The 57,671-nt window shown below is 57.2% G+C and carries 50 protein-coding genes, 1 tRNA gene and 1 pseudogene (2 of these 52 running past the window's edge); 15 read left to right on the top strand and 37 right to left on the bottom strand.

All coding sequences use genetic code 11. The features are described from left to right. Positions 1 to 504: the final stretch of an aldo/keto reductase gene (locus K9U38_RS10930; RefSeq protein WP_224494348.1), read on the top strand. Its footprint begins 513 nt before the window's first position; only the last 504 of its 1,017 coding nucleotides appear in the window; the start codon falls outside the window, past its left edge; its stop codon occupies positions 502 to 504. Positions 505 to 598: 94 nt separating this feature from the next. Here K9U38_RS10930 and K9U38_RS10925 read toward each other — a convergent pair whose 3' ends face one another. From K9U38_RS10925 to K9U38_RS10905, 5 genes are all read right to left on the bottom strand, one after another. Further along, positions 599 to 2,275: an ABC transporter ATP-binding protein gene (locus tag K9U38_RS10925; RefSeq protein ID WP_224494347.1), complete on the bottom strand. Its 1,677-nt coding sequence runs from the start codon at positions 2,273 to 2,275 to the stop codon at positions 599 to 601. Then, positions 2,272 to 3,204 (bottom strand): ABC transporter permease, encoded by a 933-nt coding sequence (locus K9U38_RS10920; protein ID WP_224494346.1) that lies wholly within the window; start codon positions 3,202 to 3,204, stop codon positions 2,272 to 2,274. Before K9U38_RS10920 ends, K9U38_RS10925 begins: the two co-directional genes overlap by 4 nt. Beyond that, on the bottom strand, positions 3,201 to 4,181 hold the full coding sequence (locus K9U38_RS10915; RefSeq protein WP_224494345.1) for an ABC transporter permease: 981 nt from the start codon (positions 4,179 to 4,181) through the stop codon (positions 3,201 to 3,203). Before K9U38_RS10915 ends, K9U38_RS10920 begins: the two co-directional genes overlap by 4 nt. A gap of 70 nt (positions 4,182 to 4,251) precedes the next feature. Beyond that, entirely contained in the window at positions 4,252 to 5,886 is a 1,635-nt protein-coding gene (locus K9U38_RS10910) for a rhodanese-like domain-containing protein (protein ID WP_224494344.1), read from the bottom strand. Between the two features lie 54 nt (positions 5,887 to 5,940). After that, positions 5,941 to 7,533, bottom strand: a complete 1,593-nt coding sequence (locus K9U38_RS10905; RefSeq protein ID WP_224494343.1) for an ABC transporter substrate-binding protein — start codon at positions 7,531 to 7,533, stop codon at positions 5,941 to 5,943. 94 nt (positions 7,534 to 7,627) lie between these two features. Between K9U38_RS10905 and K9U38_RS10900 the strand changes: the two genes are divergently transcribed. The 3 genes from K9U38_RS10900 (at position 7,628) to K9U38_RS10890 (ending at position 11,091) form a co-directional block, all read left to right on the top strand. Continuing rightward, positions 7,628 to 8,935, top strand: a complete 1,308-nt coding sequence (locus K9U38_RS10900; protein ID WP_224494342.1) for an LLM class flavin-dependent oxidoreductase — start codon at positions 7,628 to 7,630, stop codon at positions 8,933 to 8,935. A 258-nt stretch (positions 8,936 to 9,193) separates the two neighbouring features. Then, positions 9,194 to 10,207, top strand: a complete 1,014-nt coding sequence (locus K9U38_RS10895) for an acyl-CoA dehydrogenase family protein (RefSeq protein WP_224494341.1) — start codon at positions 9,194 to 9,196, stop codon at positions 10,205 to 10,207. Positions 10,208 to 10,668: 461 nt separating this feature from the next. Further along, positions 10,669 to 11,091, top strand: a complete 423-nt coding sequence (locus tag K9U38_RS10890; protein ID WP_224494340.1) for a terminase small subunit-like protein — start codon at positions 10,669 to 10,671, stop codon at positions 11,089 to 11,091. A gap of 114 nt (positions 11,092 to 11,205) precedes the next feature. On the opposite strand, the gene K9U38_RS10885 is transcribed toward K9U38_RS10890, so the two are convergent. From K9U38_RS10885 to K9U38_RS10850, 8 genes are all read right to left on the bottom strand, one after another. Continuing rightward, a tRNA-Pro gene (locus K9U38_RS10885) sits at positions 11,206 to 11,282 on the bottom strand. A 175-nt stretch (positions 11,283 to 11,457) separates the two neighbouring features. Continuing rightward, on the bottom strand, positions 11,458 to 12,258 hold the full coding sequence (locus K9U38_RS10880; protein WP_224494339.1) for a potassium channel family protein: 801 nt from the start codon (positions 12,256 to 12,258) through the stop codon (positions 11,458 to 11,460). 210 nt (positions 12,259 to 12,468) lie between these two features. After that, on the bottom strand, positions 12,469 to 13,026 hold the full coding sequence (locus K9U38_RS10875; protein WP_224494338.1) for a MerR family transcriptional regulator: 558 nt from the start codon (positions 13,024 to 13,026) through the stop codon (positions 12,469 to 12,471). A 135-nt stretch (positions 13,027 to 13,161) separates the two neighbouring features. Beyond that, positions 13,162 to 13,482, bottom strand: a complete 321-nt coding sequence (locus K9U38_RS10870) for an integration host factor subunit alpha (RefSeq protein WP_008128366.1) — start codon at positions 13,480 to 13,482, stop codon at positions 13,162 to 13,164. A 120-nt stretch (positions 13,483 to 13,602) separates the two neighbouring features. Next, the gene (locus K9U38_RS10865) at positions 13,603 to 14,574 is read right to left on the bottom strand and encodes a beta-ketoacyl-ACP synthase III (protein WP_224494337.1); all 972 of its coding nucleotides are present in this window, start codon (positions 14,572 to 14,574) and stop codon (positions 13,603 to 13,605) included. Between the two features lie 8 nt (positions 14,575 to 14,582). Beyond that, positions 14,583 to 15,668, bottom strand: coding sequence for a phosphate acyltransferase PlsX (gene plsX, locus K9U38_RS10860; protein ID WP_224494336.1), 1,086 nt, complete (start codon positions 15,666 to 15,668; stop codon positions 14,583 to 14,585). A gap of 174 nt (positions 15,669 to 15,842) precedes the next feature. Next, positions 15,843 to 16,406 carry a YceD family protein gene (locus K9U38_RS10855; RefSeq protein ID WP_224494335.1) on the bottom strand — a complete coding sequence of 188 codons (564 nt, stop codon included), beginning with the start codon at positions 16,404 to 16,406 and terminating at the stop codon, positions 15,843 to 15,845. After that, on the bottom strand, positions 16,406 to 16,960 hold the full coding sequence (locus tag K9U38_RS10850) for a ubiquinol-cytochrome C chaperone family protein (RefSeq protein WP_224494334.1): 555 nt from the start codon (positions 16,958 to 16,960) through the stop codon (positions 16,406 to 16,408). The genes K9U38_RS10855 and K9U38_RS10850 overlap by 1 nt, the downstream gene beginning before the upstream one ends. Before the next feature lie 125 nt (positions 16,961 to 17,085). Here K9U38_RS10850 and K9U38_RS10845 point away from each other — a divergent pair, with 125 nt between their 5' ends. Further along, entirely contained in the window at positions 17,086 to 17,586 is a 501-nt protein-coding gene (locus K9U38_RS10845) for an outer membrane protein assembly factor BamE (RefSeq protein ID WP_224494333.1), read from the top strand. Between the two features lie 76 nt (positions 17,587 to 17,662). Here K9U38_RS10845 and K9U38_RS10840 read toward each other — a convergent pair whose 3' ends face one another. The 11 genes from K9U38_RS10840 to K9U38_RS10790 all read right to left on the bottom strand — a co-directional run bounded on the left by K9U38_RS10840 (position 17,663) and on the right by K9U38_RS10790 (position 29,046). After that, positions 17,663 to 19,816: a sodium-translocating pyrophosphatase gene (locus K9U38_RS10840; protein WP_224494332.1), complete on the bottom strand. Its 2,154-nt coding sequence runs from the start codon at positions 19,814 to 19,816 to the stop codon at positions 17,663 to 17,665. 574 nt (positions 19,817 to 20,390) lie between these two features. Continuing rightward, on the bottom strand, positions 20,391 to 20,894 hold the full coding sequence (gene nusB, locus K9U38_RS10835; RefSeq protein WP_224494331.1) for a transcription antitermination factor NusB: 504 nt from the start codon (positions 20,892 to 20,894) through the stop codon (positions 20,391 to 20,393). 4 nt (positions 20,895 to 20,898) lie between these two features. Further along, positions 20,899 to 21,360 carry a 6,7-dimethyl-8-ribityllumazine synthase gene (locus K9U38_RS10830; protein ID WP_224494330.1) on the bottom strand — a complete coding sequence of 154 codons (462 nt, stop codon included), beginning with the start codon at positions 21,358 to 21,360 and terminating at the stop codon, positions 20,899 to 20,901. 46 nt (positions 21,361 to 21,406) lie between these two features. Continuing rightward, positions 21,407 to 22,021, bottom strand: coding sequence for a riboflavin synthase (locus K9U38_RS10825; RefSeq protein ID WP_224494329.1), 615 nt, complete (start codon positions 22,019 to 22,021; stop codon positions 21,407 to 21,409). Positions 22,022 to 22,030: 9 nt separating this feature from the next. Then, positions 22,031 to 23,137, bottom strand: coding sequence for a bifunctional diaminohydroxyphosphoribosylaminopyrimidine deaminase/5-amino-6-(5-phosphoribosylamino)uracil reductase RibD (ribD, locus tag K9U38_RS10820; RefSeq protein WP_224494328.1), 1,107 nt, complete (start codon positions 23,135 to 23,137; stop codon positions 22,031 to 22,033). 5 nt (positions 23,138 to 23,142) lie between these two features. Further along, entirely contained in the window at positions 23,143 to 23,625 is a 483-nt protein-coding gene (gene nrdR / locus K9U38_RS10815) for a transcriptional regulator NrdR (protein ID WP_224494327.1), read from the bottom strand. Positions 23,626 to 23,778: 153 nt separating this feature from the next. After that, positions 23,779 to 25,086: a serine hydroxymethyltransferase gene (gene glyA, locus K9U38_RS10810; RefSeq protein ID WP_224494326.1), complete on the bottom strand. Its 1,308-nt coding sequence runs from the start codon at positions 25,084 to 25,086 to the stop codon at positions 23,779 to 23,781. A 185-nt stretch (positions 25,087 to 25,271) separates the two neighbouring features. After that, positions 25,272 to 26,552 (bottom strand): L,D-transpeptidase family protein, encoded by a 1,281-nt coding sequence (locus tag K9U38_RS10805; RefSeq protein WP_224494325.1) that lies wholly within the window; start codon positions 26,550 to 26,552, stop codon positions 25,272 to 25,274. A 339-nt stretch (positions 26,553 to 26,891) separates the two neighbouring features. Beyond that, entirely contained in the window at positions 26,892 to 27,407 is a 516-nt protein-coding gene (gene ldtR, locus K9U38_RS10800) for a transcriptional regulator LdtR (RefSeq protein ID WP_106712126.1), read from the bottom strand. Positions 27,408 to 27,565: 158 nt separating this feature from the next. Further along, complete coding sequence (locus tag K9U38_RS10795; RefSeq protein WP_224494324.1) at positions 27,566 to 27,994, bottom strand: DUF6163 family protein; 429 nt, start codon at positions 27,992 to 27,994, stop codon at positions 27,566 to 27,568. After that, positions 27,991 to 29,046, bottom strand: a complete 1,056-nt coding sequence (locus K9U38_RS10790) for an enoyl-CoA hydratase/isomerase family protein (RefSeq protein ID WP_224494323.1) — start codon at positions 29,044 to 29,046, stop codon at positions 27,991 to 27,993. The genes K9U38_RS10795 and K9U38_RS10790 overlap by 4 nt, the downstream gene beginning before the upstream one ends. A 160-nt stretch (positions 29,047 to 29,206) precedes the next feature. Here K9U38_RS10790 and hemB point away from each other — a divergent pair, with 160 nt between their 5' ends. The 5 genes from hemB (at position 29,207) to K9U38_RS10765 (ending at position 33,074) form a co-directional block, all read left to right on the top strand. Then, positions 29,207 to 30,244 (top strand): porphobilinogen synthase, encoded by a 1,038-nt coding sequence (hemB, locus tag K9U38_RS10785; RefSeq protein WP_224494322.1) that lies wholly within the window; start codon positions 29,207 to 29,209, stop codon positions 30,242 to 30,244. A gap of 79 nt (positions 30,245 to 30,323) precedes the next feature. Further along, positions 30,324 to 30,794 (top strand): RDD family protein, encoded by a 471-nt coding sequence (locus tag K9U38_RS10780; RefSeq protein WP_224494321.1) that lies wholly within the window; start codon positions 30,324 to 30,326, stop codon positions 30,792 to 30,794. A 49-nt stretch (positions 30,795 to 30,843) separates the two neighbouring features. Further along, positions 30,844 to 31,260: a hypothetical protein gene (locus K9U38_RS10775; protein ID WP_224494320.1), complete on the top strand. Its 417-nt coding sequence runs from the start codon at positions 30,844 to 30,846 to the stop codon at positions 31,258 to 31,260. Positions 31,261 to 31,360: 100 nt separating this feature from the next. Further along, positions 31,361 to 32,107, top strand: coding sequence for an arginyltransferase (locus K9U38_RS10770; protein ID WP_224494319.1), 747 nt, complete (start codon positions 31,361 to 31,363; stop codon positions 32,105 to 32,107). A gap of 67 nt (positions 32,108 to 32,174) precedes the next feature. After that, the gene (locus K9U38_RS10765; protein ID WP_224494318.1) at positions 32,175 to 33,074 is read left to right on the top strand and encodes a DMT family transporter; all 900 of its coding nucleotides are present in this window, start codon (positions 32,175 to 32,177) and stop codon (positions 33,072 to 33,074) included. A 131-nt stretch (positions 33,075 to 33,205) separates the two neighbouring features. On the opposite strand, the gene K9U38_RS10760 is transcribed toward K9U38_RS10765, so the two are convergent. The 4 genes from K9U38_RS10760 to parC form a co-directional block, all read right to left on the bottom strand. Then, entirely contained in the window at positions 33,206 to 36,352 is a 3,147-nt protein-coding gene (locus K9U38_RS10760) for an efflux RND transporter permease subunit (protein WP_224494317.1), read from the bottom strand. Beyond that, positions 36,349 to 37,554 (bottom strand): efflux RND transporter periplasmic adaptor subunit, encoded by a 1,206-nt coding sequence (locus K9U38_RS10755; protein ID WP_224494316.1) that lies wholly within the window; start codon positions 37,552 to 37,554, stop codon positions 36,349 to 36,351. Before K9U38_RS10755 ends, K9U38_RS10760 begins: the two co-directional genes overlap by 4 nt. 24 nt (positions 37,555 to 37,578) lie before the next feature. Further along, positions 37,579 to 38,301 (bottom strand): TetR/AcrR family transcriptional regulator, encoded by a 723-nt coding sequence (locus K9U38_RS10750; protein WP_224494315.1) that lies wholly within the window; start codon positions 38,299 to 38,301, stop codon positions 37,579 to 37,581. A 109-nt stretch (positions 38,302 to 38,410) separates the two neighbouring features. Then, a complete protein-coding gene (gene parC, locus K9U38_RS10745; protein WP_224494314.1) occupies positions 38,411 to 40,693 on the bottom strand; it encodes a DNA topoisomerase IV subunit A in 2,283 nt (760 codons plus the stop codon). A gap of 224 nt (positions 40,694 to 40,917) precedes the next feature. Between parC and K9U38_RS10740 the strand changes: the two genes are divergently transcribed. Beyond that, positions 40,918 to 42,117: an aq_1923 C-terminal domain gene (locus K9U38_RS10740; protein ID WP_224494313.1), complete on the top strand. Its 1,200-nt coding sequence runs from the start codon at positions 40,918 to 40,920 to the stop codon at positions 42,115 to 42,117. Positions 42,118 to 42,191: 74 nt separating this feature from the next. On the opposite strand, the gene aspS is transcribed toward K9U38_RS10740, so the two are convergent. Continuing rightward, the gene (aspS, locus tag K9U38_RS10735) at positions 42,192 to 43,982 is read right to left on the bottom strand and encodes an aspartate--tRNA ligase (protein WP_224494312.1); all 1,791 of its coding nucleotides are present in this window, start codon (positions 43,980 to 43,982) and stop codon (positions 42,192 to 42,194) included. A gap of 159 nt (positions 43,983 to 44,141) precedes the next feature. On the opposite strand from aspS, the gene rnd reads away from it, so the two are divergent. Both rnd and K9U38_RS10725 read left to right on the top strand, forming a co-directional pair. After that, positions 44,142 to 45,323: a ribonuclease D gene (gene rnd / locus K9U38_RS10730; protein WP_224494311.1), complete on the top strand. Its 1,182-nt coding sequence runs from the start codon at positions 44,142 to 44,144 to the stop codon at positions 45,321 to 45,323. A gap of 233 nt (positions 45,324 to 45,556) precedes the next feature. Further along, positions 45,557 to 46,474 (top strand): DMT family transporter, encoded by a 918-nt coding sequence (locus K9U38_RS10725; RefSeq protein WP_224494310.1) that lies wholly within the window; start codon positions 45,557 to 45,559, stop codon positions 46,472 to 46,474. Positions 46,475 to 46,482: 8 nt separating this feature from the next. On the opposite strand, the gene K9U38_RS10720 is transcribed toward K9U38_RS10725, so the two are convergent. The 4 genes from K9U38_RS10720 to K9U38_RS10705 all read right to left on the bottom strand — a co-directional run bounded on the left by K9U38_RS10720 (position 46,483) and on the right by K9U38_RS10705 (position 53,070). Beyond that, positions 46,483 to 47,550, bottom strand: a complete 1,068-nt coding sequence (locus K9U38_RS10720) for a serine hydrolase domain-containing protein (protein WP_224494309.1) — start codon at positions 47,548 to 47,550, stop codon at positions 46,483 to 46,485. Between the two features lie 378 nt (positions 47,551 to 47,928). Beyond that, on the bottom strand, positions 47,929 to 49,437 hold the full coding sequence (gene ppx, locus K9U38_RS10715) for an exopolyphosphatase (protein WP_224494308.1): 1,509 nt from the start codon (positions 49,435 to 49,437) through the stop codon (positions 47,929 to 47,931). 163 nt (positions 49,438 to 49,600) lie between these two features. After that, positions 49,601 to 51,793, bottom strand: a complete 2,193-nt coding sequence (locus tag K9U38_RS10710; RefSeq protein ID WP_224494307.1) for an RNA degradosome polyphosphate kinase — start codon at positions 51,791 to 51,793, stop codon at positions 49,601 to 49,603. Positions 51,794 to 52,038: 245 nt separating this feature from the next. Continuing rightward, complete coding sequence (locus tag K9U38_RS10705; RefSeq protein WP_224494306.1) at positions 52,039 to 53,070, bottom strand: DUF1254 domain-containing protein; 1,032 nt, start codon at positions 53,068 to 53,070, stop codon at positions 52,039 to 52,041. 274 nt (positions 53,071 to 53,344) lie between these two features. Between K9U38_RS10705 and K9U38_RS10700 the strand changes: the two genes are divergently transcribed. Both K9U38_RS10700 and K9U38_RS10695 read left to right on the top strand, forming a co-directional pair. After that, entirely contained in the window at positions 53,345 to 53,593 is a 249-nt protein-coding gene (locus K9U38_RS10700) for a zinc-finger domain-containing protein (protein WP_224494305.1), read from the top strand. Further along, positions 53,590 to 54,870 carry an FAD-dependent monooxygenase gene (locus tag K9U38_RS10695; RefSeq protein ID WP_224494304.1) on the top strand — a complete coding sequence of 427 codons (1,281 nt, stop codon included), beginning with the start codon at positions 53,590 to 53,592 and terminating at the stop codon, positions 54,868 to 54,870. The genes K9U38_RS10700 and K9U38_RS10695 overlap by 4 nt, the downstream gene beginning before the upstream one ends. Here the strand turns inward: K9U38_RS10695 and K9U38_RS10690 are convergent. The 4 genes and pseudogenes from K9U38_RS10690 to K9U38_RS10675 form a co-directional block, all read right to left on the bottom strand. Further along, a pseudogene (locus K9U38_RS10690) lies at positions 54,828 to 55,457 on the bottom strand (TIGR02117 family protein); the annotation flags it as partial. The gene K9U38_RS10695 and the pseudogene K9U38_RS10690 overlap by 43 nt on opposite strands. Before the next feature lie 89 nt (positions 55,458 to 55,546). Then, positions 55,547 to 56,350 (bottom strand): amino acid ABC transporter ATP-binding protein, encoded by an 804-nt coding sequence (locus tag K9U38_RS10685; RefSeq protein WP_224494302.1) that lies wholly within the window; start codon positions 56,348 to 56,350, stop codon positions 55,547 to 55,549. Positions 56,351 to 56,364: 14 nt separating this feature from the next. After that, positions 56,365 to 57,519: an amino acid ABC transporter permease gene (locus K9U38_RS10680; RefSeq protein ID WP_224494301.1), complete on the bottom strand. Its 1,155-nt coding sequence runs from the start codon at positions 57,517 to 57,519 to the stop codon at positions 56,365 to 56,367. A 2-nt stretch (positions 57,520 to 57,521) separates the two neighbouring features. Continuing rightward, positions 57,522 to 57,671: the end of an amino acid ABC transporter permease gene (locus K9U38_RS10675; RefSeq protein WP_224494300.1), read on the bottom strand. The gene runs 1,047 nt beyond the window's last position; 150 of the gene's 1,197 nt are visible here — the last part of the coding sequence; its start codon lies off the right edge, out of view; its stop codon occupies positions 57,522 to 57,524.

The raw sequence follows: 57,671 nt of genomic DNA, 5'->3' as shown, positions 1-57,671 counted from the left end.
AGGCCCATCGTTAGCCAGCCGCTTTACAATCTCGCCAATCGCCAGATCGAATTCGAGCATCTAGACGCATGTGACTATTTTGGTTTGGGCGTCGTTCCTTATAGTCCCTTGGCGCGTGGAGTACTGACTGCAAAATACCGGATCAATGAGGCACCATCGGTGGAAAGTCGTGCCGGCCGCAACGACAGACGTCTGCAACAGACCGAATGGCGGCCAGAATCCATAGATATCGCGCAGAGGATTGCAGCGCATGCTGCGGAACGCGGCATTACACCAGGCCAATTCGCCCTAGCCTGGGTCCTCAACAACCGGTTGATTACTTCTCCAATTGTCGGGCCGCGCACCGAAGCGCAGTGGGAGGATTATTTGCCAGCTCTCGAATATCGCTTTACAGCGGAAGATGAGGCACTGGTGAATGAGCTTGTCGTAACAGGGCATTCTTCTACGCCAGGCTTCAACGATCCCGGACACAAATTTTTTGGCCGACGTCCCTATGTTGGCTGATCTTAAAGAAGAAAAAGAGCCGGGCCAGCCAGCCCGGTTCAAGGCAACGGACAGAGGGTGACAACTTGGCCCTGTTAAGTTAACCCTGACGTATTCAGGCCGATGCGGCAATCAACTGACGCGTATAGGCGTGCTGGGGCGAGCGCCAAATTGTTTCATGATCTCCGCTTTCTATGATTTTCGCATCCTTCATTACCATGACCCTGTCGGAAATATATCGCACCACAGCGAGATCGTGCGATATAAACAGGTACGAGAGATTGAACTCATGCCTTAGATCGACCAAAAGATTGAGCACCTGCGCCTGCACCGAAACGTCAAGTGCCGACACTGGCTCATCGCAGACCACTAGTTTCGGTTTGATAACCAGCGCTCTTGCAATAGCGATGCGCTGTCGCTGGCCACCAGAGAATTCGTGTGGATATTTTCCAGATGCTGTTGCTGGCAGGCCAACACTATCAAGTATACCGCGAACTCTTGCCTGTCGCTCCACCTTGTCACCAACCCCATGCACGACAAGGGTCGTTTCAAGCATATCGCCCACCGAGCGGCGAGGATTGAGCGAACTGTAAGGATCCTGAAAGATCATCTGGAAATTACGTCGCAACGGTGTCAGGTGCCTATCCTTCAATCCCGTAAGTTTAACTCCATCCAGCCATATCCCTCCAGAGGTTGGGCGAACAAGCTGCATGATCGCTCGACTGAGAGTTGATTTTCCGCTCCCGGATTCACCAACAAGACCAAGTGTTTCGGCCTTTGCTAATTCAAAACTGACATTGTCGACTGCTCTCGTCAGTCGCCCGCGCTTGTCGCCGTAGTCGATGGTGATGCCTTCAACGCGAAGTAGAGACGTTGCTGCTGTTGGGGGACGGTTTTTTTCACGAGCGTTCCGCTGGTTCAGTGCGAATTGATACTGCCCCGAACTATCCCGGTAGGAGCGAATCTCAGCTAGTGGGCGCTGAAGGTAATGGTTGTTTTCGTCCAGTCGGATCGAGGCCCCTTGAAGTCCCCGCGTATAGGGGTGTCGGGCCTCGGTAAAGAGATCCGACGCTGCCAGCGCTTCCATTTTTTCACCGTGGTGCATGACAATGACATTATCTGCCCAACGGGCAACTAACGGTAAATTGTGAGAGATCAGCAGCAATGACATCGAAAGCTCACGCCGAAGCTTGTCCAGCAGTTCGAGGATTTGCGCCTGAATCGTCGCGTCGAGCGCCGTTGTCGGTTCGTCCGCGATCAACAAATCAGGCATGCAAGAGACCGCCATGGCGATCATCACCCGCTGTCTCTGCCCACCGGAAAGCTGGTGCGGATAGGCGTCAATCAGACGTTGCGGCTCGGGAAGTTGCACCAAATCGAGCAACTCCAAAACACGCTTGCGAACCTGGATCTTGTCCAATTGTTGGTGATGGCGGATGGCTTCCGCAATCTGGTGGCCAATCCGATAAACCGGATTGAGTGAACTCATCGGCTCCTGAAAGATCATACCGATGCGATTGCCACGGATCGCCTCCATCTCTGCTTCAGGAATTTCGATGAGGTTACGTCCCTGGAACCGGATTCCGCCGCTTATTGCCACCGTGTCCGGCAGAAGCCGCATAGCTGCGTGAGCGGTCGTGGATTTGCCGCAGCCGGATTCACCTACAAGCGCCACCGCTTCGCCGGGCATAATATCAAACGACAGGCCGTTGACGGCATTTCCAGCACGGCCACCGCCGCCATAGGCTACTTTAAGGTCAACGATGGAAAGAATGGGTGTCTGACGGGTCATCCGTTATTCCTCAATCGTGGATTCAGCGCCTCATTCAAACCATCGCCAATCAGATTGATGGCAAGGATCGTAACAATGATCAGCCCGCCAGGAATGGCGGTCAGATACCAAGCATCCTGGAGCATGGTGCGGCCATTGCCGATCATACTTCCCCAAGTTGGAACATTAGGATCGCTCAGTCCAAGAAATGACAGTCCGGCTTCCGTGAGAATGGACGACGCAATCAACACGGACGTTGTTACAATTACCGGCGGCAGAGTATTGGGCAGTATTTCCTGCCAGATAATGCGTAGTCTACCGTAGCCTTGGCTGCGGGCAGCAGTCACGAAATCGGATACGCGCAACCAACGGAATTCCGCCCGCACCAGCCTGGCAATCGTCGGAAACGAGCCGACACCGATTGCAAACGTGATCATACTGAGCGTCGGGCCGCCGATAGTTACGATGACGACGGCCAGCAGAAAAGAAGGCGTGGTCTGAAAGAGCTCAGTAATGCGCATCAGGACATCGTCGACCCAACCGCCGAAATAGCCCGCAATCGCACCCACCACCACACCGATGAACACGCTGACCAGCGCCGACAACAAACCTATGGCGAGTGACATGCGCGCGCCATGGACCAAGCCAGCCAAGACGTCACGGCCTAGAGGGTCTGTTCCCAGCGGATAGGCGCTCAGTTGAAACGGAGGGATAACAGCCGCTGCAACTGTGGAAAGAGGGTCGTCTGGAAAGAGCAGTCGGGCGAAAAGTGCCGCGAGCACTAGCAACAGGAGCGTCACCGCACCGGCGACCGCAGAACGATGCCGCAGAAATGCCTTCCATGCAGGTTCTGCCTCAGGTTGAGGTGCTCCGGCTTGAACAGCGGAAAGGACTCCGTTTGCGGGGCACACAATGTCCTGTGGAATTGCCGCTATCTTGGGTGCATTCATGCTTCGATCCTCGGGTCCAACCAGGTTTGCACAAGATCAGTGAGAATATTGGCCGTGATTACGAGAATGGAGGAGATCAGCAGAATTCCGAGCAGAACGACATATTCCCGTGCCAGAACCGCCTCGTAGGTCAGCCTCCCGAGCCCTGGCCAGCTGAATATCGTTTCAATAACGACGGAACCACCGAGTAACGCTCCCACATGCATACCGGTGATCGTAGAGAGCGGAATAAGTGCGTTTCTCAGGACATGACGAAAGGTCACCTGCCGCGAGGTGAGTCCTTTCGCCCGCGCCGTGCGCACATGATCGGCAGTGCGGGCTTCCACCATCGCACCACGCGTAAGTCGTGCAAAGATGGCCACGAAGAACGTTGCGGAAGCAACCACGGGTAGCACCATGTGTTGAGCGACGTCCCATGCATAAGCCCAGCCCTTCGAAGCGCCACCAAGCGTACGGGACCCTTCCGGCGGTAACCAGCCGAGATGAACGGAAAACACAACGATGAGCATCAGGCCGATCCAGAAACCGGGCGTCGAATAGAGTACAAGAGACAGCAAAGACAGCAGTTTGTCGGGCCACCTATTGCGCCAGCGCTCCATGATGACTCCAAAAAGGATGCCCAGCAAAAAAGCGAGTACCAGCGCAGCAAACTTCAGCAGCACCGTCATTTGCAGCCGCGCGAGTATGAGATCCGTGACATGGGCATTATAACGTGCCGAAAAGCCAAGGTAGAACTGCGAGAGATTATGGAAATAGTTGATCAGCTGGGCAAACACAGGTTGATCGACGCCAAATCGCACACGCAACATATCCATTGTTTCTTGTGTGGCGGCTCCGGATTCTGCGGCGAAAGCTTCAGCCGCATCGCCAGGCAGGAGCTGTATCAGCGTGAAGTTCAACAGAATCACGCCCAAGACAAGAGGTACGGCCTGCAGCGCTACGCGCACAAATCTCCGAGAGAGTCTTCCCGCAGGCATTTTTCACTCCTCATATTCTGGCAATTGGCAAGCTGCGCCCGCTCAAAAAGCGGGCGCAGGGCTTTTTTCATTAGTCAAATGAGTGCAGCCGGATCGTCGCCAGCGCGTCCGGATCATTGGTAAGGCGCGCAACGAGCCCCACTTCCCAGTCCAAATAATCTCGGAAAAGAGCGTTGCGCCTTTCCGGTTCCAGCGCATAGCGATCCGGTAGATCGGCGCCCGCTTCAGGATCAAGGCCACCTTTTTCCAAGGGCAGTTCAGCCACCTTCCAAGCATTAGTGCCGCCAAGCACGGCACGAACGTCCTTACCAGTTATTGCCCGCAGTTCGGCTGCTCTAATCTGCGCCAGAACGCCATCTTCCGATGTAAGAACCGATACCCCAGCAACTGCCAAGACAGCAGCCTCCAATTCGGGACGGCGGATATAGCGCGCCGATGGTATATGCCCTTTGCGATATTGGTTTGAGCTTGACAGATCGAAAACGACGGCCTCATCGTTGCTCAGGCGCTCATTCAACGTCTGTGGCAACAAATAAGGTGCGGCAGGGTGCTGTCCGGCGATAATTCGCTGCGCTTCCGGCCCACTTTCCTGGTCAGCCCGCAGTGGGCCATCCAGTACATAAACCTCGTATCCGCCCTGCTGCACCAGCCAGGACGCCGTCAGTCGATCCCGCACACCCTCCGGATCATAGACCACGATCCGCGCACCCCGAACACCCACAAAGCGCTCGGTGCCGCTGGCAAGCTGACCGCCTGCTGCATGTCGGAACCCGCTGGCGTGACCAACGCGATATTCCTCTGGCGACCGGACATCGAAGAGGAAAAGCGACCTGTCCCTCTCCACCTTAAAGCGATCCAGTGTCGCATTATTGATCGTTTTTACGCCGGTTCGATCTGCCAGCTTGCGGGCAAGCTCGCGGGTGGCTGTCAGCTGATTACCTTCCGCAAAGCCGGCGGTGGCGGCAGGACCATGTTCAAGGTTGTAACCTGCAATCAGCCACTCCATCGTCCCGCCTGTCAAAGATGCCACAGGGTTGGATATCCCCGCGTTGATGAGCGACTGTGCTCCAAGAATAGAGCGAGTGCGCCCGGCGCAATTGGCCACCACCAGCGTCTCCGGCTTCAGTTGGAGCGAGCCAATCCGATGCAATATTTCAGAACCGGGCGCATTTATTGCTCCGGGAATGTGGAACGCCTCGAATTCCTCGCGTGGACGGGTGTCGAGGACCACGACATCTTCGCCATTGTCAATTCGAGACTTCAAATCCGTGGCAGTGATGTTCGGCGTGTTTTGAGCGTGTTCCACCACTTCGAAGAAGCCGATACTGGGCACATTGCGTCCAGTGTAGAGAGAATAGCCCGCCTCGTTCCACGCCTGATTGCGACCTTGCAGGAGCCGAATATCGCTATACCCTGCTGACCGCAATATTTGTGCCGCCGCTTCGGCCAGTCCCTCGTTGTCGTCGGTAAGTATGATGCGGGTATCGAGGCGTGGTATCAGGTTGAAAGCCAGCAATTCCAATTTCGAGAATGGCAGATGGACTGCATAGAGAATATGGCCTGTTGCGTAATCGGCCTCTTCACGCAGATCGAATAATGCAAGTTCCTTTCCATCGGTCAAAGCAACCTTAACGTCCAGAACACTGATTTCGGTGAATGGTCCCGCATCGGGAACAGCATGTACGGTTGAGAGCGTGTGAGCCATGGAAGTCTCCGGTGTCAAGGACGCGGTCCCGCAAATGGCGGGCCGCCCTCGCTGTCAGTTAAAGTGGGTCTGTGAGTTAGAACCGCTGCCGCCCGCAGCATCTTCGATCACGTTGCTTAGGTTCGCCCGCGCTACAAGGGGATATCGCGGTGAGATCACCGGAATGCGGACAATATCTTCTTGCACGATACGCTGAAACTCGTTGTAGTATTGCCTGCGCCTGGCGGGATCGATCTCCGCCCCCGCTGCTTCCAACAAGCGATCGACTTCTGGGTTGGAATAATTGGCCGCATTGGAAAATGCCACGCCCGGCTTGAAATTCTTTGACCAGTAGAAGCGCTGCGCACCGATTGCGGGGTCAGGACCGACAGTTGCATGATAGATGATCGTGTCGAAGTCGCGCTTCGTATAGGCACGATTGACAAATTGACCGAAATCTTGATTGCGGATCTCCAGATCGACGCCGATCTTGGCAAGGGTGCTGCGAATAAACTGCGCGACCAGAAGATGTGTAGCATTATTGGCGGCGTAGTCATTGAACAGCTTGAGGCGGACACCTTCGCTATTGCGCTTGTAACCTGCCTCTTCCAGAATGTTCTCTGCCTTCTCCAAGTCAAAGATGTATTTCGGAACGTCGGCATTGTGCCATTCCGGCAGGCCCGGTGGTATCGGGCTTTCGGTCGGGGTGGCGAATCCGTAGTAAAGGTTCTTCTGAATGAAATCGCGATCGATAGAGTGAGCGAATGCTGTGCGCAAAGCACGGTCTCTAAAGCGCTCACGGTCCAGATTGAACTCGAACACCACTGCGCCGACGGCGTAAAGCGAACCACGCGGATCGTCGATCACCTGAATGTCTGCATTTTTTTGCAGCCGCACAATATTACTGAGGGGAACGAAACTCGACACCTGTACGGTTCCTGCCTCTATCGCCGCGCTGGTTGTTGCTGGATCGGGCAGCGTGCGAATAATCAACTGATCCACGAGTGGATGACCGGCATCCCAGTAATCCTGGTTTTTCTCTAATGCGATATGGCTGCCGCGCTCCCATTCAACAAAACGGAACGGTCCGGTGCCGATCGGGCTGTTGTTGCGCTCCGCCACTGCCAGATCCCCCTCTGCGGGATATGTATGGCGCGCCAGAACCGGCGATTCATTCGCCACTAGCCCAAGCAAGACGACTGGCGAAGGGACCGACAAATCAAAGATGATGGTATGATCATCAGGTGAGTGGGTCCCCGTGACATTGGCAAAAGCACCACGACCACGGGCATGGTATTTTTTCCATACATCAAGGGAAAAGGCGACATCGTCCGGCGTCAGGGGTGTTCCATCATGGAACTTTACACCCTTGCGCAAATGAAAAGTGATGGTCTTGCCGTCACCGCTGACCTCCCAGGCTTCTGCGAGCGCCGGAGCTGGTCTACCGTCCAGACCCACCTTGATCAGACCATCAAATATTTTGGACGTAGGCGGTCCGGCTTGAGTGGTGAAAGCGCCTACGAGGTGCACAGGCTCCACGGAATTGGACACTACCAGCACGCCGCCTGTCTTACCGTCCGCAGCACGTGAAATTGTGAGACCGGGTACGGCAGAAAGACCGACACCTGCCAATGTGGAGAGCAATAAATTCCGCCGATTTATGGTCATTTGCGCTTCCTTCGATGGGTTCAATGGAAAGATTCTTATTGTCTACTGGATTGGTAGACAATAAGATAAATGAGCAAAAGCAGCAGTTTAGCGTGTGCGTTTCGAGCTGCCCCCTCTGAATAGAATGAATTCCTCGTTTTTCCAGCGTAACCGCAACATCTGTCCGCTCCATTCTGAAAGTAGCCAACTAATGATGACCACAGAGACCGATCAAACCTTCCCTTCTCAGCCCAAAACCGGGAGCTCAGCAGCGACTTTCGGGCATGATGACGAAAAAAAATCGGACGCGCAGAGGCGTCATCTCTCACCGTTTGATTTTCCTGACAGTCCCTTGTCGAAGGTCGCTGAACAACCGCTGATCATGGGCCTGTTTCTCGATCTCTATCAACGCAGCACGATAGCTGGTGGGGGCGAGGATGGCTGGACGTTCGATGCCAATGCGAAGCTGGTTCAGAGAGCCGAAGCGACTGGGTTCGACCTCGCCTTCAGTCGCATGCAATGGCTGCCAAAGGGAGCGATCGGGACCTCGCTGGACGCTTTCACCACACTCGCGGCCATGGCACCGCTTACAAGCAAGATACTTCTCATCTCTTCCATCCACGTTCTGTACGGACCATGGCACCCGCTCCATCTGGCCAAGTTCGGTGCGACGCTCGACCATATTTCCCGCGGGCGCTGGGGCATCAACATTCTTACTGGGCACCGGGCCGTTGAACACGAAATGTTCGGTTGGTCTCAGATAGAACATGACCGACGCTACGAACTGGCCGACGAACTTTTCAGCGTATTGGAGAGACTTTGGTCAGAAGATGAAAACTTCACCTTCAAAGGAGTTTCATCTTGGGAACTGCGCGAAGCGTTCGTCACGCCGAAGCCTAGCTACGCCCGTCCTATTCTTGTGACCGCGACAGGGTCTGACGCTGGCATTGCATTTGCTGCGCGCCATTCGGATTTCGTCTTCGTCACGAGTCCGGGTGGCGCAGTAATAGAAAACGCTCTGGCCACGCTGCCATCCCATACTGCGCGCATCAAGAACGCCGCCGCGGGCTTCAATCGCAGCCTGAAGGTTCTTATCAATCCTGTCATCGTCAGCCGAGACACGGAAAAAGAGACAGAAGCCTACGCCAATGCCATAACGGCGAGCCACTCGCCGCGTGTGGAATTCGCCAGTGATGCTCATGCCTGGCGAGTGCGCAAGGACAAGTCTGTCAACCAGGGCCGGAAGCTTGGCGGCAATGTTGAAGTGGTCGGCACGCCAGAGAAGGTCGTGGAGCAACTCATCGGATTAAAAAAGGCAGGTATCGATGGGATTCAGATCGGATTTCACGATTGGGATACCGACTTCAGCTTCTTCGAAGAGCGCATCCTGCCGCTTATGAAACAAGCCGGTTTGCGTCACTGAAACCGCGATTCCACCCATCTAGAATTTCTCGTTCACCTGAAAGCTGCCTACATGACCTCATCTGTCGCGATTCCCACAACGTTGAAAACCAATTTTGCCAGCACCTCGGAACTCCAGGCACTTTTCGACCAGATTGCGGTTGGTTCTGCCGCCCGTGACCGCGAGCGTATCCTGCCTTTCGCCGAAATCGGACGCATTCGTGAGGCCCGTTTCGGGGCGTACCGGTTGCCGGTGCATGTTGGTGGCGCGGGCGCTTCGATGCGCGATCTGTTCAGCATGGTAATCAGGCTTGCAGAAGCTGACTCCAACATCGCACATATCCTGCGAAATCACTTCGTATTTGTAGAGCGGTTCGCACAGCGACCCAATAGCGATCAGCAAGCGTTCTGGCAGCATAAAGTGGCTGAAGGGGCGATATTCGGTCTTGCTAACGCCGAACGCGCCAAAGCCCAGACTGGTGATGATAGTGTCACAAGGCTTGCGCCGAAAAATGGCGGCTACCTTTTAAATGGCGTGAAGTTCTATAGCACCGGCAGCCTTTACTCCGATTTCATTATCGTGCGGGCAAAGGATCAGGATGAAAGGCAGGTGACGGTCATCATTCCAACGGAGCGCGAGGGCATAACGCTCGTAGACGACTGGGATGCAGCAGGGCAGCGCCTGACGGGCACAGGAACGACCCGTTTTGAAGATGTACGGGTGGAAGCCGCCGAAGTGATTTTGGATGCGGAGGGCACTGCCTACAATTTACCTTATGCAAGCACCCTGCCACAGCTTTTCCTTACCGCAATTAATGCCGGTATATTGTACGCAGTGCTGCGTGATGCGAAGGCGCTAATTCGGCAGCGTTCGAAAAAGGCATTCTATCATGCCCCTGCCGAATTGCCCCGGGAGGACCCGCTGCTTCTCAAAATCATCGGCGATATCTCGGCCCATGCGTTTGCATCACAGTCTGTCGTGTTGGCTGCGGCCGACGCGCAAGATGCTATTCTTGCCGCACGGGAAAACGGGGAGCCGGCAAGGGAAGTAGCTCACGAAGGCTCCTTGCAGGCCGTCAAGGCGAAGATCCTCGTCGATGCTCTTACTCTGCAGGCCGCGACGTCACTTTTCGATGTCGGCGGCGCCTCATCGACCCAACGATCGCATAATCTCGACCGTCACTGGCGCAATGCAAGAACAGTTTCGGCCCACAACCCTGGCCACTATAAGGCGTTGGCAATCGGCAATTTGGAACTGAATGATGCTCCACTCCCAAGCGTCGGATTCTTTTGAATCCGTTTGCTGCTCATATGAACAGGGGGTAGCCTTCCTGCGGGACTGGCTTTGTGAAGTGCATAATCTCAGTAACGGCGAATTCAAACCCACTAAGCGAGGACTGGTCCTGCCTGCGTGCCGGAAACAGTCGCTTCGATGCCATTAAAGCGCTAACTCCAAGTCTACAAGTGCACGATCCATTTGCATAGATACCGGCGCACGGTTCCGACCCAGATTGTGTTGAGTGAGGAGGTCGGACCCTCCTTCTGGGAGTACTATCCAATGGACCACACTACTCGACAGCTGATTGACGTGATTTGCGATAGACTCCTTGATCTTCACGTAATGGCCAACGAGGATGGTCGCTCGGCTCGACAAGTTTTCCGTTGCAACGGGGCAAGCGTCCAAAATCTTCCGAACAGTCTATCGGCGCCCAATGAATATGGATTGGTAACTCACGCGATGCACAGGAGATATAGATGAGTGCCGTGAAAAAGGTTGGTAGGGCTTCTGGATACAACGAAGAGTTCGCGGCGCTCGTTTGTGAGGAGATATCAGGCGGCGCTAGTCTCCGCTCAATTTGCCGACGGGAGAACATGCCATCACAGAACAGCGTTTTCTCGTGGCTCAGAAGATTTCCTGAATTTGCCAGCCAATACACGCGCGCCTGCCAAGCTCGCGCAGATGCCATGGCGGAAGAAATCATCGACATTGCCGACGACGGTTCGAACGACACCTACGCCAACGAAGATGGCGATGTGCAAATCAATACCGATGTCATCCAGCGGTCCAAACTCAGGGTCGAAATACGCAAATGGATCATGGCTCACATGAGCCAAGAAGTATGGGGTCGTGCAAGAACATCAAGGCCCAGGTGGCGACGCAATCAAAGTCGAGATTAGCAAACGATTCACAGCTATGAGGGTTTTTCGTTACCCCAACCGTTACCCGGACCGCATAACAAGCAGATCCCCCGGAGGGGTGCATTTTTAAAACATTGAATTGTTATCAGAAAATGGTCGGAGTGGCCGGATTCGAACCGACGACCCCTTGACCCCCAGTCAAGTGCGCTACCGGGCTGCGCTACACTCCGACATCTTCTGCAACAAGCTCAAAAGGTTCGCTTGCATATAACAAGCCTGGGATGATCCAAGGGCTGCGCTATACCGGGGAAACCCCTAAATTAGTCAGGTTTTTTGTGCAAGGGCAAAATCGGCAAAAAGAGAATTCTGAACACAAATGCGCCTGTAGTACTCAGGCCAGGCCTGTCACGTTCCCTCGTCGGGGATATTGAGAAGATGGCCGCAAGCCTTGCAATGGACGGCGTCGGCCTCGTGCCTTTGCAATCCGCATTCAGGACATGGAAAGGTCACCTTGTGCGGCCGGACCACAGCCTGGGCGAGGCGCACGAAAAGCGATATCCCGACAATCATGGTCACGACCGAGGTGAGCTTGCCGAGGGTGCCGGGAAGCGTGATGTCGCCAAAACCCGTTGTGGTGACCGTGGCAACGGTGAAATAGAGGGCATCCACAAAGCCCTCGCCGCCGTCGAGCTTGTAGAAGAAGCTCGTGTAGACAAAGCCGGTCACGATAAACAGGAAGACAATGAGGTTGATGACTGCGCGTACGACGTCGATGTAGTGAACGCAGCTGCAGAAGCGCAGCACCTCCTTCAGGAAGGTACTCTGCCCGATCGCCCAGATCCGCATGGCGCGCAGGAAGGCGAAATTGAACAGCAGATCCGGAAAGAGCAGCGTGGCGAGGATAAAGAGATCCACCCAGGTCATCGGGCGGAGGATCCAGGATTTGAAGCTTTTTGCCAGCATCACGCCGGCCATCAGTTCGAAGCCTATCCAGATCGCGATCAGGTAGTCGACGATCAGATAGGATGGGCCCGACCGCAGATACGGCCCCATGATGAAAAAGGCAAGGATAGCTATGTCGATGAAGAAGAAGGCGCCCTGCAACCACAACGACAGTCTGTCGCGACCGGTCTTGACGCGATTGAGCACACGTCTCAGCTTCTCGATCTTCGACCAGCCGCTCATCGTGGCAACTCTGTCCTGCATCTCACTGCTATAGCTCATTGGGGCAAAGTTTCAAGCGGACGGGTGGCGGCCATACCTCCCACGCCGGCTCCGCAAAAAAATTCTATATTTGTTGGAACCTTTCTTCAGTGGTAGCATTGTAGGTATACTGGTCCCCAACCAGTTAGGCTGAACCCCACAGCCAACCCCTAAGTCCCAGCTTTCATTTGCGTGAAAGCTGGGCTTTTTCTTTCAACGCACCTGATCAAGCAGGCGCTTGCATTCCAGAAGGTCGAACAGCGTCTCCTGCAACAGGGCCCGATTGTCCTTCGAGAGCCGCTTGCCGTCGGCAGCAACCGGCCCTTCGTCGTCGCCCTTGATCAGGCCGAAAAGCCGCCTGCCCTGCGGCGCAGACCTCGGTGTCCCCATGACTGCCGCTTCCTCATCGGCCTCAGCGCGGCTTTGCTCGGCCGCGAGCGCCTCTTCCTGGCGCGCTGTCGCCTGCTTCTGCTGGCTGATGGCTTCAGCCGCGGCGGTATCGCCGCTGCCCAGTGCTATGATGAATTGCGTGCCGTTTTCGCGAAGAAGGCGCTGTACACCCTTGATCGTATAGCCCTGGTCGTAAAGCAGATGACGAATGCCTTTGAGGAGATCGACATCGAGCGGGCGATAATACCGCCGACCGCCGCCGCGCTTCATCGGCTTGATGTGAGTGAACCGGGTCTCCCAGAATCGCAGGACATGCTGAGGCAGATCAAGGTCTTCTGCGACTTCGCTGATGGTTCTAAATGCGTCGGGACTCTTGTCCATGATTTCGCCCTTTCAGGAGAAATTCTGATTCGACGTCTATTTCAGCGGTTTATAGGAAATTTTTCAAGCGTAGCGCGAGACTACCCCCAGTAATCTCGCTTGTTCAGCTGACAAAGACGCCAATCCGCCTTTGCGCTACGCAGATTTCTTCTTGCGCGTCTGGTGCGAACGCAGAATGCGCTGCTTAAGCACGTTGGACGCCTTGAATGTCATGACGCGACGCGGAAGAATCGGCACTTCTTCCCCCGTCTTCGGATTTCGACCGATCCGCTCGTTCTTGTCCCTCACCTGGAACGTGGCGAATGATGAAAGTTTGACTGTCTCGCCACGAACAATTGCATCACACACTTCATCGAGAATCGTCTCGACGAGTGAAGCTGACTCCGTTCGTGAAAGCCCTACCTTACGATAGACTGCCTCAGCCAGATCAGCGCGCGTAATGGTCTTACCCCCCATACGATCTCAAAGCTCTCGTTGTTGCAAAACTAGCAGGTGAAGCGGAAGTTACAGAATGAAAACCGATCGGGCAAGCAAGTTGAAAAGTTCGTGAACCAATCTGCCGGCCCAACCGACTACCTACCAACGTAGCAGAACTGCACCCCACGTAAAGCCCCCACCCATGGCTTCGAGAAGCACCAAATCACCTTGTTTGATCCGACCGTCCGCTACTGCGGTTGCGAGAGCTAAGGGTACTGAAGCGGCTGATGTATTTCCATGTTGGTCAACCGTAATAACGACCTTTTCTTCGGCGAGGTTGAGCTTCTTCGCAGAGGCGTCGATGATGCGCTTGTTGGCCTGGTGGGGGACGAACCAATCGATATCTTCGGCTGTAATTCCAGCCTCGGAAAATGAGGCTTCGATGACGTCGGTGATCATGCCAACGGCGTGCTTGAACACCTCACGGCCTTCCATGCGCAGATGCCCGACAGTCTGCGTTGAGGATGGTCCACCGTCTACGTACAACTTCTGTTTGTGCGATCCGTCCGAGCGCAGATTGGCCGTCAGCACGCCGCGATCGGAGGTAAGGCCGCGTCCTTCGCTGGCTTCCAGGATCAATGCACCCGCGCCATCGCCGAAGAGCACGCAAGTCGTGCGGTCCTTCCAGTCAAGGATACGCGAGAACGTTTCCGCGCCGATCACGAGCACACGCTTGGCCATGCCGCCCCGTATGTAGAGGTCAGCAGTGGTTACCGCATAGACGAAGCCTGAACAGACGGCCTGCATGTCGAACGCGAAACCATGGGTCATGCCAAGGCGCGCCTGGATATCAACGGCCGAGGCAGGAAACGTGTTGTCCGGCGTGGATGTCGCCAGAATGATGAGATCGATATCGTCCGGTGTCAGGCCTGCATTGTCGAGTGCGGCCCGCGCCGCCGCCTCACCGAGTGAAGCCGTGGTCTCGCCCTCGCCGGCAATGTAGCGCTGCCGGATACCCGTCCGCTGAACGATCCATTCATCCGATGTTTCAACCACACCTTCAAGTTCGGCGTTCTTTACAAGGCGCGCCGGCTTGGCTGCGCCTATACCTTTTACAACGGACCGGATCATCTAAAACTCTACTTTTCCTGTTGTTCTGTTTCGGCTTCTGCGTCGCTCTCGGATTCACCTTGGAAAGCCGCGCCGACAGGGCTTTTGTGAAAATGGGTCAGATCGGCTGCGATCTTGTCCAGAAGCTTGTTGTGGGCCATGTCGTAGCCCACATCGATCGCAGAGGCAAAGCCCAAAGCGTCGGTGCCGCCGTGGCTTTTGATGACAACACCGTTCAAGCCGAGAAAGACGCCGCCATTGGTCTTGCGGGGATCCATCTTTTCGCGCAGGCGATCAAAGGCCCCCTTGGCAAAGATATACCCTATCTTGGCCATCAAGGTGCGGCCCATCGCTTCACGCAGATATTGTGCGAACTGCTTTGCGGTGCCTTCGGCGGCCTTGAGCGCGATATTGCCGGCAAAACCTTCAGTCACGACGACGTCGACCGTGCCCTTGCCGATGTCGTTTCCTTCGACGAAACCGAAATATTCCAAGCTCGGCAATGGAATTTCGCGCAGGATACGGGCGGCATCTTTGACGTCATCCTGTCCCTTGATTTCCTCGACGCCAACATTGAGCAAGCCGATGGTGGGCCGCTCAATCTCAAAAAGTGAACGCGCCATGGCAGCGCCCATCACGGCATAATCAACGAGCTGCTGGGCGTCGGCACCGATATTGGCCCCGATATCGAGGACGATGCTCTCGCCCCGCAATGTCGGCCAGATGCCGGCAATGGCAGGCCGTTCGACATTTGCCATCGTGCGCAGGCAAAATTTCGACATCGCCATGAGCGCGCCCGTGTTGCCTGCAGAGACGCAGGCATCGGCTTCGCCGGTCTTCACGGCTTCGATGGCGCGCCACATGGACGATTTCCATCGGCCGTTGCGCAGCGCCTGGCTGGGCTTCTCGTCCATACGCACCGCCACGTCGCAATGATGGAATGTCGAGGCGTCGGCCAGAGCCTTGTAGTGGGCCAGCACAGGCTTGACCTGTTCTTCTCGCCCGAAAATCACAAACCTGATGTCAGGATGGCGCTCCAGCGCCGTTGCCATGCCCGGGATGACGATCTCAGGACCGAAATCACCGCCCATGGCATCAATGGAAATTCTGATCACTCTCGATTGTCCTGTCCTGGTCAGTGCCTGCAAGCGGGGGTACGTTGAAAAGACTCGGCGAAAATAGTCATTTTGTACGAGCGTACAACATATTTCTGCCAGCTGACCGCAAGTCGAACCGAATTGTCTTGAGAACCGCCCCCTCCAGCATCTAGTCCCAGGAAGTCTCAAGGATCAAGTCTTCTGTTTCCAATCTTTCAAAGCTGCGAACGGGTTTTCCGGCTTCTCGGCATCGTCATCCCCGTAATGCACGACGACGGGCGGGGCATCCTCAATGCCCTCCTTGCGCGGATACGGATTGATTGCGAGTTCGAAAAACTCCTCGGCGATGGCACCGGCATCCAGCATATCTCCGGAAAATGTCTCCGGTATGTCAGGACCGTCCGCGCTGATGACCATTTCGCCGTTCTCATCAAGCGGCGGACGCGCAAGGCGGGAATTCTCCGGAACGAAAATCGTGTCAATTTCGGCGTCGACCCTTGCGTCTATAGGCTCCAGCGTCACGATGCACGATTGGACGATATCGGCATGGACCTCGCCGCGAACACGAACGCCGTCCTTCTTCCAGGGCACGATCTGCAGGTCGGCCTTGAAGGATTTCACATCCTGCAACTCGTGAAGGTCGCGCAACGCCTCGCGTTCGCGGGCATTTGCCTCGATCTTCACGTTGAGACCCTTTTGCGGGAGCCTTTGCACCGAAAGGGGAAAGCTCAGCGCTCCATCCACGTTATTTGTCATCACGCCTCCTCCAATGCAGATCCGGCATCAGGAAATGTTACCTTACCACCCGAAATCATATCATCTGTCTGGTCTTCAAGGTGCCGCGTCACCAGGAGGACGTACTTGCCAAGCGATTGGGCACCCTGCCACTCCTGATTGTCGGGCCGTATATTGCGGGCGAGCGCGGCAACCAGCCCGGTATAATCATTCTCATCCAGAGCCTTGTCATAGGATTCGATGCGCCCGTAGAACATGCGCGCCAGCTTCTTCATGCGCTTTGGAACGCCGGAATCGCCGATGCCGAGCTCACGCAGCGAATGGTCGACGTCCAGGAAGAACTCATCGGTAACCTCTTGGCCAATCGACTTCAACGCCGGGGTGCGCCCCTTGATGCGGCGAATGAACAGAAACACATGCAGGGAAAGCATTTCATAGCGACCCAATGGCGAATCCGGTACATCGAGGTCAGAATAAAAGAACGGTTGCCGCGCCGCTGCCACGATCGCATCGTAGAGGGCAGTTGTAATCGCCTCATTTGCCTTGGCCTTGCGGCTAAATAGACTGAGAATCATAGAGTTGTGCCTTAACTTGAGTCTTCCATACAGCACGAGTGGCGTGTTGCATCGGACTTCAAGGTGGTTTACCGAAGTTCTGCGGGCGGGGAAAGACTTGCGCCCAATTTGAAATGGAGATGTCGTTGCTGCAGCGGATTTTCAAGACCGATCGTTCACGGGATTTACTTCTGGCCGGGACCCTTCTTTTGGCCGCAGGACTTGCCGGCTGTAACACCGCCAATCTCAATCCATCCGAGACCTTGACCCAGGGCTATGTGCTTGACGAGAAGGCGCTCGAGTTCGTTCCTGTGGGCTCCAGCCGCGAACAGGTCATGCTGTCGCTTGGCAGCCCTTCGACGACGGCAACCTTCGACAATGAAGTCTTCTATTATATTTCGCAAAAGCGCCACCGCACCGTCGCGTTCATGAATCCGAGGGTGACGGAGCGGCGAATTCTGGCCGTGTACTTCGACAAGGACGGCAAGGTCGCTAGTATTTCCAACTACGGTTTGCAGGATGGAAAGGTCTTCGACTTCATCTCGCGCACCACGCCGACAGGCGGCAAGGATCTCTCCTTCCTTGGTCAGTTGCTGCAAGGTGTCGGCAAGCCGCCAACGCTGGGTGCGGGTGGCCCGCCCGCTTAAGCAGCTTCCTTATTCTGCCAAGCAAAAAACCCACGAAACGCGTTTCGTGGGTTTTTCAATGCAAGGGTGATTGCAGTCAGTGTGCAAGCACGGCGAGCAGGAGCAAGGCCACGATGTTCGTGATCTTGATCGCCGGATTGACAGCGGGTCCTGCCGTATCCTTGTAGGGATCGCCGACCGTGTCACCGGTGACCGATGCCTTGTGTGCATCCGACCCCTTGAGGTGCCGCGTTCCATCCTTGCCGACAAAGCCATCCTCGAAGGACTTCTTGGCGTTGTCCCAGGCGCCGCCGCCCGACGTCATCGAGATGGCAACGAAGATGCCGTTGATGATGACGCCCAGCAATGAAGCGCCAAGCGCCGCGAAGGCCGATGCCTTGGATCCGGATATGACAAGAACACCGAAATACACCACGATGGGCGCCAGAACCGGCAACAGCGATGGAACGACCATTTCCTTGATCGCCGCACGGGTGAGGATGTCCACTGCCCGCGCATAATCCGGTCGTTCCGTGCCAAGCATGATGCCCGGCTTTTCGCGGAACTGCCGGCGCACCTCTTCAACAACTGAACCTGCCGCGCGGCCAACGGCGGTCATGGCGATGCCTCCGAAAAGGTACGGGATAAGGCCACCGAAGATGAGGCCGGCCACGACATACGGATTGGACAGCTCGAAGGAAACGGCACCGATTCCCTTGAAATAGGGGAACGCTGTCGCCCCGTCCTTGTTGGCTTCGGTGATGAAGAACTGCAGATCGTTTGCATAGGCTGCAAACAGCACCAGCGCACCGAGACCGGCAGATCCAATCGCGTAGCCCTTCGTCACTGCCTTGGTGGTGTTGCCTACCGCGTCAAGCGCGTCCGTCGATTTGCGGACTTCCGGATCAAGGCCCGACATTTCAGCAATACCACCGGCATTGTCAGTGACCGGACCGAACGCATCGAGCGCAACGATCATGCCGGCGATGCCCAGCATGGCAGTAACTGCAATGCCGGTACCGAAGAGCCCCGCAAGCTGGTAGGTCGAGATGATGCCACCAACAATCACCAGCGCAGGAAGCGCCGTCGATTCGAGTGAAATCGCCAGCCCCTGGATCACATTGGTACCATGTCCGGTGATCGAGGCCTGGGCGATCGAATTCACCGGGCGCTTGTTGGTGCCGGTATAATATTCGGTAATCACCACGATCAGGCCGGTCACGATGAGACCGATGAGGCCGCAGATGAAGAGATTTGTACCCGTTATCACCTGGCCGCCTACCGTGCCGACTTCGCCCCATCCGACTGTCATCGACGTTGCGGCGCCGAGACCGAGGATGGACAGGAGTCCGGTCACGATGAGCCCCTTGTAAAGGGCGCCCATGATGGAGTTGTTGGCGCCAAGCTTGACGAAGAAAGTGCCCGCGATCGACGTGATGATGCAGGCTCCGCAAATCGCCAGCGGATAGAGCATGACGGTGGCAAGGTTCGGCGCCCCAGCAAAGAAGATTGCGGCGAGAACCATGGTGGCAACAATCGTCACCGCATAGGTTTCGAACAGGTCGGCAGCCATGCCGGCGCAATCGCCGACATTGTCACCGACATTATCCGCGATGGTTGCAGGATTGCGGGGATCGTCCTCGGGAATTCCGGCTTCAACCTTGCCGACGAGGTCGCCGCCGACATCTGCGCCCTTGGTGAAAATACCGCCGCCGAGCCGGGCAAAAATCGAGATGAGGGAAGCGCCGAATCCGAGGGAAACGAGGGCGTCGATCACGGTGCGATCGGCAGGCGAATAGCCCAATGGACCGGTCAGGACCCAGTAGTAGACGGACACGCCAAGCAGGGCGAGGCCCGCGACCAGCATGCCGGTGATGGCGCCAGACTTGAACGCGATCTCAAGGCCAGCGGCCAGACTGCGCGAAGCCGCCTGCGCGGTGCGTACATTGGCGCGAACCGAAACATGCATGCCGATGAAACCGGCAAGGCCCGACAGAACGGCGCCGATCATAAAGCCGATTGCTGCGGTACCCGACAAAAGGAACCAGACGGCGATGAACACAACGACTCCAACTATCGCAATCGTGGTGTATTGGCGTGTGAGATAGGCCTGTGCGCCCTCGCGGATTGCACCGGCGATTTCTTGCATGCGTGCATTGCCCTGGTCCGCAGCGAGCACCGACTTGGTGGCCCAGACCGCGTAGACGATAGACAGCAGACCGCAGGCAATGACCAGAAACAGTATTGTCATGCCACTCCCTCAGATTATGACCGGAAAAACCCCTCCCCGGGCAGGTTCGGTACGGCACACTGAGATCCGCCAGGCCGGCAGAAATGCGACCGTATGTGTTAGGAGTAACGAAGCAAATGCGAAAACGTCAAGGTCTTTTGCAAATTGAGCAAAATGCCAGACGAAAGTAGGGATTTCCGGCCAGAAAATCGTGCACAATCATACTGATCCGTTGGGAAGGGGGGCGATGTGAATCTGATCTACAATGAGCGCATTAGATTGTTTGCCACGTTCTTGAATGGATTGGGCATTGCGATATTTGCGGTCGGCGGATCTGCTCCACTTATATCGAGTCTCAATGGGCCGATCGGACCGACACAGTTTCTTTCATTTGTTAGTGCGGTTTGTGTTCTCGTAGCATTCACACTACATTATTTGGCGAGCACGTTCCTAACAAGGATTAGACCATGGCAACGCTGCAGATGCTTTCTTTCTTCATTGCACCGGTCAGCGCTCTGCTCTTTGGACTGATTGGCTTCTACATCATCGACCGCAATGCGCGACGCAAGCCGCGGGACAGTTGACAGTAGATTGATTAGCGCCTTGGGCCCTTGCCCTTGCTCTCGCCGCGAATTTCGAATGCCAACCGGTCCAGGACCGCATTGACAATCTTGGGCTCCTCATCGGTGTAGAATGCCTTGGCGATATCGACGTACTCGGAAACAATGACGGCAGTCGGAACGTCGACGCGATCCTTCAATTCCCAGATTCCGGCCCGCAGAATAGCGCGCAGCGTCGAATCGAGCCGCGACAATGGCCAGTCTTCCATCAATGCCTGGCGGATCATTGGATCAAGGGATGTCTGGTCGGCCACAACCCCGGAAACAATACCGCGAAACCACTGCGGGTCGGCGTCCAGATATTGCGTGCCGTCGACCTCCTTGCCCAGGCGATGCGCTTCATATTCGGCGACGACCTCGAGCACACCGGTACCGGCGACGTCCATCTGATAAAGGGCCTGCACAGCGGCCAGACGAGCGACGCCACGCTTGTTGGCGGTTTTCACAACTGGGTTTTGCTCATCTTTGGCGGAAGGCATTCGTTCAGGCTCCAAGTTTTTCCTTGAGGGCAATCATGGTCAGCGCAGCCCGTGCCGCAAAGCCACCCTTGTCCCCTTCCTCGCGACGCGCCCGCGCCCATGCCTGGTCATCATTCTCGACTGTCAGGATGCCGTTTCCGATCGCAATGCTTTCGTTAACCGCAAGATCCATGAGGGCACGGCAAGATTCATTGGCCACGATATCGAAATGATAGGTTTCGCCGCGAATGACGGTACCGAGCGCCACATAGCCATCATATTCCTTTCTGCCATCGCCTGCAGCATCAAGTGCAAAGGAAATGACGGCAGGAACTTCCAAGGCTCCGGGGACCGTAACGACATCATAGGTGGCGTTGGCCTCATCGAGCGCCATCTTGGCGCCATTCAGGAGGGCGTCAGCCAGATCGTCATAGAATCGTGCTTCCACGATCAGCAGATGTGGCGCCTGCGCCTTGTTTTTTGACATGATAGCTCCGAGGGAATGGTCTGGCGTCGCCGCCGCTGTTCTGGTCCTAGGCCGATTTCGGATATTCTGCAAGCCGCGCAGCGTATCTTGCCATCTGATCGATTTCGATATTCACCTTGTCACCGGATTTACGGTCGCCCCAGGTCGTCACCTCAAGCGAATGGCGAATGAGCAGCACATCGAATTCATTGCCTTTGACACTGTTGACGGTCAAGGACGTACCATCCAAAGCCACGGAGCCCTTTTGCGCAATGAACCGCGCAAGGTGCTGGGGCACGCGCAAGGTGAATCGAACGGCATCGCCCTCGTCCTCCCGCTTGACGATCTCTGCCATTGCATCGATGTGACCCGAGACAAGGTGGCCACCCATCTCGTCGCCGAGCTTCAATGAGCGCTCCAGGTTGATGCGCGTTCCGGTCTTCCAGCCTGCAATCGTTGTCAGGCGCAATGCTTCTTCCCATGCCTCGACCTCGAACCATCGGGCGTTCGATCCCTTTTCGGGAAGGGTCGTGACGGTCAGGCAGACACCCGAACAGGAGATGGATGCGCCGATCTCGATCGTTTCCGGATCGTATCCGGTTTCAACGCGGAGCATGACACCTTCGTTAAGCGGCCTTACCTGTCCAACTCTGCCGATATCCGTGACAATTCCTGTAAACATCGTGTTTCCCTAAAGAACTCTGACAAATTCGTTATACCGGTCATCACCGAACCGATATTCGCGCCGCAATTGAAATCCACGCGCGATATGGGAGTGCAACTCAGGCGCCGCAACCCCGCCTCTACTACCAATTGCAACGGAACCCTGGAAAAGCGCGATACGATCAATCAAATCTTCGTTTAAAAACGAACCTGCAACCTTGGCGCCGCCTTCCACCATCACGGTGGATATGCCCTGTGCTGCCAGGTCGTCCAGCAACTCCGGCAGTGCCGTCGCGCCGCAATCGGTCTCCGTCGCCAGGATTCGGCAGCCGGCTGCCACCAGGGCGTGTCGCCTTGCCGGCTCAGCGGCGGCGCTTGCGGCAATCCAGACGGGAACGGTGCTTGCGCTTTTGACCAAGGCGCTGTCGAGCGGCAGGCGGAGACGGCTATCAAGGACGACGCGGATTGGCGAGCGGTCCTCAAGCCCCGGCAGGCGGCATGTCAGTAGCGGATCATCAGCAAGTACGGTTCCGACGCCGACCAGGATGGCGTCCGATTCGGCGCGCATCATATGAACCTGCGAACGGGATGCAGATCCGGTGATCGAAACCTGCCCTTCGCCTTCCCTACCGATATAACCATCGCTGGAAAGTGCAAGTTTCAGAGTCACTTCCGGCCGTTTCTTAGCAGAGCGAATCAAATAGCCCGCAAGATTGTCGGCGGCCTCGGAGCCGAGAACATTGGTCTCCAGGTCGATACCGCCGGCACGCAGGATGGCATAACCCTTACCGGCCACACGATCGTCGGGGTCATGGGCAGCGGCAACGACGCGGGTAATCCCGGCCACAACAAGTGCATCCGCACAAGGCGGCGTCCGGCCATGATGGGCGCAGGGCTCGAGCGTTACATAGGCCGTCGCCCCTCTTGCCCTTTCGCCGGCTTCGAGCAGCGCTTGCGTCTCGGCATGCGGGCGCCCCCCGATTGCCGTAACGCCCCGCCCGACGATCACGCCGTCTTTGACAATGAGCGTGGCAACGGAAGGATTGGTTCCGGTCAAGCCCTGATGCTGGCGCGACAGCCGGATAGCCGCCGCCATGAAGCGCCGATCAAGCGCGCCTTGCCCCGCCCCCGCCATCGGTCTTACGGGTTCTCGGTAGGATCGGACGAGACGTCGCCGGACGTAATCTCGTCGATGACGTCGTGAAAATCCTTGGCTTCACGGAAGTTGCGGTAGACGGAGGCAAAGCGGATATAGGCAATGTCATCGATACCCTTCAAGGCATCCATGACCAGCCTGCCGATTTCATCGGATGATACCTCGGGTTCGCCGGAGCTTTCCAATTGGCGGACAATGCCCGAGACGGCACGCTCTACCCTTTCCGGATCGACCTGGCGTTTGCGCAAGGCGATTTCAACGGAACGCATTAGCTTGTCGCGATCGAATGCTACCTTGCGGCCGCTTTTCTTGACCACCAGCAGATCGCGCAACTGCACGCGCTCGAAAGTTGTGAAGCGTCCGCCACAGTCCGGACAGACGCGCCGCCTCCGAATGACCGCTCCATCCTCGGCGGGACGGGAATCTTTCACCTGAGTGTCTTCGGACTGGCAGTAGGGACAACGCATTGAACAGCTTTCCAAACGCAATTTGGGTGAAGATAGTGTGTTTTTCGACGATATAAAAGCGCTCAGGCGGAGACGATTGATAATGGACCATTCGATCCATCGCAATCTCCTCCGCCTGAGATAACCTCAAGCCATCAGATTATTAGCCGGATACTATCCAAGATAGGGATAGAGCGGGAAGCGTTCCGTAAGATCAATGACCTTCTGCTGTACGGCCCTCTCGACCGCCGCATTGCCTTCATCGGAATTTGCGACCTTCAGGCCGTCGAGAACTTCCGAAATCAGGTTGCCTATCTCGGTAAACTCTGCCGCGCCAAAGCCGCGTGTCGTGCCGGCCGGCGTCCCAAGGCGAACACCGGAGGTCACGAACGGCTTTTCAGGATCGAAAGGAATGCCGTTCTTGTTGCAGGTGATGTTTGCCCGGCCGAGCGCGGCCTCTGCACGCTTGCCGGTTGCGTTCTTGGGGCGAAGGTCAACCAGCATCAGATGGTTGTCGGTACCGCCGGATACGATATCGAGCCCGTTCTTCTTCAAGGCTTCGGCCAGAGTCTTGGCATTGTCCGCAACATTCTTGCCGTAGGTCTTGAATTCCGGCTTCAATGCCTCGCCAAAGGCAACCGCCTTTGCCGCAATGACATGCATCAGAGGTCCACCCTGCAAGCCGGGGAAGACGGCCGAATTCATCTTCTTGGCTATTTCCGGATCATTGCAAAGAATCATGCCGCCGCGCGGACCGCGCAGCGACTTGTGCGTGGTCGTGGTGACGACATGTGCATGGGGAAGCGGCGATGGATGCACACCGGCAGCAACGAGGCCCGCAATATGCGCCATGTCGACCATCAGGTAGGCGCCAACAGCGTCGGCGATCTGGCGGAAGCGCTGCCAGTCCCAAACCCGCGAATAGGCGGTGCCACCGGCCAGGATAAGCTTTGGCTTGTGCTGATGGGCCTGCCGCTCGATTTCGTTCATGTCGAGGAGGTGATCATCCTCACGGACGCCATAGGAAACCACGTTGAACCATTTGCCGGACATATTGACCGGCGATCCATGAGTGAGGTGCCCGCCGGAATTCAGATCAAGGCCCATGAACGTATCGCCCGGCTGCAACAGCGCGAGGAACACGGCCTGGTTCATCTGGCTGCCGGAATTCGGTTGAACATTGGCAAATTCGCAACCGAAGAGCTGCTTGGCACGCTCGATGGCCAATTCTTCGGCAATATCGACGAACTGGCAGCCGCCGTAGTAGCGCTTGCCGGGATAACCTTCGGCATATTTGTTGGTCATGATCGAACCTTGCGCCTCAAGCACGGCTCGCGACACAATGTTTTCCGATGCGATCAGCTCGATTTCATGACGCTGGCGACCCAACTCCTTGCGGATCGCGCCGAAGATATCCGGATCGATCTCTTCAAGTGATGCGTTGAAAAAGGAATCTGCAACAGAAGCGCTTGCATTCGACATGGTGTCTGGACCCTCATTTGCCGGTGGGTAATCTATAGGTGATTGCGGCGCATTATCATACTTAAACCGGCAAGGCCAATGGCCGGTACGCGAAAAGCAATGGTCGGAAACCGCCTTCCGGATATCAAATACGAAAAGACCGCCCGGAGGCGGTCCTTGTCAGTCCTGTTGCCCAATAAAAGCGGTCAGGTGTTCGTGCCAATCGACAGGGCGGCCTGGCCATCACGCTCGTAAATGTCATCGCGCAGATGGACAACGCCGTCACCGGTGGACCACGCAGTCACGTAAACGAAGTGCAGCGGTACGGGGTTTGTGACCTGTATCGGCGTGTTGACACCGGTCTTGATGGTTGCCTCCATCGTCTGGCGGTCCCAACCCGGCGTGTCGCGCAGGAGCCAGACATTCAGGTCGCGCACATTCTGAATGCGCACGCAGCCCGACGATTCAAAGCGCATCAGCTTGTTGAACACGCCCTGCTGCGGAGTATCGTGCATGTAGACCGCATAGGGGTTGGGGAAGTTGATCTTGGTCGACGACATGGCGTTGATCTTGCCCGGGTCCTGCCGGAACATCAGCTTGACCGCGTCGTCAGTATTCCAGTCGACGGTTTCCGGAGCGATTTCTTCGCGGGTACGCTCGTCGAACAGGCGGATCTTGTTGCGCGAAAGGTACGTCGGATCCTTGCGCATCAGCGGGATGATGTCTTTCTGGATGATCGACTTCGGCGCGGTCCAGTAGGGATTGAGGATCACTTCCTGGATGTTTGAATCGAGGATCGGGGTCTGGCGGTCAATCTTGCCGACGATGGCGGTGTGGCGCTGGACAACGCGTCCGCCTTCCACTGCCTCGATCTGTGCGGCAGGAATGTTGACCATGACGTAACGCGGCCCCTGATCGGTCAAGGAAAGCGCGCGAACACGCTCGAGGTTCGTCTGCAACTGGCCGAGGCGAACATCTGCCGACACGTTCATTGCGGCAAGCGAGAACTCGCCCATGACACCGTCGGCAGGGAGGCCATGACGAGCCTGGAAGCGCTTTACCGCGGCATCGACATAGGTATCGAACGAATTCGACAGGCCGGCACTTTCGGAAAGGTCTCCGGCGATCATCAGGCGCCGACGCATGGCGGCAACGGCGGGGTCGACAACTCCAAGCTGCAATTTGACGGTTGCGGGAACCGTTGGCCAGCCGCCATTGGCGACAATCTGGCTGTAGGTGTTGATTGCGCCTTCAATGAAGGAGACGGTCTCGGGACTAGCGATGGGCTGAAAGCTTGCAACCTTGCCCTTGCTGGTGGAGCGGGCATCGAACTGGTCGTCCCAGTTGCCGCGCTTGGGAGCGGCGAGAATATCACCGATATCGGACTGCTGCGCAAATGCCGTCGAGGTCGCGGCAGCGAAACTGGCTGTTGCGACGCCCCGAATGAAAGCGCGGCGATCGATTGCTGATGATCCGAATTTCTTCATATCTTGTTCAACCCTTGGAAGTTCTTCAGCCATAGCCCTCTGCAAGGCAGATTGGCGATTATGGTTGCCAAAATTATCAGGAACACCCTTAACAAACAGCAACTTTCAATCTGATCGAGCGACTGTGATGGTCCGACGCCGATCAGCCCTCACCGAGCTGTTCCTGGTGCTGCACTGAACATGAAATATCCGTTGCCGCATTTCCACGCCATTATGGCGGATTGATGACTGCTTGCTGATGGTTGCCTCCAGCACAACCACGTTTCGCCTGGGCCGAGCGAGACAAAGCCCGCCTTCGCAGCGCGCGAAGCCGGGCTTTTGTTTGAACTGCTCCAGCGCTTACATCCGGTAAGCGATGGAGTCATTCCAGAAGCGGTCAAGGCGCTGGAGGGCCTTGTTCATGGACTGGAACTCTTCGGCCTTGATACCGCCGACATGTTCAATGGAAGCAACATGGCGCTCGTAGAGCCCTGCGACCAGTTCCGCGACTTCCGTTCCCTTTTCGGTCAGGCTTACCCGAACCGAACGCCGGTCGGTGCGCGACCGCTCGTGGGAGATGAAGCCGAGTTCAACCAGTTTCTTCAGATTGTAGGAAACGTTCGAACCCAGATAGTAGCCGCGGCTGCGCAATTCGCCGGCCGTGAGTTCGGCATTGCCGATGTTGAAAAGCAGCAATGCCTGGATCGCGTTGATGTCGCTACGGCCATTGCGGTCGAATTCATCTTTGACAACATCAAGCAGACGACGATGTAACCGTTCGACCAACTGAAGTGCTTCAAGATATAGAGTACGCAATGCTGTATCACTTGGTGTAGAATGCTGGCTCGCACCAGACTTTCTCTGTGTGTTGTTCATAATACCTGCCTCACTGTTGTTTCGGTGTATTTTTCTCACCGTTGAGGCAACACTATCGAATGCGCATAAAATTCGAATTAAAACACAGACTTAACAGTACCTTACCACGAATGAATCAATTTCAGTCTTAATGAAGACTTACCCGGGGGCATTTCGCGCTATCGCATCGGCTTCGCCTGATGGCGCTTTTGCAGGAACAGAACGATGCGGAAGGCAATGTAAAGGAGCGCCACGCAGCCATGCACGATCGCGATCTGCGGCCGGTAGAAAAAGTAGTGCGAGAAAACCGTGAACATTAGTGTTTCGCCGGCGGCAGCGACAAACCAGATCACCGGCCCCCACGAAACCATCATCCAGAGTCCGGTCGAAGCCACGGGATAGAGCATGGCCAGTGACACGGTCGCCACCTTCCACTGCCAGGGCATCAGATCGAAGCGCCAGAGCAGCCCTTCATAATATCCGCTCAGTTGCGCCCAGTAACCGACACCGGCCACGAGACAGTAGATCGAGACAAGCCGCAGGAACCAGACGAAGCCCATTTGGGCCATTGTCGGATCGAATGGCAGTTGCGTAGGTCTGTCGCTCATGTCAATTGCAGTTCCCGCTCGCCCAGAGGGGCAAAATAGCCATCCACCATCTCGGGCGTCACGTCATCAACATTCGCGGGCTGCCAGGCTGGCTCGTTGTCCTTGTCCACAAGAAGCGCACGCACGCCTTCATAAAAATCGTGATTCTCAAGCATGCGTGACAGGATCCGGTATTCCAATTGCATGCATTGATCCATTTCGAGGTCACGCCCTTCTTCGATCTGCTTGAACGTCACATGCAGGCTGGTCGGTGAGCGGGTCTTGATGAGATCGAGAATCTGCTGCGCCCATTCGTTTCCGTTCACACCAGCCGCGGCAAGGCGAATGAGGCAGCCGCCGAGTGTTTTCGAATCGAACAGAACCCCTATCATGTCGCGGGTCTTTTCTGGTGTTTCATAATCGGGATTGATGGTTTTGCCCCGCAAAGCCTTCTCAGGATCGCCGGTCCTGATCAGGCTTCGCCGTACCCGTTCCTTGTCTTCGGCCTTGATCGCGTGCGTGGCGATTCCGCTTTGCAGGCAATCTCCCTGCCTGATGCGGTTGCCGGTAAGTGCGAGGTATATGCCGAAATGCTCCGGCAGGTGCGGCAGGAATGCGCTGCCCCCGACATCGGGAAAAAAGCCGATGCCAACCTCCGGCATGGCGAACATGACATCTTCCGTGACGACACGGTGCGAACCATGCACCGATATGCCGACGCCGCCGCCCATGCAGATGCCATCTATCAGCGAGACGTATGGCTTGGGGAAGTGTCTGATATAGGCGTTAAGCCGATACTCCTCGGAAAAGAACTCATAGAGAGGCTTGCCGGCGCGGCCCGCATGATAAACTGCCAGGATGTCGCCACCGGCACAGAAGGCGCGGCCCTCGCCTTCGACGATCACACAATGAACGTCAGGGTCTGTCGACCAGGCAACGAGTGCACGATAGAACGCCGACACCATGGTGCGGGTCAATGCATTCAGGGCCTTCGGCCGCGTCAAGCGGACAAGACCCGCCTTGCCCCGCCTCTCGAAGACGATTTCGCCCTCTCCGCCAAAATCGATTTTCATACGTCCCCTCCACGCTTGCATGCGGGAGGTTAGGAAACTCGGACGCACCGCGTCAATGGATCACAGGACAGACGAGCATCTTGGTCCGATGGCTGTTCGATGTTAAAACCATTCCAAACAACAGCAAGAACGTCTGTATCTCGCAGACAAGGCAGCAATCATGAACAAACACCCCGCGTTTCAGGATCACTCTCCAAGAACGGTAGACGAAATCACCCAAGGCCGCCGCTTGCGGCGCATGCGCAAGGCCGACTGGTCGCGACGTTTGGTTCAGGAAAATCAACTGACGGTGAACGATCTGATCTGGCCGATCTTCCTGTGCGAGGGGGTTAACCGGCGAGAGGACATCAGCGCCATGCCGGGCGTTCAACGGTTTTCCGTCGACATGGCCGCGCGTGAGGCAGAGCGCGCCGCGAAACTCGGTATTCCCGCCATTGCGACCTTCGCGAATATCGACCCGGACCTGCGCGACGATGCGGGCTCGGGTATTCTGGATCCTGACAATCTCATTAATCGCGCAACACGCGCCATCAAGGCAGCGGTGCCGGAAATCGGCCTGATCACCGATGTCGCGCTTGATCCGTTCACCAGCCACGGTCATGACGGCATTTTGCGGAACGGCGTCATCGTCAATGATGAAACCGTGGAGCAGATCACCAGGGGCGCTGTGCTGCAGGCGGCCGCCGGGGCAGACATCATTGCCCCATCGGACATGATGGACGGACGCATCGGCGCCATTCGCGATGCGCTCGACCAGAACGGTTTCCAGGATGTCGCGATCATGGCCTATGCGACCAAGTTTGCTTCGGCGTTCTATGGCCCCTATCGCGAAGCAATCGGCACATCGGGCCGGCTGAAAGGCGACAAGAAGACCTACTACATCGACCCGGCGAACACGGACGAGGCCGTGCGCGAGGCCGAACAGGATCTGGCCGAAGGCGCCGATTCCCTGATGGTCAAACCCGGACTGCCCTACCTCGACATCATCCGCAGGCTCAAGGACACCTTCGCGGTGCCAACCTTCGCCTACCAGGTCTCCGGCGAATATACGATGATCAAGGCCGCGGGTGCGAATGGCTGGATCGACGAGGAGCGGGTCATGATGGAGACGCTGCTGGCTTTCAAGCGAGCCGGTTGCGACGGCATACTGACCTATTTCGCACCGGTTGTGGCGGAGCGATTGAAAGCCGGCATCTGATTGCTTCTTGAATTAACGTTCTCGAATTCCCAATTTCAGCGCAACGGCAATGTGTCCGTCTCTTGAAACAGGAAACGAAATGAACGCGAAGACCCTTGATGGCGAAATCATCACCAACCGCCTTGACGATTGGCGATTGTATCAGGGCGTGCGGACGAGCCGCATCTTTGCGTTCCTGATCGATTATGTGATCGTATTTGTTCTATGCATTCCCGTCGCGGTGCTGATCGCGATTCTTGGCGTCGCTACGCTGGGTCTTGGATGGACGCTGTACGGCATCATGTTTCCCGCAGTCGCTCTTGGCTATGTTGCCACGACAATGGGCGGAGCCCGTCAGGCGACCAAGGGAATGCAGATGATGGGCTTGCGGCTTGAACGCCTCAATGGACAAAAGGTCGACGGGCTGCTTGCCGTCGTTCATACGGTCCTGTTCTGGGGTCTGAACGTTGTGCTCACACCGCTTATTCTGCTGGCAACCCTGTTTCTTGATCGCAAGCGCACTGTGCATGACCTCCTGCTCGGCACGGTAGTGGTCCGGGCATACGACTAATCTCAAGAGCCCCAGACCGGGGCTCTTCTTCATTTTGGCTTTGATTATGATGAATTTGCGTGTTTTCGGGCTCGCCCTGATGGCGATTGTTTCCTTTGGCTTTGGTACCAATGATGGCTTGGCTGCTTCTCCCGCCGGCCGATTTTGCGGCGAGATGATTTCCAGCGGCGACTACCAGGATGTCGAGACGCTCTTGAACATCGACAGGGATGGGCGGATTGCCGGAGCCTATGAGCTCAACGAGCCCGACGGCCGCGTCGCCGGTACGCTGACGGAGAAGGACGGCAGTGGTACATCGCGTACACTGGTTTGGGCCGACAAGTACGGCACCGGTACACTCGACCTGCATTTTTCCGATGATTATCAGGAATTTCAGGGGCGCTGGGGCGCATCGATGAACGGTCGGCCCGAAGCACCCAGCCATACGTGGAACGGTACGCGCTGCACGGGCCCTTCCCTGCGATAATCTCATCGCAGACATTCACAGCTGAATACAATATAATTGAATTGACGTTTTCGGCGGTCGTACGATTCTATAGGCATTGCCGACCGTCCCGGGACCTTGAATGACGCACCAACCGCAGCAGTCACCTCAGTTCTTCCTGACAGCCCCCTCGCCCTGTCCCTATCTGGAGGGTCAGCTCGAGCGCAAGGTATTTACGCATCTGGTTGGCGGACGTGCCAGCGAACTCAACGACCTTCTGACTCAGGGCGGCTTCCGGCGTTCGCAAAACATTGCTTATCGCCCTGCCTGCGAAAACTGCCGCGCCTGCGTCTCGGTGCGCATTCTGGCCGGCGAGTTCAGGCAGGACAAATCCATGCGCCGGGTCTGGAACCGCAATCGTGATCTGATCGGCAATATCCACCAGGCCGAACCTTCGACGGAACAGTATTCGCTTTTCCGCCACTATCTCGATGCCCGTCACAACAAGGGCGGCATGTCGGAAATGACTGTGCTCGATTATGCTATGATGGTCGAGGATACGCATGTGCCGACCCAGATCATCGAATACCGCCGGCGCGGACCCGATTCCTTCATCACCAAGAAGGGCGAAGGGGAACTAATTGCGGTAGCGTTGACGGATACGATGGGGGACGGCCTGTCCATGGTCTACTCCTTCTTCAATCCGGAGCACGCCAGCCGCTCACTTGGCACATTCATGATCCTGGATCACATTCAGCGCGCAGCCGCAGCCGGTCTGCCCCATGTTTATCTCGGTTACTGGGTCGAAGGTTCACGCAAGATGCAATACAAGATCCGGTACAGACCTCAGGAACATCTGGGTCCCAAGGGCTGGGAGCGCCAAGACTAAGTACTAACATAGCCTGCCCAAAACTGCCCTGGCATGCGGCAAATCACAATAATTCGGAAAACGCCACATGTCACAGCTTGAACTCGACCATCGCAAGGGCTTGCTCATCACCGGGATTGGTGGCCTCGTGCTGACCGCCGATATTCCCCTGCTCAGGCTGGGGCACGGGGAAACCTGGTCGACCCTGTTCTTGCGCAGCGTTACAACCTTCGTCGCCGCCCTGATCATATGGGCGGTCTGGAGTCTTGCAACAGGGCGAATGCGGACGATCGTTCCTGGCCGGGCTGGCCTTGTCGTGGCTGCGCTCTACGGCCTGACTTCCATCACCTTCATGATCGCGGTCTATAACACCAAGACTGCCAATCTCGTTTTCATACTGGCGTTCAACACGGTCTTCTCCGCCCTGCTTTCATGGGTGTTCTTGAAGGAGCGGCCAAAGACCGTGACGTTCATCGCCATGTTCTTCATGCTCATCGGCGTCGGAATCATCGTGCGCGAAGGGCTCGCATCCGGCCATGTCTTCGGCGACCTGGTGGCGCTTCTGTCCACCTTCATTCTTTCAACCGCGATTACGGTCAGCCGCGCCTCGGGCCAGGACATGGGCTTTGCCGCAATCCTTGGCACGGCACTGCCCATGCTGGTTGCGGCCTTCATGGTATCGCAGAACGGCTATATGGTGGAGGTACCTGGCTGGATCATTTTCAATGGCGCGGTGGTAACCACCCTCGCCTTCCTGTGCCTCGCGACCGGTCCCAAATTTATTTCCGGTCCCGAAGTGGCGATGTTCTATTTGCTGGAAACCGTGCTGACGCCGATCTGGGTCTGGATGATCTTCTCGGAACGACCCAGCGATCCGACCCTTGCTGGCGGCATGATCATAATCACTGCTCTTGTCTGCCATTCGCTTTGGCAGATGTACCATGCTCGCAGACTGGCAAGGATGAAGGCCCTGCGCCATCCGGTGTGAGCCGGAGCCGTGCGGCGTTGGTACCCCACTTCCTTTTACACGGTTCGCCCACCTCACCGTGAGGGAGGTGGGCGAACCGGAAAGCTGATTTCCTCCTCGCACGGTAGTTATTCCGCAGGACAGGGTTCAACTCACTCCGCCGCCTCGGCGATGATCGCATCCGGTGATCTCAAAGCAACGGCATGGGTGCCTTTTGGCGACGCGTCATGCTCATCCGGCTTGTTCGGCCCGAAGGACCAGTGGAACGCGCGGCCCATCCAGTGGCTGACGTCATCCATGATCGTATAGAACGACGGGACGAAAACCAGAGAGAGCACCGTCGAAACCAGGAGGCCACCGATAACGGCGATCGCCATCGGCGCGCGGAACTCGCCGCCATCGCCAAAAGCCATTGCAGCAGGCAACATACCTGCCGACATGGCGATGGTGGTCATGACGATTGGTCGGATTCGCTTGCGGCCCGCATCGATGATGGCTTCGTTGCGTGCCACGCCATGTTTCGCTTCCTCGACCGCGAAATCGACAAGCATGATGGCGTTCTTCGTGACGATGCCCATGAGCATCAGGATGCCGATAACGACGGCCATCGAAACGGAATTGTTGGTCAAGAGAAGAGCGACCGCAACGCCGGCAATCGATAATGGCAGCGACATCAGAATTGTGAAGGCATGGAAGATACTGCCGAACAGCAGGATGAGCACGACGAAGACCAGCATCAACCCCATGATCATGGCATCGCGGAAGCCGGTAAACACTTCGCCCATCACTTCTGCGTCGCCCGTTTCCTGAATGCGGACGCCTTCCGGCATCGACTTCGCCTGCGGCAAATTCTTGACGATCTCAAGCCCTTCGCCGATTTCCTTGCCTCCGGCCATATTGGCGCCGACCACAACACGACGTTCGCGGTTGAAACGTTCGATCGATGACGGGCCTTGCCCGAAACTGATATCGGCAATTGATTCCAGCGGAATAACGACGCCGGAGGGCGCCGTCACCGTCAACGTGCTGAGTATCGACAGGTCGCGGCGCGATTCTTCGGTCAACTGGACCCGGATGGGGATCTGCCTGTCGCCGACCGTGTATTTGGCCAGGTTCGGATCAAGATCGCCCAATGTCGCGACGCGCAGGGTGTCGGAAAGAGCGGACGTCGAAATGCCCAGTTCCGCCAATTTGTCCATGCGTGGCGTGACAATGATTTCCGGACGGTCAAGCGCAGCCGTCGAGGACACCGCCTGGAAACTACCCGTTGCGGTCATGGCGCTCTGCAGCTGGCGCGCCTCCTCGCTCACCTTCTCGCCGTCGCTGCCAATCACACCCACGGCAAATTCACGCTCGCCGCGATCATTGACGAAATTTCCACGCAGATCAGGTACTTCTGAGAATTTGTTAAAGATATCGACTTCGATCTGCTTTTGCGTGCGGTCGCGCTCGCTCTTGTGGCTGAGCTTGACGATCATTGTCGCACGCCGGGTGTCGAGCGACCCCGTCGGCGAAGCACCGCCGGTAACATAGGTCTGTTCCACCTCGGGAATCTGGCGCACAAGCGAAGCTGCCTGATCCGTGACCCGCAGGGTTTCATCAATGGGTGCGCCGGGCGGAAGCTCAAGGCTGACGGCCACACGCGACTCATCCTGCGCGGGGACGAAGCCGGATGGGAGGAATCCCATTGCCCAGATGGCCACCGCAAAAATCGCGATACCGCTGACCAATGTCAGCCAGCGATAGCGCAGGGTAACTGCAAGGAATCGCGTGTAGGCGCGGATCCAGCCCGCCTCCTGCTCACCGTGATGCAGGCTCTTGCGGTCGCGCAACAGATAGGCCGTCATCATCGGTGTAATCAGACGCGCGACCAGCAGCGAGAAGAAGACCGCAATCGCAACCGTAAGACCGAACTGCTTGAAATATTGCCCGGCAATACCGCTCATGAAGCTGACGGGTGCAAAGACCGCCATGATCGTGACGGATATCGCGATAACCGCAAGACCAATCTCGTCAGCCGCTTCCAGCGAGGCGCGATAAGGCGATTTGCCGGAACGCATGTGCCGGACGATGTTTTCGATCTCGACTATCGCATCGTCCACAAGGATGCCCGTCACAAGAGTGATGCCGAGCAGGCTCACCAGATTGAGCGAAAATCCCATCAGATCGATGGCCCAGAAGGTCGGAATAGCCGACAGTGGCAATGCAATGGCCGCTATCAGCGTCGCGCGGATATTGCGGAGAAACAGCAGGACCACGACGATCGACAGCAACGCCCCTTCCACCAGCGAACTCATCGCCGACTCGTAATTGCCGTAGGTGTAGTTCACCGAGTTATCGATGATGCTGAAGCGGGCATCGGGATATTTCTGCTGCAGCTGGTCCATGCGGGCCTGAACCAGCGCAAAAACATCCGTATCGCTTGCCCCTTTGGCACGGAACACGGCGAGCGATACGACTGTCTCATTGTTGACGCGTGCAAAGGACTTCGGCTCTTCGTAGGAATCGTTGATTGTTCCGAGCGCATCGAGGCGAACGGAGCGTCCGCCGGCAATCGGAATTTCCACCGCCCGCAGGTCGTCGAGCGTTCGGGACGCGCCAAGCGTGCGGATAGTCTGCTGGGTGCTGCCAAGATCACCACGACCCCCGGTAAGATCGGCATTCATGGACTTCAGCGCACGGTTGACGTCTGCTGCCGTCACGCCGAGGGCTGTCAGGCGATCCGGGTCAAGCGCTACGCGGATTTCGCGCGTGACGCCACCGTAGCGTTCGACCCGGCCAACTCCCTTGAGCCCCTGAATGTCGCGGATAATCTTGTCATCGACAAACCAGGATAATTCCTCGGATGTCATGGCCGGCGCGGACACCCCATAGGTCAGGATCGACGAACCTTCGACATCGACCGAATTGATGATCGGTTCCTTGATCGTCGCCGGAAGATCGTCACGGATACGGGACACGGCGTCCTTGACGTCATCGAGTGCCTTTTGCGTGTCGACCTCGAGACGAAACTCGACCAGCGTTGTCGAATTGCCTTCGGTCAGATTGCTGGTGACATTCTTGACGCCGGTGATATTGGCAACCGAGTCCTCGACCCGCTTGGCGATCTGCGTTTCAAGTTCGGTTGGCGCAACGCCAGGATCGGTGATCGATACTGAAATCAGCGGCACGTCGATATTGGGGAACCGCGTAATCGGCAGTTTGGCGAATGCCATGAGACCAAGCACGGTCAACACGACGAACAGAAGGATCGACGGGACCGGATTGCGGATCGACCAGGCGGAGATGTTCCAGTTCATTTGACCGCCCCCGTCGCTTCATTGGCTACACGAACGGCGGTAACGCGGTCGCCATTGGCGACAAAGGTTCCGGCCCGGGCAACGACATCCTCGCCCTCGTTCAAGCCCTGCAGCACCTCGACGGCCCGGTCATTGCGAATGCCGAGGTCGATCTTGCGACTTTCGACAACACCGTCCTCGACCACCTGCACCAATGCAGACTTGCCGTGGTAGACGACGGCAGACAGCGGAACGCTGATACTGTCGCGGCGCGCCAGTTCGATAACCGCACGGGCAAAGTTACCGGGACGGATGGAGGGATTCCTGTCGAGCGCGATCTTTACCGAACCGAGACGCGAGCTTGCGGTAATCTCGGGGGATATCAAACGAACCCGGCCGGTAACCGGATCCTCCATGCCAGCGACGCGTACGGCAACGGGCATGTTTTCCTTCAGACGCGGCAGATCAGCCTCCGGGATGTTAGCAGCCAGCTCAAATTCCTGGTCGCGCGCAATGCGGAAAAGAGGGCCGGCGTTGAACGATACGATGCCGCCGAGCAACGCATTGCGGCTCAACACCACCCCGCTTGCCGGAGCCCTCACGTCAGCCTTCTCGAGGCGCAACTGCACATCGCGTTTTTGGGCAGCCACGAGTTGCAGTTGCGACCTGGTAGCAGCCAGAGCCTGCCTCGCCGTGTTCAGCCGCGCATTGGCACTGTCATGGGCATTGGTGGCGTTGTCGAGTTCCATCTTGGAATTGATGCCCTTGGCAGACAGGGCACGCGCCCGTCCGAGTGCTTCCAGCGCCTGGCGGACGGCGATCTCGGCATCAACAATCTGCGCTTCCGACTGGGCGATCGAGGCTTCAGCCTGGGCGCGCTGAGCCTCGATCTGGGCAAGCTGAATCTCCAGCGATGATCTGTCGAGGCGGGCGAGAATGTCGCCTTCCCTGACCACGTCGCCCTGATCCGCATTGAGCTCGAGAACCAGCAAACCCGCCACGTCGGTGCCAACAGCCACCTCCTGACGGGGCACAATCGTTCCTGTCACGGTCAGCGTTGCGACCATCTCGTTCTGGCTTGCAGGAACGACGTTGATGACCGGAGCCTTGATGTCGTGGGTCTCAGCCGCCTTCTCTTCGGCGAAGCCGTCAACGGTCACGGAGGTAGCAAGGCCCAAGGCGAGAGCCAGGGAGACCAAGATCTGTTTGCTGTTCTGGCTCATTGAAATACCCAAGGTAAGAGCTGATTATTTGTGTGCTATGGTCTTTGTCGGACGCAACATGGCTTCGGCCAGCGCACGAAACACCGGTTCCAGGGCCTCCACCGGCACGCCTTGCGAAGGGAAGTTGCGCATGATGATCCCCTCACCCATGGCGGCAAGTGTGGCGACCAGAAGCTCCAGGTCCGTAACGGGATCGATCTCGCCGCGTTCCTTGGCCGCTGAAAATGCCGCAAGCAGTGTGTCGCGCATCAGGCCTTCGTGCAGTTCGCAGATGGCAGCCACGCCTTCGTTGCGCATTGCCTCGGCGCGCACTTCGACGAAAAGTCGGGCACTGGAGTCTCGCGGCCCCGGGCCGGTCGCGTTCAACGACATTTTGCGCACATGGTCGACACCAACCCGGGTGACAGCATCAACAATGTTGTCGGATTCGGACATGCGATCCAGTATCTCGGCGCTTTGCTGGCGGTGAGCAGCGGATATCTTCTCGATGATCGCTTCCTTCGAAGGAAAATAGCGGTAGAGCGCGCCAGGGCTCATTCCCGCTTCGGAGCAAATCTCGTTCATGGAGGCACCGCGAAATCCTGAGCGGATGAAGCACGTCATTGCCGCATTGAGGATGCGCTCCTCCTGCGCTTCGCGATTGCGGGCGCGCTTTCCGAACAGCTTTGCAACGAAACAATGCGACGCATCGCTTGCGTCATCATCGGCTATATTCGTTGCCTGCTTTGGCAGGACGTCATCAACCATGGGATACCAAAAAAGAGAGAACGTTCTCTCTCATTTACAGCACGCGGCAAATGGGGTCAATACGAGAATGATCATTCTCGTTTCACTACTGACATTACCAGGTTCGGATTTACGAAAACTTGCCAGACCGCGGGAAGCCTTTTGGAACCATCCGCCCTGCTGAGGCTCGGGGCCCGACCCATTCCAGCAGTTCGAGTTTTCCGCGGCTGAAGCTGCGGCCGGAACCATCCTGCCACGTCAGGCCCTGCTCCATCGTAAAGATACGAATGTCCGAGACCCCGCCATCCTTGTACCGCTGCAGGCGAACGCCCTTGCCACGGCCGAGTTCGGCGACCTCGGTGAGCGGGAACACAAGCATCTTCCGATTTTCACCAATGATGGCGACGCTGTCCCCGGTAACGGGAATGCAATGACGCGCCTCGTCCGGTGCCTTGACGTTCATCACCTGCTTACCCTTGCGGGTGTTGGCGATGATCTCGGCTTCCGGCACGATGAAACCGTTGCCCACATGGGACGACAGGAGCAGCTTGCGCTCAGGATTGTGCACGAAAGCGGTCACGATGTCCTGGTCGTTCTCCATGTCGACGATGATGCGAATCGGCTCGCCATGACCACGCCCGCCGGGCAGGCTGTTGGCGCCGATCGTGTAGAACTTGCCGCCGGTGGTAAGTACGAGGATGCGATCCGTCGTCTCCGCATGGAAGGCCAGCTTCAGCTTGTCGCCCTCCTTGAAGGTAAGCGTCGAGAAATCCGGCAAATGACCCTTCATGGCCCGCAGCCAGCCCTTTTCCGAGACGACGACCGTAACCGGCTCCTTCTCGATCATCGCGTGATGGATATCGGTCAGATCATGTTGCGGCGCGTCGGCGAGCGTCGTGCGGCGCTTGCCCAGCGGCGTATCCGGCGCATATTTCTTCTGCATCTCCGAAATCTGCCAGGAGATGGTCTGCCACTGCTTGGACTCGGAACCGAGCAACTGTTCGATCTCGTGCTTTTCAGCGGTCAGCCCGTCGAATTCCTTGCGGATCTCGAATTCCTCAAGCTTGCGCAATGAGCGCAATCTCATGTTGAGAATGGCTTCAGCCTGAACGTCGGTGAGTTCGAAGCGGCGGATCATCTCCTGCTTCGGGTCGTCTTCCTCGCGGATGATGCGGATCACCTCATCAATATTGAGGTAGGCGATCAGCATGCCGCCGAGAATTTCGAGGCGGCGCTCGATTTCACTCAGGCGGTGGCGCGAACGGCGAATGAGGACATCCTTGCGATGCTCCAGCCACTCCTTCAGAACGTCGCGCAAGGACAGGACATTCGGCACCTTGCCGTTGGACAGCACGTTCATGTTCAACGGATAGCGTGTTTCGAGCTCGGTCAGCTTGAACAGGGACTCCATAAGGATGTCTGGATTGACGCTGCGGCTCTTCGGCTCCAGCACCAGACGCACGTCCTCGGTGGATTCATCGCGCACATCATCAAGCAGAGGCAGTTTCTTGGCGATCAGCAACTCGGCGATTTTTTCGATCAGCCGCGACTTCTGCACCTGGTAGGGAATTTCTGTGACGACGATGATCCAGGTACCACGCCCCTGGTCCTCGACCTGCCAGCGTGCCCGTAAACGAAAGCCGCCACGGCCGGTCTTGTAAGCCTCGAGTATTGCCTCGGGGCTTTCGACGAGAATCCCGCCGGTCGGGAAATCCGGACCACGCACCCGGGTTTTCAGCGGGTCTTCATCATCCGCCTGGGACATGAGTTCTTCGACGGAAGCATCCGGATGCTTGATCAGATGCAGCGCTGCCGCGCAGAGCTCGGATACATTGTGCGGCGGAATCGATGTCGCCATGCCGACGGCGATGCCGGACGAGCCATTGGCTAGAAGGTTTGGAAATGCGCCGGGAAGAACGACCGGCTCCTCGTCCTCCTCATTGTAGGTCGGACGGAAATCGACCGCATCCTCGGTGATACCTTCGAGCAAAAGCATGGCAACATCGGTCATGCGCGCTTCGGTGTAGCGCATGGCGGCGGGATTGTCGCCATCGATATTGCCGAAATTGCCCTGCCCGTCGACGACGGGATAACGTACAGCAAAATCCTGCGACAGCCGCACCAGCGCGTCATAGATCGACTGGTCGCCATGCGGATGGAACTTGCCCATCACCTCGCCCACGATGCGCGCACATTTCGCATAGGCCTGATCCGGCGAAAGACGCAAAATCCGCATGGCATGCATGATGCGGCGATGGACCGGTTTCAACCCATCGCGTACATCCGGCAAGGCACGGTGCATGATTGTCGAAAGGGCATAGGCAAGATAGCGCTCTTCCAGCGCCGCCTTCAGATCAACCGGTTCTACATTGTCGTCGTCGCCATTGTCAGGCGGAATCAGGCTTTTTCCCATGTCAATGGGTTATCAATTCGACGAATCCCCGGCAAGCGATGATTCGTCCAGATCACAGGCAGTTGCCGGCATTGCGGTTGCCCGGTCGGTGGACTCTTGCGTTACCATCTCAAATCTGACTTTCTACCGACTAAGTTGCAATTATTGCCCGCAGCCAGACGCTTGTCATAGTTTCGCCGCGCCCCACGCAATAGGCTCGAAAATTAAAGCAATAGGATCAAATCATGCTTCCAATTTACTCTTTGAAATCCGGTGCGCGCGTTCTCGCTGCAACCACCGCCCTTGTCGTCGTCTTTGCCGGTTCGGCCTTCGCTGTGGATGGCAACGCCGTCGCAGCACGATTGAAGGCTATCTATGCCGAGCAGGGTGGCACGATTGATTATGGCAGTGTTGAAACCAACGGCTCAACAGTCGTGCTGAAGGACACCAAGGTCTCCACCGCCGGAGTCAAGGAAACCTTCACGGCCGGCGACGTCACGCTGAGCGACGTCAGCGATGTCTCCGGCGGCGGTTTCCGCATCGGGGCGCTCACGATGCCCGATATCGATTTCAGCCCCGAGGGCGAACCAGCAAGCAAGATCAGCGTCGATGGGATCAGCCTGCAGGGCATAACCCTTCCCCCGGAAGGTGCAACCGACCCGCTCGCCAAAATTCTGCAATATGAGCGGGCTGAAGTGAAGCACGTTAACTTCAATGCAAAAGGCAAGGACGTTCTCACCGCCGATAATCTGACGGCGAGCATTTCGCCGATTACGGAAGCCAACCCAGTCGCCTTCACAACCAATGTGGAGCGTTTCAAGGCCGACCTTTCCGACGTTCAGGATCCGAAGACCAAGGATGCGCTCAAGGCTCTGGGCTATGAAACCATTTCCGGCAAGATCGACATGAGCGGGACCTGGAACGTTTCCGATGGCCGCCTGAACTTCGACAAAATGGACTTCGTTGCCGACAATGCCGGTACGCTCGGCCTGAAACTCGATATCTCCGGCTACACGCTGGACTTCATCAAGGGCTTGCAGGAAGCCACCAAGGACATGGAAGGCAAACCCGACGATGCACAGGGCATGGCGATGCTTGGCCTGATGCAGCAGTTGAGCTTCACCGGAGCATCCATCCGTTTCGAGGATGCGTCACTGACATACAAGGCGCTCGATTACGTCGCCAAGCAGCAGGGTGCCAAGCGTGACGACCTTATCAACCAGGCCAAGATGATCATCCCGATGGCTGCGGCACAACTCGGCAATGCCGAATTTTCGCAAGCGCTCAGTGCCGCGGTAAGCACCTATCTGGACGATCCCAAGACCATCGAGATCAAAGCGGCGCCCGCAAAGCCGGTTCCCTTCGCCATCATTGCGGCCGGCGGCATGGCGGATCCGAAGTCCCTGATCAAGACGCTTGGCGTGACGGTCGTTGCGAACCAGTGATGCGCTCGAAATCAAAAAGCCCGGCAGCGATGCCGGGCTTTTTTTGTTGTTCTGGAGTCAATTAGCAGAGGTTCTTAAGCCTCTTTCTTCACCGGATTCAGGCGTATGTGAAGATCGCGCAACTGGGCAGGCGATACTTCCGACGGTGCATTCATCAACAGGTCGTATGCCTGCTGGTTCATCGGGAACATGGTGATCTCGCGCAGGTTCTTGGCGCCGACCAGCAGCATCACGATGCGGTCGATACCAGCAGCCATCCCGCCATGCGGCGGCGCACCGTACTGGAAGGCGCGATAGAGGCCACCAAAGCGTTCCTCAACGGTTTCGCGCGAATGGCCGACAGCCTCAAAGGCCTTCACCATGGTCTCGGGCAGATGGTTTCGGATGCCGCCAGAGGCGATTTCGAAGCCGTTGCAGACCATGTCGTACTGGAAAGCCTTGATCGTCAACGGATCCTGGTTCTCCAGCGCGTTCATTCCGCCCTGCGGCATGGAGAACGGGTTATGGGCGAAATCGATCTTCTTCTCGTCTTCAAGCCATTCGAAGAACGGGAAATCCACGATCCAGCACAGCTTGAACTGATCGCGGTCGACAAGGTTCAGTTCTTCGCCAGCCCGTGTGCGGGCCGCGCCGGCAAAAGACACGAACTTCTTGGGATCGCCGGCAACGAAGAATGCGGCATCGCCATCATCGAGGCCCAGCTGGATGCGCAACGCTTCCGTGCGCTCGGGTCCGATGTTCTTGGCGATCGGGCCTGCTCCTTCGAGCGTTTCGCCTTCCTTGCGCCAGAAGATATAGCCGAGGCCGGGCTGGCCCTCACCCTGTGCCCAGGAATTCATGCGGTCACAGAACGCCCGCGATCCACCGGTCTTTGCCGGAATCGCCCAGACTTCCACTTTGGGGTCGTTGGCGATCATGTTGGCGAAGACCTTGAAGCCGGATCCGGCAAAATGCTCGGTGACGGACTGCATCTCGATCGGGTTGCGCAGGTCCGGCTTGTCAGAACCGTATTTGCGCATGGCATCGTCATAGGCAATACGCGGGAACTCCTGCGTCACCCGCTTGCCATCCGCGAACTCCTCGAAAACGCCGCGCAGGACGGGTTCCATGGTGGAGAGGACGTCATTCTGTTCGACGAAGCTCATCTCGATATCGAGCTGGTAGAACTCGCCAGGCAGGCGGTCGGCGCGCGGGTCCTCATCGCGGAAGCATGGCGCGATCTGGAAATAGCGGTCGAAGCCGGACATCATGATGAGCTGCTTGTACTGCTGCGGCGCCTGCGGCAGGGCATAGAACTTGCCGGGATGGATACGGCTCGGCACCAGGAAGTCGCGCGCGCCTTCCGGCGATGAAGCCGTGAGGATCGGCGTTGAAAACTCCGTGAAACCGATATCGGTCATGCGGCGGCGCATGGCGGCGATGATCCTGGTACGCGCCATGATGTTCTTGTGCAACGTGTCGCGGCGCAGGTCGAGAAAGCGGTATTTGAGGCGAATGTCTTCCGGATATTCGAGTTCGCCGAAAACCGGTAACGGCAATTCCTTGGCCGTCGAAAGGACCTCGACGTCACGGGCAAACACTTCGATTTCGCCGGTTGGCATGTTGGCGTTTACGGTGTCGTCGGTGCGGGCCTTCACTTCGCCGTCCACACGGATGACCCATTCACTGCGCACGGTTTCTGCCAGCTGGAATGCCGGCGAATCCGGGCTGGCCACGATCTGCGTCAAACCGTAGTGATCGCGGATGTCGATGAAGAGAATACCGCCATGGTCGCGGACGCGGTGAACCCAGCCGGAAAGACGAGCGGTCGAACCAACGTCCGATTTACGCAAGGCGGCGCAGGTATGGCTGCGGTAACGGTGCATGATATGTGCCTCTGATATGTATGTGCTGGCTGCCGGAAGGCGTGGGACGAGCCCAGGAACCCCAAGAATTTGCGCGGACAAGCGCATTTTGAGGCTGATTTGTCAAGATCAGGATTGCGAGAGCGAGACAAACGCCAATCGGTTCGCTATAGAAAATTCATGACCATGATTACAACCACAGACCAGCTTGAACAGGCAGTTGCTGCCCTTTCGCAATCCGATTTCGTGACAGTCGATACGGAATTCATCCGGGAGACCACGTTCTGGCCGGAACTTTGCGTCATCCAGTTGGCGTCGCCCGATCACACGGCCATCATCGATGCGCTGGCGCCGGGCCTTGATCTTGCTGCTTTTTTCCGGCTGATGGCCGACGAAAAACGCGTCAAGGTCTTTCACGCCGCCCGGCAGGACATCGAAATCATCTTTCACCTTGGCAATCTCATTCCGCATCCCGTGTTCGATACTCAGGTCGCCGCCATGGTTTGTGGCTTTGGCGATGCAATCGCCTACGACCAGCTCGTGCAGCGCGTGGTAGGCGCGCAGATTGACAAATCTTCACGTTTCACCGACTGGCGGCGGCGCCCGCTCTCCGAGAAGCAGCTCGACTACGCCCTGGCGGACGTGACCCACCTGCGCGACATCTATATGCATTTGAAGACGAGTCTCGAAGAGGAAGGCCGCACGGAATGGGTCCTCGACGAAATGAAGATCCTTACCGCCCGGGAAACCTACGACATGCATCCCGACGACGCCTGGAAGCGGCTCAAAATGCGGCTGCGCAAGCCGCAGGAACTCGCGGTCCTGCGTAGCGTGGCCGCCTGGCGCGAACGCGAAGCGCGCGAGCGCAACGTGCCACGCGGACGCGTCCTCAAGGACGATGCCATTTATGAGATCGCTCAACAGCAACCGCGCGATACGGAAGCCATGTCACGTCTGCGAACGATTCCAAAGGGTTGGGAACGTTCCAGCATGGCAACAGGCCTTCTCAATGCGGTCAACCTGGCGCTGGACCTGCCGAAGGAAGATATGCCGCGCTTGCCAAAATCCGTGCAGTCACCGGAAGGTGCAGGCGCCGCGGCGGAGCTCCTGAAGGTGCTGTTGCGGCTTGTGACGGAGGAGCATGGCGTCGCCGCCAAGGTGGTTGCGACCACCGACGAGATCGACCGGATCGCAGCGGAAGGCGATGGTGCGGACATTCCGGCATTGCAGGGCTGGCGGCGCGAGGTCTTCGGCGAGAAGGCACTGCAGCTGATCAATGGCGAGCTCTGCCTCAAGTTCGAGAACAGGAAAATTCGGGCGGTGGCCTGGCCGGACGACGAAGGTGCAACTGCCGACAGCTGATTTTCCACCACCGATTGAAATTCTTGCGCCAGATTCGATGTTTCTTGCATAGGGATCGATCATTTGCGTGCAGGAATCGCAAACTCTTGTGTGATTTCTGTCCCGGACGCTTGCTGGAACTTATCGTTCGATCGTGATCGAAGCATCGAGCCATCGATTTCTCGCATTGATCATGTGCTTGTCGAAGGGCGAACCACGCACAAGACCAATGCAGCCAAATTGAGTAAACCATCATGACCGTCTCGACGCTTCCTGCTCCGTCGCTCGCCAGGGAAATCGCCCTCCTCGCCGTCCTCGCCACCCTATGGGGGGCGTCCTATACATTCATCAAGGTGGGCGTCGAAACCATTCCGCCCATTACCTTCATCGCGGCACGGACGCTGATCGCAGGTGGGCTGCTTCTGGCCATCATCAAGCTGCGCGGCCTGTCGATGCCGCGGGATCCTGTCATCTGGAAGCGGTTCCTCGTCCAGGCCTGCATCAACAGCGTCATCCCGTTCACACTCATCGCCTGGGCGGAATTGACCGTCGACGCGGGGCTCGCAACCATCCTCAACTCCACGACGCCGATCTTCGCATTCCTGCTGACGGTGCTGATTACCCGGCACGAGGCGGTGACGTCCCGCAAGGTTTTTGGCGTTGCTGCCGGTATTGTCGGCATCAGCCTGATCATTGGCCTCGAAGCGTTTGGCGGCCTGGGCCAGACCCTGATTGCGCAACTGGCCATCGTCGCGGCGACAATCTCCTATGCCTGCGCCGCGATCTTCGGGCGCGGGTTCAAGGGGCTCGACCCGATGATGCCAGCGGCCGGCTCACTGATCTGCGGGGCAATCCTGCTCATTCCGGTCAGCCTGGCCGTCGACCGGCCGTGGACCATTGCGCCCTCGACGGATTCACTTCTCGCCCTGCTTGGTCTGTCGGTGTTTTCGACGGCCCTCGCCTTCGTGATCTATTTCAGGCTGATCCATACGCTTGGATCGGTCAGCACCACGTCGCAGGCCTACCTGCGCGTGCCGATCGGCGTGGGTATTGGTGTGCTCTTCCTGGGGGAAAGCCTGACGTCTACGGCATGGATCGGCCTCATCTGCGTGATTGCCGGAGTCGCAGCCATGACGCTTCCTTCCCGCCGGAAGGCTACTGTCACCCACTGAGATTCAAGCTAGCCATTCAGTGCTTCCGCGGCAGGCACGATTCGCTGGTTCACCAGGTCATGCAACTGACGCACATAGCCTGAGCGGCCGGAGGGTGCAGTCGTATCCGACGTCATGACAATGACGAGAGACGCATGCGGCACCACATAGATCATCTGTCCGCCATAGCCCCAAGCGTAATAGAGCGGATCATTGCCACCAGTGATTGAAACGAACCAGCCGAGGCCATAGGCATCGCCGGTAAAGGGCGAACTGGTGCGCGGCTTCCAGGAGTCTTCGATCCACGCCTTCGGCACGACCTGTCGGCCGTTGCTCGCACCCCCATTCAGGAACATTTCGCCAATTGCCCGCATCGCCCGCGGTGACAGCAACATGTCGTTGCCGCCGAAATATATGCCTTGGGGATCGCGTGGCCAGGGAGGAATATTGATGTCGAGCGGCTTTCCCAACCAGTCCCGCGCATTCTGCAGTGTCGAGCGCCTTGTCCTGGCGGTCAGTAGCGCTGACAACAGGTGGGAATTGCCTGTTGAATACAGCATCCCGCCGCCCGGTTCATCGACAAATGGCCGCGCCAGTGCAAAACGTACCCAGTCATTGCTTTCGACCCAGCGTCCATAATTGCCTCCCGATGTCCGCTCCAGCCCCGCCTGCATGGACAAAAGGTTGCCGAGGGTCACACGCTGCAATCGCGGATCGGCGTCGCGCGGCAAGCGGTCGGCCAGGAGCGGCGCGATAGGCTGGTCGAGGCCGTCGAACAGTTTCCGGTCGATGGCGATGCCGACGAGCGCCGCGATGATGGTCTTCGAAACGGATTTCACATTGACCGGACGATCGGCAGGGGGACCGCGAAATGTCTGCTCGATCTGGAGCTGCCCTTGCCGGGAAACAATCAGCGTATGCAAGGCCGGGAACAGTGATGCCTGCTGCACAATAGCGGCGGCGGCGACAGGATCGAAAGCGGTAACCGGCTGCGCGGATTGGGATCGTGCCCGCTGCGGTGCGAGGATGGCTCCAGTTCCTGCCAACGAGGACACCAGGAACGTGCGGCGACTGAACGGGCGCGAGCTGAGTTTCATCGGTGGAGATTGGCTTTGCGAACAGACGACATCAACACACAACCTCTCACATGGGCGTGATCAGCGGTGGTGCACGGACGCTTCTGCTTGCATTGAAGGGGTGCGTGGTCCGCCCTTCGACAAGCTCAGGAAGCTCACCACGAGGTAGTGTACTGGGCTGCATGGTGTATGGGCGCATTTCCTAACCACGACGGGGGTACACCGATGGCGCTCCTTACAATCTCCCACCTCCCTCATGGTGAGCTTGTCGAACCACGCACGGCTATGATGCTAGCCAGGTATCCTTTCCCTCGCGATTTTCCAGCACTCGGCCAACGCTAAGCTGCTGAAATCGCTTTCTGTTCCACAAGGGGAGAGATCATCAGCCTGGGTGGTAAATTAGCTCACGACCATGTTCAGGTTCTTGCCGGTCAGTCGCGCCAGTTGCTGGAGACGGCCTTCCGGTACATCGCCGATCAGGTCCGCCTTGGACTTGTTGACAACCAGATCGATCCCTTCGGCGGTCGGCTTCCATGACAGGCAGGGGACTACGCCCGCCATCGATGCGGAGAATGGATAGACGATGCGCATGATCGCGGCCAGAACCCGCGAATATTCGAGGAGTCGCGGACTTGCGATCGCGGCAAGTTCGGGATCGGCCACACTGTTGGTGATGCCCTCATGCCGGAAGAAGTTGGCAAGCGCTATATAGGCGCGGCCGGGATGATCGATGCCGATGAAGGCGGCATTGGAGATCATGTTGAGCGCCTGGCTACCGCGGTAATCCGGGTGGGCGCGCCAGCTGATATCCGCAACCAGGCATGCGGCGCGCCGATATCGCTTTTCATCCTCGGTTTCTTCATAGCCCAGGGCGGCAAATGCATCCCCGCTCCAGTCCGCCAGTTCCCGGGCATAGGCGGGCGACCGGGCACGCAGCACGGCCAATTCGTCTGCAGCAGAAATCAGCGGATCTTCCAGCTGCTCATTTTCTGAAAGGAGCGAATAGAGGAACCCCTCCCGTACTCCGATCGCGGAAAAGACGACCTTGGACGGCCGCATCAAACGGATGGTCTCGAGCAGCGCGATGGCGCCATAGGACAGGAGCGAGCGGCGGTTCTTGGAAACGTCCTCGATGCCACGCATGTAATCGAGATCACCCGCGGCGACGAGCTTCAGGAAGCGTTGCGCTTCATCCAACGGGATCTCGTAATGGTGCATGACATGGAGCGGATAGTGTTTGGCACTCATGTGGAGCTTGGCGAGGTTTCGCCATGTGCCGCCGACGGCATAGAACGCCCTGCCCTTGCCGTTGGCGAGCAGCTTTGCCGTCGACAGATGCTTTTTTGCGATGGCCGTGGCTTCATCGAGATCGCCATTCGACATGTCCTGCAGGCGCAAGCCACCGAGCGGAAGGGTGATGCCATCACCGATCTTTCGGCCCTTGATATCCACCAGTTCAAGACTGCCGCCGCCGAGGTCTCCGGCTATCCCGTCCGGATCATGAAAGCCGGATATGATGCCGAGTGCCGAATAATAGGCTTCTTCCCTGCCCGACAGAACCTTGATCGGCTCCTTGAGCAGTGCCTCGGCCTCCTTGATGAACTGAGAGCCGTTCTCGGCCTCCCGCGCAGCGGCAGTTGCCAGAACGTCGAGAGAAACCGCACCGGCCTGGTCGGCAAGCGCCCGGAACCGCCTCAGTGCGCGCAACGCGCTGTGCATTGCCTTGACGTTCAGCTTGCGGGTTTTCACCAGCCCTTTGCCAAGGCCGCACAGGATCTTTTCGTTGAAAAGCACCGTTGGCGAGCGGGTTACGCCTTCGTAGACCACCAGACGCACAGAGTTTGAGCCGATGTCAATGACCGCGGCCGGTTGACGGCCCTGCACGCGTCCCTGTGCAGCAGAAATCATGAGAGCGTCGGACGGTAAATGTGGCGAAGTTCTGTTTCACGGATTGAGAGACAGTCCACGCGGAAGGTAGCGAGGCCGATGCGTGGGCATCGACCCCGCCAAACCCCTCGACCTTGAACCAAATTCTCTCCGGCAGAATGCGCCATATTTACCGTCCGATGCTCTAAGCCTTGTTTCTCTTTGACCGTTTGCGGTGGGCAATCAATCGGGGTGCCGAAGATTTCAACGACTTGCCACGGCCGGAAAGGCTGGGATTTGTCATGAAATATTCCTGCGCGTTAAAAGGTTCGTCCCCGTCCGCCGGTTCTATCCGCCGTGAGGTTCCGTCTGCTAGTAACTCGTAACTCTGCTGGTTGTCGAGAAGGTTGGCCAGCATAATCTGTGAAAGAACCTGTTGATGCACAGTCGGATTGGTGATCGGAACCAGGGTCTCGACGCGGCGGTCCAGATTGCGCGTCATCATGTCGGCAGAACCGAAATAGACCAGCGACCTTTCCGACGGCATGGCGTGGCCATTGCCAAAGCAGAAGATCCGGCTGTGCTCCAGGAATCGCCCGACGATGGATTTGGCGCGGATATTGTCTGAAAGCCCGGGAAGCTGCGGCCGAAGGCAGCATATACCGCGCACGACGAGATCAATCTCGACGCCATGACCGCTGGCCTTGTAGAGCGCGTCGATGATCTCCGCATCAACAAGGGAATTCATCTTCATCCAGATCGAGGCCGGGCGGCCGGCCTTTGCGTGCTCAATCTCCCCGGCGATGTGATGCAGTATCCGCGGACGCAGCGAGATCGGGGAAACCGCAATTCCCATTTCGCCGGAAGGCGGCGTATAGCCGGTGATGTAATTGAATATTTGCGCGACGTCGCGGCCGATCGAAGGCTCGCAGGTGAAGAACGAGAGGTCCGTATATATCTTTGCAGTGATCGGGTGGTAGTTGCCGGTTCCCAGATGCACATAGCTGCGCAGCCTGCTTTCCTCACGGCGCACGACCAGCGACATCTTGGCATGGGTTTTCAGTTCGATGAAACCAAACACCACCTGCACGCCAGCCCGCTCCAAGTCGCGAGCCCAGCGGATATTGGCCTCCTCGTCAAATCGCGCTTTCAATTCGATCAATGCGGTCACGGACTTGCCGGCCTCCGCAGCGTCGATCAGGGCGCGTACGATGGGGCTGTCATTCGACGTGCGGTACAAGGTCTGCTTGATCGCGACGACATCGGGATCGGCTGCGGCCTGGCGCAGGAACTGGACAACAACATCGAAGGATTCGTAGGGGTGATGAACGACGATGTCCTTTTCGCGGATCGCCGCCAGGCAGTCGCCGCCGTGTTCGCGGACACGCTCGGGGAAGCGTGGATTGTACGGCACGAACTTCAGATCGATACGCGGAATATTGACGATTTCGGAAATCATGTTCAGTGCAAGCAGGCCATCGAGAACGCTGATGCGGTTGTCGGGCACACCAAGTTCCGTGGCCACGAAACTCCGCAGCGATTCCGGCATTTCATCGTCGAACTCGATGCGGATCACCTGGCCGCGGCGACGACGCTTGAGCGCACTTTCGAACAGGCGCACCAGATCCTCGGCCTCTTCCTCCACCTCGATATCGCTGTCGCGGATGATGCGGAAAGTGCCGGCGCCCTTGACCTCATAACCGGGAAACAGACGCCCGGTAAAAAGGCCGATTGCGTCTTCAAGGGTCAGAAAGCGGAAGCGTCCGCCCTCATCCGGAATCTGGATGAACCGCTTCAACGCCTGCGGCAGGCGCAGCAAGGCGGTCATCGGCCGGTTATCGGTGCTCCGGCTCAGGAGCATGGCGATGCTGAAGCCGAGATTGGGGATGAACGGAAACGGGTGGGCCGGATCGATGGCGAGCGGGGTAAGAACCGGATAGATCGTTTCGAGGAAGTGATCTTCCAGCCAAAGCTGCTCGCTCTTCGTCAGCTTGTCGGGACGGACGATCTCGATGTGCTCATTGAGCATTTCAGAACGCAGCTCATTGAGCCGCTTTTGCTGTGCCTCCTGAAGCCGTCCGACTTCCTCCAGAACGAATTCGAGCTGCTCCTGCGGCGTACGGCCGTCATCGCTGCGATCGGAAACGCCGGCACGCACCTGCCCCGCAAGGCCAGCGATGCGCACCATGAAGAATTCGTCGAGATTGGCTGCGGAAATGGACAGAAAACGCAGCCGCTCGAGGAGCGGTTGGTGTTTGTTCTGCGCCTCTTCGAGCACGCGCCGGTTAAACTGAAGCCAGGAGAACTCACGATTGACGAACCGGTCCACGCTCGTGGGCAAATCCGGCAGGTCGACTTTCTCGACCGCTTCCGGAATAGCTGGCGATTGTTCGTTCATTGTCATTCTCCAATCAACAAGGTCCGCGAGGAGCGAACCGTATATGGCGCAGCAGCCAGGCGGAGTTCCGAAGAACAGCAACACAAGTCCGCCATGTTTCAATTGCTGGGAAGATCAAGCCCCGGACATTTTTCGCACGTCCGCACGAATCTTCAAGCCGCATGCCATCGCGATTATGTCGAAGACCGCTGCCTGTTGAAAGCGCAAATGTTCGCCGCTCTGCTGAGTACCAAAACCGGTAGCTGCTACTGCAAGGGCTGAGCTTCGGGGAACGTCCATTTGCCGTCCAGAATTTCGGCTCTCGGACGATAGAGACGTACGAGATAGTTCCATCCCTGCATTGTAGGCAAGCAGTTTGGAATCTTGCCGTCGCAGCCTCCGAACTGGATGGAAACTGACCCATCGTCACCCGTCTTTGCCGTTATGTTGTTTATCGTATAGGCATCGTAGGGGTTCTTTTCGTAGTAGCCTTTGCCATTGTACAGGCTGATGGACCAAAAGCCATCAACTGGAACATCCTTGACCTGGAGCCTGTAAACGGTCGTACCGTCGTTCTGTGCCGGCGTGGCATTGAGGTAAATCGCATCCGTTTCAGGATTGCCGCCCCAAGCTGCGGCCGCCTGGATCAGGCGCCGCACGGGATCGACCTTGCCTCGCGGACCAAACGCTCCATTCGTATTGGGTAATGTCGAGGCGAGTACGAGAAGTGCTTCGCGGACCTTTTTTTGACTTTCCGAGTCCCAGCTCGGCACGTCGAACGAACCCGGGCCGCCGGGCTGGTCGGCCTTGATCGCATCCTGCAACGCGTGGACTTTCGACACATCCTCGGAGCTAGCAGGGTCGACGAGGGTACGAATGCCTACCAGCACGTAGCGTGTACCTATCTTTTCCCTGGTCAGCGTGTGAGTGCCGCCGCCGTAAATTACTTCAGGAGTATATTGATCCTGATCTATGAGCTGCATCGACATGAAGCGGTTTCCCGCGTCCGGTAGAGTGACGGTAACGGGGCCAGCATCCAGATCAAAGACTGCTGCCGAATAGAGCGTATCGCGATTCATGCGTATGACCGACTGTTTGTCGACGGGGGTTACCTCGCGGTGATTCAGGAACTTGCCAAGTCCGCCTGCGTCTTTGACCATACGGCTGAAATAAAGGTCGGATTCAGCCCGGACGAAGTTGTCCGGTGTTACCGCGATGGTCTCCGCTGCAAACGACGGTCCGCCCACAGTCATGCAAGCGATTACTATGAATTTGCCCAACCTGGTAACATCACGCATCCACGATCCTCCAATCGTTGATGGAGGCTGCATCAACACGCGGCGGCGAAGTAGTACGTTACGGTAACATTCGGACCTGAGAATACGTTGCAGCGAATGTTTCGTGCCCGCAGAACGGGTGAAACGCCAGACAAAAGCCTCGATGCAGAGGCCGCAATCCGTCACAGATTAACAGCAACCCGCTTGAAATCGCGCTCAGGATGTTACAAACCCTATTCAGAGTGACGTCAATCGTGCGCGCGGTGTAGAGCCGCGGGCTTTCAGGAGCTAAACCATGGCTGGACACAGCATTCCTCATTTCCAGAACAGCGCTGGCCATGCGAGCATCTCGATCGGCGTGAAGGAATTCATGTGCGTCGGCGCCAACCCGCCTTTCGATCATCCGCATGTCTTCCTTGATCTCGGCGATGACAATGAGAAGGTCTGTCCCTATTGCTCGACGCTCTACCGGTATGATGCATCGCTTGCGGCCGATGCGACCATTCCCGAAGGCTGCACCTACGTGGACAAGGCCGCCGCTTGAGTGCAGCGCTCATCGATCTGAATTCGGAACGAACCAGGCGAACCCCCAATCCTGAACAGATCATTATTGCCGGTGCAGGGATTGCCGGACTGACCCTCGCGCTGGCCCTGAGCGACAAGGGGTTCCAGGTCCGGATCTTCGAGAAAAGTGCCACTCTGGCCGAAATCGGTGCCGGGTTGCAGCTTTCACCCAATGCGACACGCCTTCTCGACAGGCTGGGCGTGCTGGAACGGTTGAAATATTCTTCCGTCGAGCCGCAAGCCATCTGCCTTCAGGATGGAACAAGCGGCGAGAAACTGTTGCATCTGCCGATCGGCGACCACGCCAGGGAACGCTGGGGTGCACCCTATATCGTCTGCCATCGCGCCGATCTGCAGAACGCGCTGCTGACCGAAGCACGCAACCGTTCGAACATCATCGTGCAGCTGCAATCGGCCGTGACGCATCACAAGGCCGACGCAGAGACGATACTCGTCCGGGTGCAATATCACGACCGCATCGAGGAACATCAAGGTGCCCTGCTTGTCGGAGCCGACGGCGTGTGGTCCAACACCCGCACTGCCATGTCCGATACTGATCGCGCGCGCTATACGGGTAGCATTGCGTGGCGTTCTTCCGTAGCGGTCGAGGAATTGCCGGCAAGCTTCAGCGCGCTCATGCCTCCAGGGATCAATGTCATCGCCTGGACCGGCGCCAATGCCCATCTCATCGCCTACCCTATCCGCTCCGGGCAGATGATCAATTTCGTCGCCGTTGCACCTGACCGGCAAAACGGCCGCCGCTGGGACATGCAGGTCAATCCGGAAGGCGTCAGCCAGAACTTCATCCGGGAGTTCGCCAGCTGGCATCAAGGTATTCGCGACGTCCTGCGCGCCGGCAGGCCCTGGACGCCGTGGCGGTTGTTCGAGATGAAGAAATGCCGGTTCCAGCTTGAAAAGCGGTTGGTGCTGATCGGCGATGCCGCCCACGCGATGACGCCCTTTGCGGCACAGGGTGCGGCCATGGCCATCGAAGACGCGTGGGCTTTGGCCCGGGCCATTGGCAGCGGGAATAGAAGACTGGATGCGTCCCTGGCTGCATTCGCCAGCGCCCGCACCCACCGCATAGCGGCCGTCGTGCGGCGCGGCGCCCTGAACCAGCTTGCCTATCACGCCAAGGGGCCGGTCGCCGTGGCGCGCAACATCCTCCTGCGCAACCGGCCGGTAGAGAAGTTCGTCCAGGGTTTTGACTGGCTCTATGGATACGATGCGGAAGGGCGAAACCCCGGCGAAAATTGACCGTTGTAGTGCTTCAGGGACCAGAGAAGAGTCTGGGGCAAAGGATTGCATAGTCCGGTCCGCAAGTTGCCCGCACGCAGCATTGCACTCGTCCAGGTATTGCACCCAGCGAGCGCGCTGAAATATCCATTTGCCTCGAAAAACCGTTCGTTAACGCCGTATCCTGCACCCTCAATCATCAACGCATTGCCCGCTGGATCGGTCTCGAAACCCGCCAGAGCCTGCTGAAGCATTGCTTCGAAGGCGTCAGGCTCAATGGACAATTTCTCAATACCAGGCTGATCCAGATTGATTGTACCGACAGGCTCGACATGCAGCGCCGACCGGTCAAAGGTAAGACCGCGCATAAGCGGCATGAATTTCAGTTCAGCCCAAGTTGGTGTTTCCAGGTAGAAACTGCGCCCTCCCCAGCCAACGATGATCCATGCAATACGTGGATCGGTCAGCTGAAAATTATCGTTGGCCAACATCGAAAAGCGTTGCAGTACATCCGGGTCTGCGGGAAAAGCGAGATCAGTGTGGATGGGATTGGACAGAAGTAGCACTGTTCGGGGTGCTGACGGCAATCCTTGCTCTGCAGGCCAAAACGGCCGTGGAAACTATGCGCCTGCCACAACGAAAATTGCAGCGGCCACAAGGACCACTGCAGTAGATTTCATAACGAAACGCAGCAGCCTCAATGCAAAATCTGGCTGAGGAACAGCTTGGTCCGCTCATGTTGCGGGTTGTCGAAGAACTCGGCCGGCGCGTTCTGCTCGACGATCTGCCCCTGATCCATGAAGATCACCCGGTTGGCGACCTGGCGGGCAAAACCCATCTCATGGGTGACGCAAACCATGGTCATGCCCTCTTCGGCGAGCTGGACCATCGTATCCAGCACTTCCTTGATCATTTCCGGATCGAGTGCCGAGGTTGGCTCGTCGAACAGCATGATGCGCGGGTTCATGCACAGGGAACGCGCGATGGCGACGCGTTGCTGTTGGCCGCCGGAGAGTTGGCCCGGATATTTGTTGGCCTGCTCGGGGATCTTGACGCGTTCAAGATAGTGCATCGCGATCTCGTCGGCCTTCTTCTTCGGCATCTTGCGCACCCAGATCGGCGCGAGGGTGCAGTTTTCCAGAATCGTAAGATGCGGAAACAGATTGAAATGCTGGAACACCATTCCGACTTCGCGGCGCACTTCGTCGATCTTCTTCAGGTCGTTGGTCAGTTCGATGCCGTCAACGATGATCTTGCCGCTCTGGTGCTCTTCCAGCCGGTTTATGCAGCGGATCATGGTAGACTTGCCTGAGCCGGATGGACCGGCAATGACGATGCGCTCGCCGCGCATGACTTTCAGGTTGATGTCCTTGAGGACGTGAAAGTCGCCATACCACTTGTTCATGTTGATGATCTCGACGGCAACATCCGTCTTGGAGACATGCAGAAGCGAGCGGTCGACGTGGATCTCGTTAGGATCAACAACGTTTTCGGTTGTCATGATAGGAATACTCCTTAGCGTTTATGTCCTGTATCGAGCCGCCTCTCCATGAAGATGGAATAGCGCGACATTCCGAAACAGAAAATCCAGAAGACGAAACCGGCAAAAATCAGGCCGGAAATGGGTGTTTGCGGTGAAATCCAGTTGGCATCCGAAAAGTGCTGTTTCACGGTTCCAAGCAGATCGAACATGCTGATCACGGTCACGAGACTCGTGTCCTTGAACAGGCCGATGAAAGTGTTGACGATGCCTGGAATAACCAGCTTCAGCGCCTGCGGCAGAATGATCAGCCCGGTTTTCTGCCAGTAGCCAAGCCCGAGTGAATCTGCACCTTCATATTGCCCTTTCGGAATGGCCTGTAGACCACCGCGAACGACTTCGGCCATGTAGGCCGACGCGAAAAGGGCCACACCGATCAGCGCGCGCAGGAACCTGTCGAACGATACGCCCGGCGGAAGGAACAGGGGCAACATGTAGCTGGCCATGAACAGGACGGTGATCAGCGGGATGCCGCGGATCGTTTCGATGAAGATGACGCAGAGCATCTTTATCACCGGCAACTTCGACCGGCGACCGAGTGCCAGCACGATGCCCAGCGGAAGCGACACCGAGATGCCGACAAAGGAAAGCGTCAGGGTGACGAGCAATCCACCCCACGAGGAGGTCTCGACATATGGCAGGCCAAACCACCCACCAACCAGGAGTATGAAGGCCACGATCGGAAAAATGAAGAAAAACACGACCGCGTTCAACACCTTGTAGGGTATCTTGGGCACGAGAAGCGGCACCAGCAGCAAAACAAAAATGATTGCAACGAGGTTGACGCGCCAGTGCTGGTCCATCGGATAGGGACCATACATGAACTGATTGAAGTTGGCGTTCACATAGGCCCAGCAGGCGCCGGTCCAGCCATCAGGCTGGATGCCTCCTTGCGCCACCGTCGAACAGACGGACCGGTCCGGTCCAGACCAGACTGCGTTGATGAACAGCCAGTTGATCATCCCCGGCAAAAACCAGGCCAACAAGAGGATAGCCAGGATCGTCAGGGCCGAATCCATCGGCGTGGCGAAGAGGTTGGTGCGCATCCACCGGACGACACCCCTTTCGCCAAGCGGCGGGGTCTGGCCCTGAAGCATTTCTGTGCGGACGAAGCTGAGATTGTTATCCATGATCAGCGCTCCACCAATGCCATTCTGGCATTAATCCAATTCATGAACAACGATGTGAGCAGGCTGATGCTGAGATACACGACCATCCAGATTGCCACGACTTCGATCGAGCGGCCCGTCTGGTTGAGGATCGTACCGCCGACCGCAACGAG

It is taken from the genome of Phyllobacterium lublinensis, assembly GCF_020164435.1.
Lineage (GTDB): Bacteria > Pseudomonadota > Alphaproteobacteria > Rhizobiales > Rhizobiaceae > Phyllobacterium > Phyllobacterium lublinensis.
The sequence above is the reverse complement of the archived record's forward strand: the minus strand, read 5'-3'. Positions and strand labels throughout refer to the sequence as shown.

Coding starts and splice junctions, on each gene's coding strand:
- K9U38_RS10925 (WP_224494347.1), bottom strand. CDS start 2,275: ATGACCCGTCAGACACCCATTCTTTCCATCGTTGACCTTAAAGTAGCC.
- K9U38_RS10755 (WP_224494316.1), bottom strand. CDS start 37,554: ATGAGCCAGAACAGCAAACAGATCTTGGTCTCCCTGGCTCTCGCCTTG.
- K9U38_RS10875 (WP_224494338.1), bottom strand. CDS start 13,026: ATGGACAAGAGTCCCGACGCATTTAGAACCATCAGCGAAGTCGCAGAA.
- K9U38_RS10705 (WP_224494306.1), bottom strand. CDS start 53,070: ATGCGTGATGTTACCAGGTTGGGCAAATTCATAGTAATCGCTTGCATG.
- ldtR (WP_106712126.1), bottom strand. CDS start 27,407: ATGAACAACACACAGAGAAAGTCTGGTGCGAGCCAGCATTCTACACCA.
- K9U38_RS10920 (WP_224494346.1), bottom strand. CDS start 3,204: ATGAATGCACCCAAGATAGCGGCAATTCCACAGGACATTGTGTGCCCC.
- K9U38_RS10850 (WP_224494334.1), bottom strand. CDS start 16,960: ATGATTCTCAGTCTATTTAGCCGCAAGGCCAAGGCAAATGAGGCGATT.
- K9U38_RS10760 (WP_224494317.1), bottom strand. CDS start 36,352: ATGAACTGGAACATCTCCGCCTGGTCGATCCGCAATCCGGTCCCGTCG.
- K9U38_RS10905 (WP_224494343.1), bottom strand. CDS start 7,533: ATGACCATAAATCGGCGGAATTTATTGCTCTCCACATTGGCAGGTGTC.
- K9U38_RS10780 (WP_224494321.1), top strand. CDS start 30,324: ATGAACGCGAAGACCCTTGATGGCGAAATCATCACCAACCGCCTTGAC.
- aspS (WP_224494312.1), bottom strand. CDS start 43,982: ATGCACCGTTACCGCAGCCATACCTGCGCCGCCTTGCGTAAATCGGAC.
- nusB (WP_224494331.1), bottom strand. CDS start 20,894: ATGCCTTCCGCCAAAGATGAGCAAAACCCAGTTGTGAAAACCGCCAAC.
- rnd (WP_224494311.1), top strand. CDS start 44,142: ATGACCATGATTACAACCACAGACCAGCTTGAACAGGCAGTTGCTGCC.
- K9U38_RS10720 (WP_224494309.1), bottom strand. CDS start 47,550: ATGAAACTCAGCTCGCGCCCGTTCAGTCGCCGCACGTTCCTGGTGTCC.
- K9U38_RS10790 (WP_224494323.1), bottom strand. CDS start 29,046: ATGAAAATCGATTTTGGCGGAGAGGGCGAAATCGTCTTCGAGAGGCGG.
- K9U38_RS10750 (WP_224494315.1), bottom strand. CDS start 38,301: ATGGTTGATGACGTCCTGCCAAAGCAGGCAACGAATATAGCCGATGAT.
- K9U38_RS10770 (WP_224494319.1), top strand. CDS start 31,361: ATGACGCACCAACCGCAGCAGTCACCTCAGTTCTTCCTGACAGCCCCC.
- K9U38_RS10725 (WP_224494310.1), top strand. CDS start 45,557: ATGACCGTCTCGACGCTTCCTGCTCCGTCGCTCGCCAGGGAAATCGCC.
- K9U38_RS10840 (WP_224494332.1), bottom strand. CDS start 19,816: ATGACAATACTGTTTCTGGTCATTGCCTGCGGTCTGCTGTCTATCGTC.
- K9U38_RS10895 (WP_224494341.1), top strand. CDS start 9,194: ATGCGCGATCTGTTCAGCATGGTAATCAGGCTTGCAGAAGCTGACTCC.
- K9U38_RS10685 (WP_224494302.1), bottom strand. CDS start 56,350: ATGACAACCGAAAACGTTGTTGATCCTAACGAGATCCACGTCGACCGC.
- K9U38_RS10870 (WP_008128366.1), bottom strand. CDS start 13,482: ATGGGGGGTAAGACCATTACGCGCGCTGATCTGGCTGAGGCAGTCTAT.
- parC (WP_224494314.1), bottom strand. CDS start 40,693: ATGGGAAAAAGCCTGATTCCGCCTGACAATGGCGACGACGACAATGTA.
- K9U38_RS10795 (WP_224494324.1), bottom strand. CDS start 27,994: ATGAGCGACAGACCTACGCAACTGCCATTCGATCCGACAATGGCCCAA.
- K9U38_RS10865 (WP_224494337.1), bottom strand. CDS start 14,574: ATGATCCGGTCCGTTGTAAAAGGTATAGGCGCAGCCAAGCCGGCGCGC.
- K9U38_RS10680 (WP_224494301.1), bottom strand. CDS start 57,519: ATGGATAACAATCTCAGCTTCGTCCGCACAGAAATGCTTCAGGGCCAG.
- K9U38_RS10805 (WP_224494325.1), bottom strand. CDS start 26,552: ATGAAGAAATTCGGATCATCAGCAATCGATCGCCGCGCTTTCATTCGG.
- ppx (WP_224494308.1), bottom strand. CDS start 49,437: ATGATTTCTGCTGCACAGGGACGCGTGCAGGGCCGTCAACCGGCCGCG.
- K9U38_RS10740 (WP_224494313.1), top strand. CDS start 40,918: ATGCTTCCAATTTACTCTTTGAAATCCGGTGCGCGCGTTCTCGCTGCA.
- K9U38_RS10775 (WP_224494320.1), top strand. CDS start 30,844: ATGAATTTGCGTGTTTTCGGGCTCGCCCTGATGGCGATTGTTTCCTTT.
- K9U38_RS10825 (WP_224494329.1), bottom strand. CDS start 22,021: ATGTTTACAGGAATTGTCACGGATATCGGCAGAGTTGGACAGGTAAGG.
- hemB (WP_224494322.1), top strand. CDS start 29,207: ATGAACAAACACCCCGCGTTTCAGGATCACTCTCCAAGAACGGTAGAC.
- K9U38_RS10915 (WP_224494345.1), bottom strand. CDS start 4,181: ATGCCTGCGGGAAGACTCTCTCGGAGATTTGTGCGCGTAGCGCTGCAG.
- K9U38_RS10910 (WP_224494344.1), bottom strand. CDS start 5,886: ATGGCTCACACGCTCTCAACCGTACATGCTGTTCCCGATGCGGGACCA.
- K9U38_RS10765 (WP_224494318.1), top strand. CDS start 32,175: ATGTCACAGCTTGAACTCGACCATCGCAAGGGCTTGCTCATCACCGGG.
- glyA (WP_224494326.1), bottom strand. CDS start 25,086: ATGTCGAATGCAAGCGCTTCTGTTGCAGATTCCTTTTTCAACGCATCA.
- K9U38_RS10830 (WP_224494330.1), bottom strand. CDS start 21,360: ATGTCAAAAAACAAGGCGCAGGCGCCACATCTGCTGATCGTGGAAGCA.
- K9U38_RS10890 (WP_224494340.1), top strand. CDS start 10,669: ATGAGTGCCGTGAAAAAGGTTGGTAGGGCTTCTGGATACAACGAAGAG.
- K9U38_RS10880 (WP_224494339.1), bottom strand. CDS start 12,258: ATGCAGGACAGAGTTGCCACGATGAGCGGCTGGTCGAAGATCGAGAAG.
- K9U38_RS10855 (WP_224494335.1), bottom strand. CDS start 16,406: ATGACAAATAACGTGGATGGAGCGCTGAGCTTTCCCCTTTCGGTGCAA.
- ribD (WP_224494328.1), bottom strand. CDS start 23,137: ATGGCGGGGGCGGGGCAAGGCGCGCTTGATCGGCGCTTCATGGCGGCG.
- K9U38_RS10710 (WP_224494307.1), bottom strand. CDS start 51,793: ATGAACGAACAATCGCCAGCTATTCCGGAAGCGGTCGAGAAAGTCGAC.
- nrdR (WP_224494327.1), bottom strand. CDS start 23,625: ATGCGTTGTCCCTACTGCCAGTCCGAAGACACTCAGGTGAAAGATTCC.
- K9U38_RS10700 (WP_224494305.1), top strand. CDS start 53,345: ATGGCTGGACACAGCATTCCTCATTTCCAGAACAGCGCTGGCCATGCG.